Source organism: Flexithrix dorotheae DSM 6795, assembly GCF_000379765.1.
GTDB lineage: Bacteria > Bacteroidota > Bacteroidia > Cytophagales > Flammeovirgaceae > Flexithrix > Flexithrix dorotheae.
Map to the genome: position 1 here is coordinate 57,672 of NZ_KB903445.1, position 57,671 is coordinate 115,342.

The window sequence follows — 57,671 nt, forward strand, 5'->3', positions numbered from 1 at the left end:
AGGAGTTTATTACCTGAATAAGAAATCGAAGATGATATTGAAATTGGCTGCGAGCCTGCTTCTTCTCATTTGTGTAACTTATTTTATCAACAAAAATAATGCTGACGAAGGTAAACTCGAAGTCTATAAAGGTGGGGAATACATAGAAAGAACTACTCAAAGAGGTGAGAAACTTACGATTCGACTCATGGATGGTTCCTCTGTAAAATTAAATGTGGAAAGTAAAATTATTTTTCCAAAGCATTTCTCAGATAGCAGTAGAGAAATTTTTCTGGAAGGGGAAGCTTTTTTTGAGGTAGTAAAAGATAGGAATAGACCCTTTATAGTTTCTACTCCATATCTTAATACAAGAGTTTTGGGGACGTCATTTAATGTAAATACAAAACAAGGAAATAACAATGTACAGGTGGCATTGGTTAGCGGTAAGGTAGAGGTTACACCAAAGCATCCAAATAAAGGAAATAAGCCGATAGTTTTAAAGCCAGATGAAATGGTAGAATTCAACAAAGAACAGGAGCAGTTTTTAAAATCTAAATTTGATTATACGGCTATTATTGGGTGGAAAGATGATATCTTAACCTTTAATAATGCAGACTTTGAGACTATCAAAACCAAGATTGAGAAGTGGTATGGGGTGACGATTATTATGAAATATAATGGGAAAATGGAAAAAGGTTTTACAGCATCATATAAAAACAAATCCCTGGAAACAGTTCTACAAGGGGTCTGTTTTTCATTTGGATTTCAATATGAGTACAAGGAAAATATTGTAATTATTTATTAATCATAATCATAGCCTATGAGAATAGTATAAACGGAAAACGGTCCTTTAATTAAGGAAAAAAGCCAGAAGGATAAAACCTCTGGCCTTCAAATTACTTCTCTATTTAAGATTGCAAAGAGGTCATTGCGGGACGTCCTTTGCAAAAAAATATAGCAGAAGAATAATAGCATTTTGATAAAAAATTTACCAAAACATATTAAAGATATGAAATTGAAAATACTAAGACAAATTTTAATGATGTCAAAATATACATTATTTGGTTTTTTTGTCCACTGTTTCTTATGTGGGATGCTTGTGGCAAATGATGCAAATTCACAAAAAAATAGTGTGGAAGAAATCTTTCTCACTTTAAATTTAGAAGCACAACCTTTAGAACTTGCCTTCAAAGAAATTCAATCTAAAACAAGCTTTGATTTTGCTTATAACAAAAGTGTAATTGATAAAAAACAATTAGTAACTATAAAAGCTCAGAATGAGTCACTAGGTAATATATTACGCTACTTATCTAAAAATACCGGGTTACGATTCAAACGAGTAGATGAATCTATTCATGTAGGCAAAAAAGAAATATTTGCCCCATCTCTAGAAGAGGTAATCAGTAATACCTTTCAGGTAAAAATCACTGGTTTAGTTACTGCTGAAGATGGAGAAGCTTTACCTGGTGTGAGTATTCTGATAAAAGGTACCACAAATGGCACTACAACTGGTTTAGATGGGACATATTCATTGAATGTTCCTGAAAATTCTATTATACAGTATAGTTATATAGGATATCAAACTAAAGAAATTGAGGTAGTTAATCAGTCCGTAATTAACGTTGCCCTTGCTCCAGACCTGGAACAACTGGAAGAAGTAGTGGTGATTGGGTATGGTACGCAGAAAAAAACCACTGTTACAGGTGCGGTAAGCTCAATTAGTGGCGATGAAATCTCGGAAATACCCGTACCTAATATTACACACTCAATGGCAGGGCGAATGCCTGGTGTAATTATGAGACCAACTGGAGGACAGCCGGGATTTGATGATCCATCAATTAGCATTAGGGGAGTTGTGACTACCGGTAATAGTGCTCCACTGGTTGTTGTAGATGGGATTATTAGGGATAATATAAGACAAATTGATCCATCAACAATTGAAAATGTCACGGTTCTTAAAGATGCGGCTGCAGTTGCTCCGTACGGAATGGGAGGAGCAAATGGTGTAATACTTATTACAACAAAAAAGGGCAAAAGCGGAAAGCCGGTAGTTAGGTTCAATACCTCATTAGGCTTCCAAAATCCAACTTATGTTCCTGATATGTTAAGTGCACGGGATTATATGATTCTTCAAAACGAAGGCTACTACAATCAAACTCCCGATGGAACAACACCACCTAATGATCCTCAATTGATTGCTGATTATAATCGCCTACATCAGGAAGATCCATGGAGATATCCGGATTCTGAATTTATTGATGTTTGGAATAAAAATGCATTGATCCAAAATCATAATGTTGAACTTAGCGGTGGTACAGATAATGTAAATTATCATGCTGGAGTTGGATTTTATGATCAACAGGGGTTGTTTGATCCGGTTAATTATAAAAGGTATAATTTTAATCTTAGCCTGGAAATGAAGGCGACTAAAACCACTAAGGTGGGGATATCACTTTATGGAACCGTTGAAAAAACGAACAGCTTGGATCCTGATGAGCAAATAGCAGAACCGAATAACAATGGAGAAATTAGTGGACATTTATTTAGAAGTTTTTACAAATTTATTCCTACCCAAAGTTTAATTTATCCGGGAGGAGAACAATGGGGAGAGTCTTCTGCAAGTACACCGGTTGGGGCATTAAAGTCTCCAGGTTACAAGAAAACTGACAGGAACACATTATTGTCCTCTGTTTATATTGAGCAACAACTATCTTTTATAGAAGGATTAAGTATAAAAGGGGTATTTGGCTATGATCCAACAACCCAAAACAGGAAATCATGGCATGTTCCATTCATTTATCATGTGATTGATCTCGATGCGGATCCTTATACCTTCCAGGAAGCTGTATCCCTACAAGAAGGTAATGGTAAGCCTTATAAATGGCTATCTCTTGATAATTGGAGATCGAATAAGTATACCCTCCAGGGATTTATTAACTATAATCGTACATTTGGAGATCACAGCATTACTGCCTTGGCTGTTGCAGAATCACAACAAACACAAAGTGATAATTTCTGGGCAAGACGGAACAATTTTGCCGTGGACCTAGATGAATTAAGTATGGGTAGTTCCAATAAGCTGGATTATGATAATGGAGGTGGATCAAGTACAGGAAGTCAATTAGGCTATGTTTACCGTGTTGCATATTCCTATAAAGATAAATATATGCTTGAATCCTCTGGTAGATACGATGGTCACTACTATTTTGCACCGGGTAATAGGTGGGCATTCTTCCCATCCTTCTCTGCTGCATGGAGAATATCTGAAGAGGGTTTCATGTCTAAGCTTTCCGCGATTGAAAATTTAAAAATTCGAGGATCTTGGGGACAATCGGGTAATTTGGCCGGTGGTCCTTTCCAATATCTTGAAGGGTACCAACTTAGAGGCAATGCATATGCTTTTGGGCCAGGAAACCTGGTTCAGGCATCAAAGGTTCCGAGAGAGGCAAATCCTGAAATCACATGGGAAATATCCACTAAGTATAATTTTGGTTTTGACCTGTATATGTGGAACGGTCTTCTTAGAATGGAATTCGATTACTTCCATGAACTAAGAGACAATATGCTCCTTCAGCCACAAGTAACCTTACCTGTAGAGTATGGACTTCCGCTCTCAGAAGAAAATAAAGGTGAAATGAAGAATAATGGTATAGAGTTATCCATTGGTACAAATAAAGAATTTGGAAATGGTTTGAATGTAGGACTAATGGGAAATTTCACGTATGCTAAAAACCAGATGATTGAAGTTTTTCAATCACAGGCTGAAGCTGCTAATCCAAACCGGACAAGGGTTGGTCAACCATTTGGTACACCATTTGGATTTAAGTCATTGGGAATGTTTACAACAAGTGATGATATAAACGGTGATGGAGTCATCGATGGGGATGATGGATACAATGTCACACAATTTGGAGTTTTGCATCCTGGTGATGTAAAGTACGCTGACCTTAGTGGGCCAGAAGGCGTTCCCGATGGTTTAATAGATGCTAATGATGAAACTAGTATTGGCTACCCAACTTATCCCTTAATGACATGGGGATTAACAGCACTAGCAAGCTGGAAAGGTTTTGATTTCAACATGTTCTTCCAGGGATCTGGTAAATCATCAATAAATGTTCGACAATTTATGACTGTGCCTTTTGAAAACAATGGTAGTAACACTTCATACGAATACTTTAATAATCGTTGGACACCTGATAGCCAGGATGCTAAATACCCAAGATCAACACCTTCACCATATGCAAATAATACAAAGAATTCGGATTTCTGGATGGTCAATACCAGCTTCTTTAGGCTTAAGAATCTAACTCTTGGATATACTTTGCCAAAGACAATTCTTGGAAATAGTGGTATTGGACCGGTAAGAATTTATTATATAGGTCAAAACCTGTTTACTGTAAGTAACCTTAAACATATTGATCCTGAATTAGGGCCAGGAATTAGAGAAAATTCCTACCCAATTATGCAGACTCATATGTTTGGATTAAATGTCTCTTTTTAAGGTTTAAAGCTAGAAATCATGAAAAAAATAATTATGTCTATAAAACAATTGGTATTATCAGCACTCCTAGTATTGACGGCTATTTCTTGCGATCAGGAAGAATTTTTAGAAAATGTCAACAAGACCAATCTAACCGATGCTACCCAATGGCAAACTGAATCGAATGCGGATATATTTTTAAATGATGTTTACAGTGAGGTACCCAGAAGAAGTAATTTTGCTGAGCAATTAGATTATTATACTGATGACTATAATATAAGTCATTACTATACCGCTTCAAACTGGAGGCAGGGTGTCTGTCAGGCACCGGCAAATAGTACTGGTAGTAATTGGGGGGGGACACACGGTCCTACCGATGGATTTGACTGGAGTACATTTTATACAAAGGTTAGAAAAGTAAATACCTATATTCAGAAGATAGACGAAAATAAAGAGAATTTTTCGGTGGAATATTACAACAAGCGTATGGATGAAGCAAGGTTCTTGAGAGCTTACTTCTATAGTGAGTATTTCATGCATGTAGGAGGTATTCCGATCTTAACAGAGCCTTTGGATCGAAATACTATGACTGATGAAGAAATGAGAAAGCCAAGAGCTACTTTTGAAGAAACCTTTAATTTCATAACTGGTGAACTTGGGGAAATAGTAAATAATGAATATCTCGACATTAAATATGATGCTGGAAACTTAGATGCAGGTCGTGCAACTTTAGGTGCAGCACTTGCGCTGAAAGGTTGGATAGAATTATTCGCAGCCAGTCCATTATTTAATAGTGGAAGTGCTTATTTATCAGATCCAGGCAATTATGTTTCTTTTGGCAACGCTGACCCTACCAGATGGGCAACAGCAGCAGCAACTAATAAGAAGTTTATTGATGAGTATGGAAATGGCGGACCTTATGGATTATTTCCAGATATGAAAAACCTTTTTAGAGCTTCAAACGAATACAACGAGGAGATAATATGGGATAGGCAAATCTTAGCGGATGTTGGTGGAATGGGCAGCAACTACGAACGTAGAGGAGGAGTCACCTACGTTTTAGGTCAATATATGACCTGGGGGAATTATAATCCAACCCAGGAAGTAGTCGATGCATTTTTAATGGCTAATGGCTTGCGGATAAATGATCCAGGGTCAGGATACGACCCTCAGAATCCATATGTTAATAGAGAGCAAAGGTTTTACGAGGCCATTGTATATGATGGAGCGCCCTATAAAATGGATTGGATGCCAACTACTGATACCATTTATACAAGAATCAACAAGACATATGCAAACCCTGATAAAACTAATCAAATTGACCTAGCAGGTAAGACCGATGTTGGAGATTCGGGGTATTATCAGAAAAAGAGGTTGAACCCTGACGCAAAACCAGCAAATGATGCTAGTGGACAAAATTATATCTTTTATCGATATGCTGAAGTTTTACTAAATTTTGCAGAAGCACAAAATGAAGCGTATGGACCAGATGCTTCGGTTTACGATGCCATTGATCAATTGCGTGAAAGAAGTAATCTTCCAAAACTTAGTATTATAAAGCCTGGATTATCGAAGGATGAAATGCGTGAAGAAATCCTCCGGGAAAGACGTGTTGAGCTTTGCTTTGAGAACAAGAGATATTGGGATAACAAGAGGCTAAAGCAGGCCGAAGTAGTGATGAATCAAGCTCGTCACAATATGGTTATTCGATATACCAATGAAGATGATGCAACAGGACCACTGATCTATAGTGTGGAGCCAGAAGAGAAGTACGAAGTGGCATTTCATCCCAGAATGTACATGAGTCCTATTCCTCAAGCAGTAATAGGTCAAAATCCTAACGTGGAGCAAAACCCTGGATATTAACTAAGTTTCAATTTGGGATTAAGACAAATAATCTCATGGTTAATTAAGGCAAACATGGGATAAGAATATTGTATTCTGGTTGAATTGTAAAAAAGACTGCTTTTGAATTTTTAAGTATTGTTACTCAATATTAAATCTTTTAAAGCGGTCTTTTCAATATATCCATGGTTCAAGGATGAATTTATCTCCATTCGTTGGGAGAAATATTTTGTTGAAATATTCATTAATTTTCTCGAGAGTGTAAACTGACTTCTGTCTAAGGATTGCTTTGTAAAATACTTTAAGCCAGCTAAAATTTGAATTTATCAGTAAAAAAATCTTCTGTCTTTTTATTATTCAATACCCAAACTGAATCCCACGGGTAATAGGCTTTATAGCCAGTTGCAATGCTTTCTTAATCAGCTGCACTGGCAATCCTGCCGGAGATATGGCCATAGATTTCGCCACTTCATCTATTACTTTGTTCATCACTTTTTGCCTTACCCCTCCAACAGTGGTCGGTATATGCATCAAACTCCTGACTTCCCTGTTCTGCCTCATTGCCTTCTCCAACATGTAACGAGCCAGCCCTTCTGGTGATTTAGGAGTATTGATCACCATATCCAAATACTTCACTGCATCGTGCTTTCTGGCATGTCGGTAGGCATAGTTGTTTTCATACCCTCTTACATACCCAAATTGTTTATCAAATATTTCCTCTGTCCTTCCTACAAACTGATGGCGATCAAAACCTATTTTATGCTCCTTTCCATTCAGTTTTACCTTCCCATTCCGGGGTTTGGAAAATGGTGATAACCGCACTTCTTTCTTCCTGTCCATTCTCGATACAATCACATGTACATGCATCTGAGAACCACCTTTATTCCTTCCGGGTAAAATTACCTCTCCATAATTATCCTTGATATAACTCTGGTTTTGATTAAGAATCTGCTGAGACAATGCATTGATCTTTTGCTGATTTCCACCATTATCTTTCAATGTTTCCACTTCCCTTTTCAAGGCATTAATTTCTACACTCACCTGATAGTTATGTTTAAATACTTCCCGGTATTTAGCTTCCTCTTTTTTATAGCTCCGTTCATGTTCTACCTTGGCAAAATACACCAAATCTTTACCCTGTATTTTTGTACCGTCTTTATAGGTCTGGGCAAAACTATTGGCATATTCTTCCATCACCGCTCTGGTGTAGGCTTTTAACTTTTCCTTATCATGGCCAATATGTGCCAATTCATCTGCACTGGGGTTAATGGTCAGCATAAAAAACTTGCTCTCCTTGCTTTTCAGCTTCGCCCCTACTCCATTGCTGTCAATGGCATGCCTGACCTGGAATGAACGATAATCCTGCCCATCGTGGGAAAAGAAATGTTCCTCTTCCCACAGGTCCTTACCCTCATTTTCCTTCTCCAGGTATTCCACCAATGCACCACAACTCCCACTATTGTTATCGTAGTGGGAATCGTATTTGCCCGTTTGATGGATTTTAACATACATATCTGATCAAATCTTGTATAAATGTGGTTGGGTTGAATAAGATCAAGAAAACCACTTCTCAATCTTTTTCTGCTGTTTTTTTTAAAGTAATTACTTACCTGTTTGGGTTATCCGAAATTATAATCTTTTCCACTATGCAGCAGCTATTTTGGCTTAATATGCTGTATAAAAATAGCTTTTATGACCACTCAAGTCAACTATTTTTGGAAAATGCTGCAAATAATAATTTATATGCTGCATAATATGCCGCATGTTATTTTTACAAGTTACTGAATTACAATATTTTATACGTCACTCAAAAGCACACTATCATGCGCTGCGTGATACCATCTTGCTTACAATTTCCCCTCCCCTACTTCCACTTCCTAATTGTAACCAACTTGGAGATACAAATTTAGTTGATGATCCCATGGGGACAGTTGGAATTTCTCCCTCCTTTGGGCTCGGTTCTACAGGAAAAGCCATTCTTTTCACCTTAAATACTTCCTGATCGATCAAACCTGATATTTTGCACCTTTTCCATGATATGCTTATTATTGATGCAGAGATTTTAAGAAAAACTTGAAATGAAAAATACTGAGTGCAACGGGCTCATTTTAAGCCAAATGATCAATTCCTTTAAAAGTATAAAAAATTATGAAATCAATTTTGAGGAGTCAATAACCACTAAGCAAAGATGATTACAAACTTCATTTCACCGAATTTTGTCACCTCCTCTTTTACCTCTGATACTAAACCCAGTTTTTTTGCCATATCCATTCCTTTTTCAATGGTTGGCTTTATTCGCTTGTAATTATTGGAACGCTTGTATTTGTCAAGTCTCATGATTTCCACTAAGCGGTTGTAACTATATTCTACCTTATTCTCTGAAGTACAGTGCTTGGCCTGATACAAACACTTTATGAAAAGTTCTACCCCAACATTAGGGCGACCAGTGGAAATTGCCCTTAATTTTTTATTTATATCAATTGGAAGAGCAAAATAAGTGGATGATTGTTGCTTGTTAGAGGGAATATTTAAAAAGGAAGAATCCACACTCACTTTAATAGTTTTACTGCCATTTTCAAACGAAAGGAAGGAGTGAATTTCTAAAAGTCTTCTTATTTCAAATCCATGTCCCATACCCTTTGACGGATTATACTTGGTAATGGGAATTAAAAATTCTCTATGATGAAGTTTTTGAAAAGAGGTTTTCACCTGATTACGTTGGGCCTGACCGGAAGAACGTATTCCCATAAACTTATACAACATACTCAGCTCGATTGTAAAAGATGCCCTGTTAATATTCTCCATATAAGTCAGTTCATTTCTCGACTGGGCAAGCTGTGCCAATATCAGCACAGAAGTCAATAACCTTACTTCGTTACCTGTAAGTTGCTTTGCAATTTTATCTCTAATGGTAATATCAAGCCTATCCTCTATCTCCTGTGGAAATTCAATTGAATACTCGTCTTTTCCATTCTCATTAAGTTTTAAAATCCTATGAATGGAATTATTTACCTCATTTGCAATATCCGGTTTAAGTTGATTTTTATTATCAAAAATTGATAACTGCCTGATTTGTTGCCTGGTCTCAATCTTCAACAATCGGCTCGGGTAATTAACGGTATTTGAATCTTGTTCTTCCATGACTCAATAATATTCAAACCAACATTCCTGTACAAGTAAAATTTTCTCTTTTTTACTTGCTTTGGGGATATTATGACTTATCGGATGTACATTATGACTTGCTTGATGTTTATTCTGACTTACATTTTGTACATTATGACTTATATGGAGTATATAATGACCAGAATTAGGGATATTTTGACTTATTTACTGTCCATTATGACTTAACTGATGTACATTATGACTTATATCGGGATAAAATGACTCAATTATTGGATATTATGACTTATTCCTAATTGATGTACATTCTGACTTAATCTTTATCACATATGACTTGCAGATTGTACATTAAGACTTATCAATTGGCTATTACGACTCAAAAATTGTACATTATGCGGGAAAAAAGAGTATAACCTATTGGTTTTCAATATATTGAAAACCATTTTTTCTCTATATAATTAATAAAAGAAATAAATCTTTTATTAGAAAATTTTATTTAGAAAAAATTTTTCTACTCTTCAATATTTTTATTATTGACAGGTTTTTCAGGATTCATATTTTCCGGTAACATATTCGTATTTTGCTTTATCATCACCCGTACTTCTTTATGGTTCTTTTTGTTTAGGTTTTCCACTTCCTCCAAATCGGCAATTCCGGCCTTAAAACCCTCATTAGTTAACTCTGTTGCAAAATCTCGACCTTTCAGTAAAATAAGTGGAAGTTCTACATCCTCCATTGGCTTCCCATTAAAAAGTACCATTTTACCTTCAAAATCAATTTGAATATAATCATTTTCGGTCCCTCCAATATTTTTTATATTAGATAATAACCTTTCTTTGGAAGCCTCCAATTTAGAAAAGGCTTCCATTCTTTTATTGTTTTTTATGACCTGGAGCGTTTGTTCCGCTTTAATGAAATATCTCCTGGCCTCCTTCCCTAATTCATTATTTTCTACCATACAAAGCTCCTTTGCCATGGTGATAGACAAAAGAAAATCGTATTGCTCCTGCCCTCTTACTAACTGTACTAAAATTTTAGTATAGTCGCTCTTTTCCTGAAATTCATATTTCTTAATTCTATTATTAATCCAGTCATTAAACCTAGATTTTACTTTTAGAAAAGTATGTAATTCTCGGGCGGAGATGATATTTCCCTGATAAATTTTTATGAGCTCCATTTTACTTTTTTCTGGTTCTTCGCTTGGCATTTCTCATTTTTTCCCTTTCCTTTTCTTCTTCAGGCCTTTCGGGAACCTCCCCTATTTGCTCCAGCAAAGCATCAATAGCTTCCTCAATTACTTCCTGTTGGGTATAATAAATATTGCCTTGAATTTTTTGGAAGTAAACGATATCTTTTATGCGTTCTAATGTCGCCCTGTTTAGTAAAAAGGTTTGCCTCACATTCTCAGGTGGTTCTTCCTCATAAACTTTTTCCTGTTCTTTTGCTTTATTTACCGCAATGGCATCTAATGGATGCTTTGCTGTTTTTCGTGTGGTACCTCTAAAGAGATCACTAGTTTTGGCTTTTGATCTTTCCATAGTTTTTATTTAGCAACCATTTCTGATTGATGTAGATTAATTGATTTTCCAATTTCCTGGGATAACTTGAGATAATCCTTTGCACCATTAGAGTCCGGGGCATATTCAAAAACCGTTTTACCCAATGCATAGGCTTCTTGCAAAGCCACATTAATCCGAATCCTATTCTTATATAGCAGGTTTTCTCCTATTAATTCAATAACTTCTGTTTCCATGGCCCTTGTCAATAATTTCTGCTTATTGAATTGAGTGAAAAATGCGCCAGAAAAAGTAATTCCAGGATTAATATCTTCTTTAATTTTTGAAATGGTAATGAGTACTTCATTAAGACCATCAATACTAAATTTCTCGGCATGAATCGGAACGATGACATGATCGGAAAATGCCAGGGCATTAACCGTAAGTAACCCAAGAGATGGGGCAGTATCCAAAATAATAATGTCAGCCACTTCCTTAAGAGATTTAGTTTGTTTTTTGAGGAGATTTTCTCTGCCAATCTCATTCAACATTTCAATCTCGAAACTACCTAAAGATTTAGTACAGGGAATCAGGTATAAATTATCACCTATTTCATATACAGCTTCCTCAACTGAGCATTCCCCAAAAAGTACCTTATCTATGGAGGTATCAGGTTCGCTAATCCCTAATCCCGTTGAAAGATTGGCTTGTGGATCCAGGTCAATCATAATTACTCGTTTTCCCATTTTTGCAAATGCTGCACCTATTGCCCCAACACTGGTAGTCTTACCTACTCCCCCTTTTTGGTTTGAAATTGCTAATACCATTGTTATAATATGAATAATGTTTATAGTATGATTTATATTAAAATATTAACACAATAATAATGAGTTAATTTAATATTTAAAATATTTTCAATATTAAAATTATAATATAATACTAATTATATTTAATATTTAATACAGTATTAATAGTATTAAACATATTAATAATTTCAAGGTAATGGATTTTCATGATTTTTTACTTTGATGAAAGTAACAATGATTTTCAATTTCAAATTTTTTGTGAAAAAAATGCGATTTAAGAAGCTTTCTCTTTCAAAATAAGGAAAACTATTATTCAATGGTTTTTTTCGCTTAAATCGTAAAAAATCAAAAACCAGGAATATCATAACAAATATATTCATCTTTATTATTCTAAAGATGATATTATTAATATTAATAAAAAAATATGATCGATATAGTATTGTTGTTACAATACAGTATTAATAATGTTAATAATATTTATTTAATAATATAATGTTATAAGTATTAAATATTTTTAGTTTAATACAAATGAAAATTGAGTAGAAGGAAAACTTTGAAGTTTAAGGGAATCAAGAAGTAGAGATATTTATAAATTTAAAAAAACGCATAGGTAAAAATTAACCTTCTCAGAATAAGGATTAGAGGAATCAAGAGCTAATGTTTAAAATGAAAAAAAGGTAGAAATAATGATAGAATGGAATATTGAGAAAAACGATTCGACTTAGAGCAACTGCAGGAATAAAACTTGTAATTAACTGCTCTAGCAATTGGTATGGGAATTATTTTTTTACTTTATCAAAAATGTAATACTTCCACAGGATAACAAATTTTCCAAAATAATTTAATATTAAGATGATAGTAATCAATATAAAAAGGTGATAAAATTCATAAAAATAGTATAATATCAAGATTTAGACTTGTTAAGTCAAATATTTTTTTTGAAAAAAGTTTAGAGTTTATGATATTTGAATTCTAAGCAGAGATTCTTCCTGAAAAAACTAATTAAGGTTGAGTTAACTTCACTTTTACAAATCGATTTTTGCAATTCATAAAGTGATTTTTTTAAACTGTTCAAATAATAATATTACCGTGGGTAACTGGGAAGGTTATTTCCTAGTGCTAATGGAAAAATTTTAAAATTGGCAAAATATTAAGAATAGAAAATAGCAAGAAATAACACAAGCCAAAATGAATAAAAGAGTATTATATGCTACAATTACAATAAATTAAATAGTGATCAAACAGTTCATTTTATAGAAGAAAATAATGTCAAGTGATTGTCTAAATAACAGATAATTTTAACTTCAAATAAAATTGCAAGGATAAATTGTACAATAGGGGATTTATATTATTCAAAAAAAAAACTTTTCAACAATTGAAAACCACAAAACAAATAAGAGCTGTCCTTTTATAAAAAAATAAAAAATTATGAGCAAATCAATTTTGGTATTTTGTATTCTATTATTTGGTTGTGTTACAACGAATATAACATCAAATAAATCGCCAGGTTTTAATGAAAAAATTAGAAGGCTATATGTTATGGAAAGGGGTTCGGAAAGTGCCAAATTATTCTTTAGTTCATTTAATAATTATTTAGGCCAATCTTTAAAGAATAGAGGGGTTAAGACTAAATTCCATCATTTTGAGCCACTCTCATTAGAAAGTGAGGATGATATTTTGCAAAAAGTAAATGAATTTGGTCCCAACCTATTAATGGTTATTCAACAAACTGAAGGAAGAGCTACTGTTAATCAATATGGTTGGGGAACAACAAATACCGGAGCAACCTTTGATATAAAGTTATTTAAACCTGACTCAAAAACTCCTGTTTGGAGGGCTAACTTGAAAGTAGATGCTTCATTTGGACTGTCAGAATCAGCAAAAGGTTCATCTGACAAACTTATTGAAAAGCTTGTATTTGATAAATTATTATAGACAAATAATAGATGAAATATATCTATGATTAAGTTAGGCAACAGTAAGACTAGGAATAATTCATAGAAAATTAAACATTCAAACAAACAGTGTGGTCAACCAGTCACCTCAATATTTTATCAATACTCTTTATTTTGATTGTTCAAAATATTTATGGACAAAACAGGATAACAAACCCTTCTTTTGAAGGCACTGATATTGGAAAAGCAGCACCTTTTTGGGAGAATTGTGAAATTTCTGAAACCACAAGTAATTTGCAACCTGGACATCAAAATGTGAGGCTCTATCCTTCAAATGGTAGAACATATTTAGCCATGGTAACCAGAGGATATATAGGCAGAGATGGTAATGAGTATGTTTCTCAAAAATTAAACTTAATTTTCTCCACAGATTCCTGTTATCAGTATTCTATAAAGCTAAGCCATTCGGCAAGAAATAATAGTTATAGCAGAAATGATGAAAAGGTTATTCTAAGAATCTGGCTGGGTAACGATGTTTGTTCAAAGGAAGAATTAATATGGGCCTCTCCAACTCCCGAAAGTAATGCCTGGACAAAATTTGATTTTAGTTTCACTCCAACAAAAGCCTACCACTATATTATTTTAGAAGCCTATTATGAGGATGAAGAGGATACCAGAGAAGGACATATTTTAATTGATGATTTAAGAGAAGAGGCAGTTTTACCACCAACATTCAATTTTGAATTGGGGATGGATACTACTATTTGCAGAGATGAAAATTTGATACTTACCGCCTATTACCCTCCCCACTTACCTACCCCAAAATATTTGTGGAATACCAGGTCTACAGAACCAACCATTGAAGTTACCGAAGAGGGGCTGTATTGGGCTGAGATCAATAATGGCTGTGGTGTATTCAGAGATTCCATTTATATCACTCACGATAAGTGCATTTTTATACCTAATGTAATTACCCCGAATGGTGATGGGTATAATGAAAGTTTTGTTGTAAAAGGTTTTGAAAAAGGTCACTGGCATTTAAGAGTATTTAACCGATGGGGAGAAACTGTTTATTCTAAAAAGTATTATAAAAGTGGGGGCTGGAAAGGAGGGGGAATAGAGTCAGGGACTTATTATTATGATATTAGAAATATGAAGAACGGTGAAGCTTATAATGGTAGCATAAACATAATAAAAGAGTAAACATATAGGCGATAAGAGAAGCGTGCCAGTGGAAGTTGGGGATTATATTTTTTTGTCAAAAGTTTTCGGAATTAAACGATACTAAATAGTAAGTCTTAGTAAAAAAAATAGTTGAAATTTATAATACCTGTCAATAAAAATCTTACCAAATGATTTTTTTATTTACTGGTTCATTCATATCGACCCTGCTTTCAAGCTCTGTTGTAACTAAAATAGAATATCATCCCGAGGGAGGGGATTTAACAAAATATTACATTATTACCAGAATGCTTATTTGTTCAAAAATATGTAAATCAATACATTTACACTTATACGTTATATGAAATATCTATTGTATCAGTCAGTTTCATAACAATAAGCAGATTATTAAATACCTTTCATTCAACTAGTGAAAAAAATATATTTAAAATTACTGTTCCTTCATATTTTATTTTTAATTCAACTCTATGGGATTGCCCAGGATATTTATATTCATACCAGAAATGAGTATATTCAAATAGAAAACGACACCTCATTTACCACTCAAGTAAGTGTTTTATTGAAAAAGAGTGATCATGCCCTAATGTTTCCTATTTATTATGATAGTGAATTGGAAGAGGTAACCGATATCAAATTGTTTATTAAAAAAGGGAAAAGGTTTAAACCAGAAAAAAATCCGTATATCAAGGAAGATGATGTGGAATTTGAATTTATAACCAGTAGAAAAGTTAAAGCCATAATCATTCCACCCGATATAGAAGCCAAAGTTGAATATAGGATAAAATGCAAGGAACTGATGTATTTTACCGGCCTACCTTTATTTAGCTATTATGATGTAGATACTTTGAAATATCAGGTATCTATTCCTGATCATTTCTGGTTTGCACATAACATTATTCATAAAGATTCACTAGAGTTCCTTTCAATAAATTCCAGCAAGTTAGTTGGTTCTACAAATTGGACGCTTGAAGTTGTTCCTTCAAAAATAGCATCTAATCCATTGAGGTATTATGGTATTTATAGAAACCTCAAAGTACCTATGATGCGAACAGTTGTTGTTCCGAAGGCTTTTCAAGGGAAAGAGAAGGAGTATATGAATGATTGGTATCTAAAGAAGGTAAAGGATAGGAGAGGACTCGACCCCAAAACTATTAGTAAAATTAATGAAATTACAGCGGGAGTTTCAGATCAAAAAGAAATAATGAATATTCTTTATGATTATGTAAGGACCAATTTTAAGTATGTGGCCATTGAAATAGGAATGGGTGCTTTTATCCCCTCTCAGGCTAATGAAGTATTTAACAGTAAGCAGGGAGATTGCAAAGATTTATCAAATTTTCTTTCAGAGGCTTTAAACTATAAAGGAATACAAAGTGAGGTTGCTTTAGCAGCTACTTACAATCATATAAGCGATTGTAATTTTCCATCATTGGGATCTGCGAACCACGTGATTTGTGTGGCGTATATTGATGAAAAACCAATATTTTTAGACCCTACCGATCCAATACATCTACCTGAAACCCCTATTCAAAGCTTACAGGAGCGTACCATTTTAATTATTACCCAGGATGGTGGTGAATTCTACAAAATGAGCTGTTTTACACCACTTGAAAATGAAATTATCTATGAAATAACCTTACGAGTTAATTCAGAAAAAATGCAGATGGATGGGGCATTTAAGGCAAAATATAATGGTATTTCAGGGAACAATTTAAGGTATAAATTCATGGATTTTAGTGAAGAGGAAATGAAAAATATTGGAGAAAAATATTATGAATCAGTATTTGGAAATCAGTCAATTACTGATTTTGAAATTAACAACCATGAATATGTGGTTGATGTAGAAGGTAAGTTAGCAATTTCTGGGAAGTTATTTAGCGATGAAAATAATCACTTTTTGTTCATTGATTTTTTGCCTCGAATTTTAGAAAATGAGGACCGGGAATCATTACTAGAAGGAACTTATCTTGGGTGTACGGTGGGAAAGAAAGTTAAATTAAGGATCCAAATGGATGAATCTTTTCAGAATTTTAATCCGATTGAACACTCATTCTCCAATGAGGGTTTATCTCTGAACTTAAAGATTTCAAATCCTTCAGATCTTATTATTGAGTTCATTTATGAATTTTCATTTGACAATTTATTTATCGAAAAAGAGAACCTCAATAATATTAATGATATTTTAAAATCATTCAAAAAGATAATCAATGAACCAATTATTCTTAAAAAGAAGAATTAAATATTACTGTATCCTTTGGATATTTTTATTTTTCTGCAATAGTATTTTTGCTAATGACACTATTCCTGATCAGTCTTTTACAGAGCATTGTAAAAATGCAGATGCTTTTCTTTTGCATTCGTATACGGATGTGGTAGTTTCAAAATTTTTGTTAGGCTATAAAAGAAAAACTACAATCCAAAATAAATTGGTGATTAACAATAGACCAGGAGTTGAAGAATATGCTTTCCTTAATCTAAAGAGTCAGGTTGCCGACCGACTACTAAGTCTAAAAGTTAAGACCTTAAAAGCAGATGGCACAATGGTGGAATTAGATTCAAATCTGGTTTTTGAACAACTATCACAAAGACAAGATCATGTTGAAATAATTAACTATCCCATCCCAGGTGTAGAACCAGGCGATACTATTGAGACCATATATTCCTATTCGGAAGGTTTAGACTACGATGAACTTCAGGATTTTGTGAATTTATATAGTGACATTCCAAGTGTGAATACAGAATTTACGATTAGAACTCCTCCGAATTTAATGGTAAGATATAAATCCTATAATGGATTTCCAGAACCTCAAGTCCTTTCCAATGATACTTTGGTTTATTGTTTATTCAAAATGGAACAGGTAGATGGAGTTTCAGAAAACGAATACACCTGCTTACCCTGTGAATTACCCTATATTTATTATTCAGTAGAAAACAGAGGGAGTGAGTTAAGAACATGGAAAGATGTTTACAATCAGGAATTTAACGTATTTACACAGCCATTTCGAATTGACTATGAAAATTCCTCTTACTACAAAAAGTGGAAACGAAGAGTAATTGGAGAAGCAAAGGACAGCAGTAAATACTACCAGCTAAGTCTATTACTTGCCGATATTTATAAAAACATTGAGATAGAGCAACCTTATAGTGAGGAAATGTTCAAAACTACAGGTTATTTTTTGAAAGAAATGCGTTTTGATCCGATTAGTATCAAAAGGCTTTACAGACAATTATTAGAAGATCTGGAAATTGATTTTTGGGCAGTTTTTGCAAGGAGCAAGAGGTTGGGAAGGATTGATCCTTTTTACATTAGAAAAGGGGAATATGATCATATCTTTTTTGCTTTCGAATCTGAGAACGGTTCTTTACAGTTGCTTTATCCACACAAAATTGCGTTTAAATATCAGGTAAATGAAATTCCAACTTCATTATATAATGTAGAGGCGGTAATTGCTAAACCCTTTTTAACTGAAAAAATAAAAAATAAAGATAAGTTTATTAATATGGATTTGGAAATGGCCGAAGTCGATTCAGTGATTACCAGAGTTATTAAATTACATGGGATGCACCCAAAATTTAATTATTTAAAACAGGCTTTTTATTGTGATGTGGATATAGATCAACAAGAAACTTCTTTTAAATCTAATTTTTCAGTAGCAGGGGGATTGTCAACAGATATAAGAAGCTTTAATGGTTTATTAGACAAGGATAAGGAATTGCATGATTTTTATGAAACTATAGCTGAATTTGAAGGGGATGAATCCTCCCTGAGTATAGATTCTATTACCAGTATAGAATTAAAAAATTACAGACCTTTTGTTTATAGTATGAATGGACAAGGATCAATTTCTAATAGTATCTCCTTTATTAATGATAGTATTGTAAGTGTAACTTTTGATGATTTAATTCAGCATAGCCAGATTGCCAGTGAAAAAGATTCTACCAATCTTAATTTTTATCTGGATTATACCTACACCGATTTTTGCATTTTTATTTTGAAATTTCCATGTGATATTGAAATAATAAATAATGAAAGAAATAAATGGGAAATCAAGAATAAGTTAGGACAATATATTTTTAATCTTCAACATGTCAGTGATAACCAAATGATTATTCAATCCAACTATAAAATTATTAAAGATATAGTTGCTAAAACCGAATATAAACAGTTAAAGGAATTAAATGATTTTGTTGATGAAGTACGGAATATGCGTTTTCTTATAAAATTAAAAAAGGCTTAATGAGAATAAAGGAAAAGAATAATTGATGCAAAAAGGTAAAATGAAATAAAAAGTAAAGTAGGGTAGAGGAGGCCGTCTGTTTTCTGTTTAAAAAACTACATATCCTCAAAAAAATAAGCCCACCAGAAGTTAAAATAGCAAAAAGAATTATGTCAGATAGAATATTTAGGATAAAGAATATTAGAAAATTATATTTCGGGATCTTCTTTGTTTTAGTTTTTAGCACTTCTTTATTGCCCGAAGTATTAGCCCAGTTCGAGCGTGATGTATCTCTTTACTATATATCCGAGGAGGATGATAAAAGCTGGGATAAGGTTCATAAAAACTATTTACAAATTAATAAGGCAATTTATACAGACTCTACAATATGTTATATTATCAACAAATCCATAGAGAAGGCAACTTTTACTAAATACTATCACGGAGGCATTCTACATATAAAAGGAGAAGACTTAGAAATTGATAAAAATGGTATTGTTTTAGGAAGATCCGGTCTGTGGAAATTTTATACTAAAGAGGGTAGGTTAAAAAAGGAGATATACTATGGAGATGCAGGTGGTATTCAATACTGGAAAAAGTATGATGAACATGGTAATATTATCAAGAATTATGATGATTTAAGGTATTCTTATGGGTTTGTAGTTGGAACAGGAGCGTATAGGGTATCAATGACAGAAAAACCAGAAGGATTCGACCTTGAACCACATTCAGGTACGATTGATCTAGGTTTTTATTTTGGATACAAGCTGACAAAAAAAATTATTTTTAGTGTTATGCCTACCATAATAATGAGTATTGATTCATATAGGTCAAAATTTGAATTAAACGAGGAAATTAAGGAAGAAAATTTTTTCCGTTCAGTAATTAAATTGCCTGTGGCTATCCGATATTATCTCACGAGGAATGTTATCTTAACCAGTGGGATTTATGCAGGTTTTGATATTTCTGCTGGTGATGAAGAAAAACTTGATATCATAAACAGTTTGTCAGGGATAAATTATGGGTTGGATATGGGTATTGGTTATGAAATAAAGATAGGAAATATTTTCAAACTGATACCAGAAATAACCTATTCTCACCAATTGAACAATTGGATAAAGGATGGTCAGGACCTACACCTTCCATTTTCAATTAGGGAAAATTGTTTACAATTTAAACTGATCATCAAGGACCTTAAATAACATTGTAAGGTTGGAAATAAAAATTATTGGAAAGGATATGTTTTCGGAGGTGTGGCTTTCCCTATTTTAGGACATAACTCCAGGCTTAGGTGCAGCATCTTTATTTTTTAAGTATGGTTAGTCGACCTGTAAAATTCTCACTCCGTAAATCCCTTACGTTGAGTGCCATTACCATTGCTGACATACAATTAAGAAACTCATCAGCAAATAAAGACGGAATTATCCTTTAAAATAAAATCATAAAGGGAAAATTCTGAATAAGCAGATAGCACACATTTTTGTAGTGCATCTGGAGAAATGGATTGAAAGGGTTTGAAAATATTGGTTCATTTCTTTTATACTAAGAAAAGCTTAGTGAAATTTTGAATACTTATATAAAAAAGACTTTATAACAAAGTACTTCATGTGTTAGTTGCAGAATAATTTTTAAAATTTTAAAAAAAATGAAATTTATTTGATGTCATTTTGTGTAAATAGTCATCTTTTCAGTAAAACATGTTTTTTACCTTATATCTATTTTTAAAAATGATTATTTACAATACAAAACATCAGGAAGATGAAAAATTATCTTATCCTTTCAATTTTTACCTTTTGCATCCTTTTCCCAGAATTTATTTTTTCGCAGATGCGAGGAAGGGTCCAAATTATAAACAATGTAGTAGTTGCTGACAATGGAGAAAACTTAAGAGGGGGACCAATGCCATTAAGTAAAGGTCATTTAAATGATGAAGTATTATGGATTTCGAATGAAAATAATTGGATCAGAGCAAAATATGACGGGCATTTAAATGCTATGAGAATCGTCTGTTTTGATGCCTGGGCCAGACATAGGGGTTGTGATTATTTAACTGTAGATGAGCAATTACCATATATTGATTCCTTAGTTCAATATGCAGAAAATAATGGAATGTATGCGATTATTAACTTTCATGATGTAGGGAATAAAAATAATAGTATAGATCCAGTAAATTGTTGGTTAACTGAATTTCAGGTGGGATATGAAATGGATTTTGCTACCGAATTTTGGAATAAAGTAGCTGATAGATATAAAAATAAAACGCATGTGGTATTTGAGTTATTAAATGAACCAATTTACAACTCAAATACAAATGTAAATTATTACCGAAACAATGGTCATTATGCTAACTTTAAACAATTATATGACATTGTCAGAGGAAAAGCACCTAATTCTCATATCATTTTATTTTCTTTCCAAAACCTGGTTTACAATATCGAAGCTGTAGTGGCAGGATTTTCAAGTGATTATCCTTCTATTGATTGGACAAATGAATCTGTAGGCTTTCATTTTTATGGTATAAGTCCCAATATAGAAAGCAACTTAATAGCATTAAAAAATAATTATCCAGTAATTTGTACAGAGTGGGATTATCCTGGTACTTATAGTTATGTTCCCCAGTTATCGAATGAATTATACAATGGAGAATCATTGGAAAGATTAGGCATATCTTGGCTAGATTGGAGAGCGGGCAGAAGGGAAGTTGATTTTCAAGGAAAATTCTTAGACCAATTTAAAGTTAACGCAATTAATGAAGGATATTTTTGGCCCTTAGATACTGGAAATACAATTTTAAATCTTCTACCTCCATCGAATATAAATGCCATTTCTACTTCCTCTTCAGAAATCCAGTTATCCTGGACTGATGCTCCTTCAGGAGATAATTATACTATTTTCTATGGAACTAATCCAAACAATTTAAATGACTCCACTACAGTATTATTTAACCAAGAATCTAAGTTATTTAGTGGTTTACAAGGAAGCACAGTTTATTATTTTAAAATGAAAACAAACCAGGCAGGTGAAAGTTCGTCTTACAGCTCTTTAATCGATGCCCAAACAGGTGGAAGTACCACTAATGATACTACGAGATATGAATTAGAGGATTATTTTGAAGTGGTAAATGATGTGGGTTCAAAGGGTGTCATTCAGGCAAGTATTGGTGGCTTTTCCATGCTTAGCGGAACAAAAGGTGTTCAGTTTTATGATTCTGGAGATAAGTTTAAGATATCTTTTAATATTTCTTCGGCTGGTGAGTATTTAATAAAGGTAAGGTTAAGATCTGGAAATTCGGCAAGCTCAACGGCTTATTGGCCAGGAGGATATCAATTTAAAATAGACAATAACCTCACCTCTTTTAATGGAGATAATTCCACTATTTCTTCTCAGGATAACAGCTTTGGGATATCATATTGGGGAACAATGGAAGCAAATAACATCAATTTAACAATTGGAAATCATGAATTAGAAATTGGAGCTATTGAAAACTGGTGTGTGGCAGATTATGTAGAAATTATTAAAACGGATAACTCATCGCCTCCTAATTCAGTAATTTCAATTTTAGCTGCAGGTAAACATGGTAGTGAAAATTTAGCTTTAATTATTAATGGCAATACTGTTGCTTCATATAATAATATTGGAGGAAATTATTCCAATGGTACTTTTCAGAATATTACTTTCAATCATACCTCTAAAATCTTATCGGGAGATGAAATAAGAATTCAATACCTAAATGATAACGGTACCCAAAGGGATTTGCGGGTCGATAAAATTGTGGTTGATGGAATAGATTATCAATCGGAAAATGCCTATTCCACTGGTTCCTGGACGGGTTCTACTTGCGGAAACATGAATACAGAATATTTACATTGCGGTGGTTATTTTGAATATATTGTAAATTCTCCAGGTAGTAGAATTAGTAGTAAATTGCAAGCAAATAATATACAGTTCCAGGAAAATTCAACTATTAAAGTATATCCTAACCCTTCCAAGGATATTATAAATATTTCGTTTAATTCAAAAATCGATATTGAAAGATTTTATATTAGAAGTGTGGATGGGAGATTTATTCACGAAGAGCCTGTTTCTTCCAACCAAAGGGACTTTAAATTAGATTTAAATAGCCAAAGTGCAGGCTTATACCTTGGTGTTTTTTATCTTTCAAATGGGACCGTAGAATACAAAAAGTTTATCCTGAAAAAGTAAAAAAATAACTTCATTGATTTTTTTGCTTCCTAAAGTAAAACCATGGGCTTTTCGGGTTTAAATGCCGAAAAGCCCATATCCACAGGTTAATTTTTTATCTCTAGTAAGTAACCCCATTTTGTCTTAAGGCAATCACTTACATACCCAAATTACAACTCAAATGGGAAAAAATGGAAACCTGAACCAATATGTTAGGGCTAGAAATTGAGAAGTGGTTTTACAGTTCAGGGAAGCGAAATCAAGAATTAGCCAAAGGGAAAATAGCGAGTAAACAAACCAAAATTTCTTCCATTTTAAAAGCTAGACTTGAATAGCAATAGAAAAATTGTCTTCCAATCAGATGGATTTCACGTGTCAGTTTTTCTCTGAATGGTTCTGGTGATCCATTCCAAATACTGAATTGTTGCTTTTTATCATTTGCATCATCTCAAACCCCATGGTAATTGACAGAACGCCCACAGAAATGAGGTGACTTGAAATTGTTCATTATTTTTTTATTTCAACGATAATCATTTCCCCTTTTTTGCAACCGAACCTTTCCATGCAAATTCTCCTTTTTCTACACTCCAGTCATTACCGAAAAAACCGGTACATTCTACAGCATCATATTCCTTTTCAAAAATATTTTTTCTAAAAACCGTAAGATCGGGAAAGGCGGAACCTGCAACAAAATATTGGTTGGCATGAGCCCCCTTCATTCCTTCAATTCCTGATCCTGCCACTACTCCTACAGATGCAATATCGCTATCTGGCCGTGGTTGGATGAAATAACAGCCCAGATCATCTCCATATATCGATTTATCTCCAATTTTCACTTCTCCATTTTTTACCTGTACAGGGCTACTATTCAGTAGAAAATTCCATGCTTTATTGTTATCCGCATTTCCATAAATGATTATACCTCTGTCTTTATATTCATCAGGATGGAATTGTTTGTCTGGAATAATTTCTATAGAACCATTTCCTCTATAGCTAAAAGATTCCGCATCAAATCTGGCTTTATAATAATTCCATTGGTTCTCTTCTTTGCTTCCACTGGTTCCATAAACAAAAACCATATTGTGACGAAAAGCATCCTTAAAGTTTCCACTTCTGTGGGGACTTTTTTCATTCTTTCCAGCGGGTTCACTTACGATCCATTTTCCACTTTCCGCTAATTTCAGATAAATTTCTGTTTTTGAATTATTGATCATAAATTCCTGATCGTCAATTTTAAGTTTACCTGGAAATTTTAAGGCTGCCTTAGCCAAATCAAATTTTATCAACTTTACATTTTGTGTGGTTCCACTGAGGATTAATGAATCTTCACTGATTTTAAAATTTCCATTGCTGACTTGGAATGGATGAATTTGTTGGTAAATACTCAGCCAGTTTGAGGTCGCAGAGACTCCCGGGTTGGCTGTAGAAAATTTTAACGTTCTGACTTCAGCAGTTTCAGGAAGCTTATGGCTTTTCAAAAACTCAAATAAAGGAGGCCAATCCACAGATTCAGCACCATACCAATGACTTCCTCCTGGATATTCGTAATAAGCAAAATCTGGATGGAAATTGCCTAAAATGTTCCGCATTTCCCTGGCATGCTCCACAGAAACGACCGGATCTGCATCTCCATGATTCACATATACCCCATAATGTAAATAATTACTCGCAAGTAATTTGGTACTTTGAGGATTATTGGCTCTAATAAACATGCGTTGTATTTCAGTATTATGCTTTGGTTGGTATTTAATCCATTCATGTAATTCAGCATAGCCAGCACAAGGGGCTATGGCAGACCAGTAATCTGGATAAGTAGCACCAAGATACCAGGAGGCATGACCACCCATGGAATGGCCGGTAAGGTATATTTTTTTAGGATTGGGTTTAAAAAGACTTTTTCCTAATTCAAGAACTTCCAGGGCATCAAGTCTGCCCCAATCTTCCCAGGCAAAACCAAAAGGACCACGATTGGTAGGAGAAACTATATGTCCCCAGTTTTTTGGTTGATAGGCAGCCGCCTGATTCCTTGCTTCTACTCCAGCACCATGCACTGAAAAAAACAAGGCTGGAGTAATCTTATCATTTATATTGCCAGGCGTCACACTAAAATATTGTACACTGCCATCAATTTTACTGATAAAAGTCCTGTCATGCGATTCTATAAAATGCTTGTTTTTAATTTTAAAATGAATAGAATTAAGTTTTTCCCCTTTATTAGTTAAAAGATTAAGTTGCACATCAATCTCTTTGTCAGTTACTCCGGTTAATTCACTGATGCCAAAAGGCACCTTTCGAAAAGTAAGTCTTTCGATGGTGGGAATTTCTGTTATCCGTTTTTGGTCTCCAATGATGCATTCCAAAACATATTTCCTTACGGGTTTATTGGTTGCATTTATTACCATTACAGCGCCTAATTTTTCGCCATTTTCTTCAATAATCAGGTCAGGTAAAGTCATTTGATCAGTTGATAGTATTACAGGAGAGGAAGGTTTGTACAATTTAGCTTTGATGCGTGGGTTTCTTCCTCCTGTCAGGTAAATAGAATTGGTCCCTTTTTCAATTTGTACTGGAAGCTTGGTGACATTATAATCAAAGTGATCTCCTTCTCTGGGAATTCCATTGAAATATACCTTGGCATTACCAGAGCAATCCAAAATCATGATTTCCTTTTTGTTACTTTCATACTCCAGATACAAACCTCCATAATTGAACTTCTCACTATTAAAATAGCTTTTTTCATCCGGACTAATTTCTTCCCAGTTTAAAGAGGTTTGCTTAGATGATTGTTGATAAGGAGAAACAATTGTACCATTTAATAACCCTGCAATTACCTTATCCTGAGGAAATTCAGTCCGGGCATATCTTGGATATTTTACAGTCGAAGAAAGTTGTACTGCATAACCCTTATCGAATGTTTGTTGCGCATATAATGCCGAGTATTGTAAGAAGATTAAGAAAAAGAAAATAGAAGTTAGCCGGGTTGAAATCATTTGTCTGTAATAAATTTGATAGATCAGTTTCTGCGAATGTATAATGTAGAGGTTAAACATTTACTGTCTTGAGGGAAAAATAGCCGGATTTATCATTTAGAATTTTACAATTTTATAAAATTCCAATACTTTGATGCAAAAGGACCTTTATTTTTAGAGTCCTGAAATAAATATTTACTTTTTGCAGTAATGTCTGGATAACACGGATCAAACAGTGCCAGTGAAAACGGACTGAGCTGGTTTTTCGTTATTTTTGGTGAAGGAGGAAAAAAGTTTTGGTTTAACATGGTGATCTACAGTAATACCACTGAACCTATATTTGTTAAAGAGATCCAGCTTCTTAAGCATACTATAGTAGAATTAAAATAAGTTTTGGAAGCTTTCTTCCAGACAGATGGTCCTTGGAAACGGGGATACTTGAAATCGTTTAGCTTAATTTTTTACCTCAAAGAAAATTAGTGTTTGATTTGGCGCAACCGACCCGGATTTGGGTTAATCTTGTAGGGTTTTTAAAAATGTAACTAGTGAGAAAATACAATTTCCTTCCCCTAACCCCCTCACCGAGGGGGAAAGTCAATTTGAGTCTGTTTTTTACCTTGAAAAATGAGCTGAGTTTTAAAATTAAACATATTAAAATTTTAAGATGTAAATCAATTTCCCCTTCTGGAAATGGTTCGGTACTCCGCGGATAGGGGAAGATTTTTTTTAATTTTCCATCCCAAAACTATTTGTTCTGGAACCCCTACAAAATAAGAGATTTGGGGGGGCAGGTTGCTCTGGTATGTCCAACTTGGAACCAACAATGTCCATTATTCATTTCTTAAACGATTTATAGGATTCAATAAAGCCGCTTTAATTGTTTGATAACCAATGGTTAAATAAGCAATTAAAAAGACAATGCAACCTGATAGAATAAAAATCCACCATTCCATTTCAATCCTAAAGGCAAAATCCTGAAGCCATTTATCCATTAGATACCAAGCTAAAGGAATAGCCAAAATGAAAGCCACTGCTACCATCCTGATAAAGTTTTTAGCTATTAAAGAAACAATACTTATTGCTGAGGCTCCCAAAACTTTACGGATTCCAATTTCCTTTCCTCGATGCTCAACTGAAATAGCAGCCAATCCAAACAAACCCATTGAGGCAATAACTATGGCAAGAATTGTAAAAAATCCAAAAGTTTCTCCTAAAACTTCTTCTGCTTTATACAGTTGGTTAAATTTTTCATCCAAAAAACTATACTCAAATGGATATTTTGTGTATTCATTCACATTTCTTTCCATGTAAGAGATGGTTTCAGGTAAATTTTCTGGATGTACTTTGACTGCAATATTTCCTACCCAACCCTTAGTGAGATGAATCATTAAAGGTTCAATTGAAAGATGCATAGAATGCATATGGAAATCTTTGACTACTCCTAAAACCGTTTCTACACCATTATGAGTAAATTGTTTTCCAATGGCCTGTTCAGGAGTCCAGCCAAGGGCAAGAGCTGCTGTCTCATTTATCAGATAGCCTTCTTCTATATCACTTTTATGCTCTCTGCTAAAATTTCGTCCGGCAATTAATTCTATACCGTAAACATCTAAATAATCATAATCAACTCTTGTCTCATAGATAGACAAATCATTTTCAGGAATATCATCGTCATCATTGATAATTGTGCTGGATGAAATATTTGTAGGAAGATTGTTTGAATAGGTTACAGATTTAATATTAGGATAACTTAACCATTTATTTTTCAGAGTTTGAATGTTATTCACCACTCCCATATCCCTTACAGTAATGGTGATTATGTGTTCTTTGTTATAACCCAATTCTTTTTTTTGAATGAATTGAAGTTGCTTATATATCACTATACAAGCAATTATTAGAATAATAGAAACTGCATATTGCCCAATTACAAGGCTTTGTTGTAAATTCGAATTTCTGGATTTATTATCAATTTTTCCCTTCAATACCTTAATCGGATGTAGTCCCGATAAATAAAAGGCTGGATAACTTCCTGAAAATGTTCCTACAAAAAATAATAAGAATAGAATTCCTGGCAACATTAAATTATTACTGAATAAATCCAGTTTAAGTGGTCTTTCAATTAAATAGCCAAAGTAAGGAATAACCAGTTGCACCATACCCAGGGCTATTACAAAGGCGATTAGGGTAATCAGGATCGATTCCCCAAGAAATTGGACAATAAGTTGTTGGCGAAAAGCTCCAATCGCTTTTCTCAAACCAACTTCCCGAGCACGATTAATGGAACGAGCCACTGCCAAATTCATATAATTGATGCAAGCCAGAACCAGGATTAAAATGGCTATTACCGAGAAAAAATAAACATATTTCTTATTACCTTTCAAACCAATATCAAATAGGGGACTCATATTCAAATGCAAATCAGCTAAGGAATTCACATAATATTCATCTTTAAATGGATATGTTTTATCTGTTTGATATTTTTGGGGAATACCAGCTTGTTTTATTTTTTGCTCAAGTTGTGCTGGATTGGCACCTTCCTTCAAGAGAAAAAAAGTGAAATACGAATTATTATTCCAACTATTTTCTTTCAATGCTTCTGAATAGTGATTGTTAGATTCAAAACTGACAATGTAGTTAAATTTAATTGATGAATTTTCTGGTAAATCAGGAATCAACCCTGTTATTTTATATTGATTTTCATCCTGGTGAAACTTTAATTTTAACTCTTTTCCTAAAGGATTTAAATTACCGAATATCTTTTTGGCAAAGGATGCTGTAAGAACAATGCTATATGGTTTTTCCAATACTTTTTGAGGATCACCTGATAAAAGTGGATAATTAAAAACTTCAAAATAATTCTGATCAGCCCAAAGCCCTTCCTCCCAATAATTATCATCTTCATTGCTGATAAGAGCTGTTAAATAGTTGATTGTAGTTCCCTTGATGACTTCAGGGAACTCTCGTTCTAATGTTGAGGCTAAAGGAGTTGGCGTAACAGCAAAATAATCTGATCCTTTATATACATTGCCTGGTTGCCTTTGTGTGATACGATAAATTTGCTGCTCATTCGGATAAAAATTATCATAAGAAAGCTCATGTTCTACATAAAAGAAAATCATTATAAAACTTGCCAGCCCAATAGCAAGGCCTCCTATATTAATACTTGAATAGAGTTTTTGCTTTATTAAATTTCTCCAACTTAATTTCAAATAGCTTTTAAACATGCCATTAGAAATTTTTGAGACAGGGACTATATTTTTTATGGCAAAAGGTCGGAGATAATTCAGTACTTGATACCAATAAAGCCAATTGGCTTTTCGATTTGTATATTTTTCTAAATTCTCAAAATATTGTTCCTCCAAATCACCAAGAACTTCCTCCACCAAATCAGATTTTAGGAACCAAAGCAGTAATTTATTGGCGATTCTTGGAGGATGGGAATTTTTCATAAAAAGAATTCATTAGGTAAATTGTAATCCAAAATCAGTTCCGAAATGGGGAAACTGTTTCCATAAAGAAATTTTAAAATCTCTGGAAATTTCCAATGTCTTTCTACCATAAGCTGTGATAGCATAAATACGCTTTCTTCTGCTTCCTCTTTCAGCTGTGGCTTTACCCATCTCAGAAGTTAAAAAACCTTTATCTTCTAGTCTTGAAAGCGTAGAATGGACAGCCCCAATTGAAACGGACCTTCTTGTTTGGTCTTTAAATTCCTGGGTAATTTTAAAAGAGTAAGCATCTTCTTCTCCCAGAATACCTACAAGCAGTAAGATTACTTCTTCAAATTCTCCTAATTTTGTTTCTTTCATGTTAGTTTCTTAATTGTAGAACAAATGTAACTATTAAAATCTATTTGTTCTACAATTAAGCAAGAAATTACGTGAATGGTCATTAAAATGATTTGGTTTTTCCATAAACAATTTATTTCCTATAAATATTTATTGTCACAGAAGTGACGGTTTTGCGCTTAATTTTTAAGGGAAGGAATTACCAAAGTTTCGTCCAATTTTGGGGGAAAACCGCTGCAAGTTAGATGAGAAGTATTTTTCAATACTGATTAAGAAAGCCAGCTTCATTGCTCCACAACCAAATATTTTGGAATATTGAGCCAGGAAAAAAGAAAGCAGAGTGAATTGATGGAGTTTTTCTCAAAGGTTATTAGCTTTATCCAATGAATTCAGGAGCCCAAAGACTTAGAAGCCATATTGAAGAAATTGTTTCCCTTTCCGATGAGGAATTTGAGCAAATTTTCAGTTATTTCAAACCTGTAAAAAAGCGAAAATATCAGTTCATTGTGGAAGAAGGAGAGCTGGTAAATAAGGAATTCTGGGTGGTAAAGGGTTGCCTGAAGTCCTATTTTTATGATGATCAGGGCAAAGAGCACATTTTGCAGTTTCCCATGGAAAACTGGTGGACAACCGATTATGATGCTTTTATCAATCGATCTTTGGCTAAAACTTCGGTTGATTGTATAGAAGATTGTGAGTTGTTGTATATCACTTACGAAGACAAGGAAAAACTCACTTCGGAAAGTCACAAGATGGAAAGGTTTTGGGGTAAAAAGACCAAGGCCGGCTATGTGGCGCTTCAAAACAGGATTTTATCTCTCCTGAGGAATACTGCTCAGGAACGGTATAATTTATTATTGGCCCAATATCCGCAATTATTTCAGCGGGTGCCTAAAAAGTTTATAGCGGCTTATCTGGGTGTAACCCGTGAAACCCTCAGTAGATTTCAGAATTAAATTCCCCGCCAAATTTACCCGTTTTGTTTTTTGAAAGTGTGATCTACCTCACTTCATATTGGTGATATACCCCCTATCAGCGCTTTATGTACGGGCTTAGCTTTGTAAGCAAATCAAATACAAAAAGTTATGCCTTATATCAACATTAAGGTTACAGATGAAAATGTAACCAGAGATCAAAAGAAGAAATTGATCGAAGGAGTGACCGACCTAATGGTGGAAGTACTCCAAAAAAACCCTGCTACCACTCATGTTGTCATAGACGAAGTACCGGTTGACAACTGGGGAGTAAATTCAAAAATGTATTCAGAAAAATTTAAAAAAAGCTAACCATGAAAAAAGAGACAGCTATAATCACCGGAGCATCTACGGGAATAGGGAAGGCTATTACCCAATACTTCCTGGATAAGGGCCTAAATGTAATTATGAATTCCTCCAATGAATCCAGATTGTTGGAAGCCTTCAATGAATTGGGAGCACCTTATCATGCACACTTGGTAGTAGGTGATATTACCAAAAAGGAGACAGGGGAAAAATTGGTGGAGACGGCCATTGAAAAATATGGCAGTGTGGAAGTCTTAGTGAATAATGCGGGAATATTCCAGCCAAAGCCTTTTTTAGAGGTAGGCGAAAATGATCTTGACCAGTTTTTAGCGGTAAACCTGAAAGGAACTTTTTACACCACACAAGCTGCGATCAGGCAGATGGTAAAACAGCCAGAAGGCGGTTCAATAATTAATATCGGGACTGTATTGGTGGAACATGCTATTGCCGGTTTTCCATCCACTGCTCCTCTCACCAGCAAAGGCGCAATTCATGCACTTACCAGACAACTGGCTGCTGAGTTTGGTAAAAATAATATTCGTGTAAATACCATTGCTCCGGGAATTATCAGAAGTCCGCTTCAGGGAAAAATTGGAGTGGAAGATGCAGATAGCCTGGCTGGTCTTCACTTATTGGAAAGAATTGGGGAACCGGAAGAAGTGGCTGAGGCAGCTTATTATCTGGCCACTTCAAAATTTGTAACAGGTGAAACTTTAAATATAGCCGGAGGGCATTCGGTTGGTCATGCCATTTAAAATTAGAAAAATGTATCAGGAAAAATCAGAACAAATATCGGAAGTAATTTCAACTTACTTTGAAGGATTATTCACAGGAAATGTTGAAAAATTACGGGAAAGTTTTCATCCCGACACCATTTTATATGGAGACATCAATGGAAATGAATATCAAAAACCATTGGAGGAATATCTCCAAGGGGTACAAAACAGGAAGAGCCCGGCTGAATTGGGAGAAGCAAACCGCATGGAAACTGTGTCATTGGAAATTTTGGGAAACACTGCCATGGCAAAGTTGCATGTGCCCATGTTGGGTTTCAATTATTATGATTTTTTGTCCCTGGCCATAGTGGAAGGGAAATGGAAAATAGTAAATAAAGTTTTCACACATGTGGAGTAGGAGAGGAGGTATGACTACATCAATCAGGGTAAATTTGGCGGAGGGTATTCTTCCGTCAAATTGCTTTTTTTTGTTTTTAAAAGGAAAAGGTATTCTTTAAACAGAGTCCAATTTTTGTTTTAGTTTTTTTAGATTTACATGGCACTTTGAAATGCAAATATTTCAATAGTAACCATGTAGTATGAATTCTAAAAGTATATTTTTTATCATTAGTTTCTGTTTTATTTTCTTCTCGGGTTTTTGCCAATACTATGGAGATGAAAAAATATCATCCGAAAATTTGAAACAATGGGTAGTAGGTTCTACACTTGAATATTCAAAAACTTATCATTTCGGGTTCTCTGAAGGGGAGTGTGATGTAAGGGTCATAATTGATAAGGATTTAGTAGTAGTTCAGATAATGGAATCAAGTTTTTCTTCAGATGGGGCTCAATTAATTAACCATTACAGGACTTTAACCGACACTCGAATCGAAGGGACAAAGTTTTTTTCCAAGGAAACTGATGGAGAATTCATGAAATATAGTAATGGGGATTCCTTCCATGCTGGGCTTTTACTATACAAACCTTGGACAGAGGAATTTGCTGAAGGAGGTGAGTTTGGCTCAGTATACCCAGATGATGAAGTTTATTTAAACGGGAAATACCCAGAAGCATCACTTAGATTATTACAAGATGAAGATTTTAAAAACCTAACCAAGCAACAACTGAAAATAATGCGAAATGAAATATTTGCCCGTTACGGATATATTTTCAGAAGTGGTGGTAGTATGGAAAAGTATTTCAATCAACAAAATTGGTATAAACCTCAACATGCAGATGTTAATGGATTTCTGACCATAATTGAAAAAAAAAATATTCAACTTATTCGCAAAAAGGAAAAAGGTAGCGAATAATAAAGAGTTAAAATCCGATAAGATTGGGCTATGGAAGTATAATATCATTAATAACTTTCTACGATTTAGTCACAGCTATTCCTTAGATTTATGGGGAAGGTTTTTAGCTAGCATTATATATATATATATATGTTGTGTATAATTAAAAAGGTAAATGGGTACTTTAAGTAGAATATTGATTCAAGGAGTGGAGAGTGCAACCGTGGTTGAACTATTAAAAAACCATTATAAAACAGGAAGAACACAAAATTTTGATTATGAATTTAAAGAAGTATTTCTGGACCAGATGAATTATTCTTTTATCGTATTTGATGCATTTCTTAAAAACTGGACGGAGCTTATTGTTGATTTTTATAGTGATGTTAGAGAACATGATGAGTTTCTCATAAAGATATCTCTGGATTTTCAGACTAAAGTAATTTTTGGATACGAACAAACAACTTTAGGCGATGCTAAACTAGCGGTCTGGAAAAATGGAAATGTTGTGAGGTCGATATATCAAAAGTTAAACTTGGAAAAAGATTTAATAGAAATGAAGGAGAATTTTGGGCATCGATTTTTAAATGAAGCTGGCTTTAAATATCCTGTTATTGGAGGAGATTGTTCAGGATTTAAAGTTCTTGATTTTGATGATATACAGACCCTTTTCCAAGATGCAGGGTTTACTGGAGAAAAAAGATCTAATAAAGTTAAAGAGTATATTCATTTGGAATATCATAAAAATAAACACACTAAAAATTAAGCAATTTAAATCCCCATAGTCCCACCGATTTTTTTATCATTTTGAACCTGCTCTAAAAAAAAATTTCAATAAAAAATTCACTACGCAAAAAAACTGCGTACTTCTCCATCACTTTTGAATCATCGATAGATAAAAACGTTCTTTTTGAATAAAAATAACAGGTCAAGCATTAGTTACTTCAATTTAACTACCATTCTAAATACTAATGCAATTACCTGTTTATTTGAGGCAGTAGCTCAGCTGGTTGAGCAGGTTAGCTTTTAATTTCAGTAGGTCAATAAAAGTTTACTTCAGCGCTTCTAACGCCCGGGTCGTGGGTTCGAATCCCACCTGCCTCACAAAAAAGGTCAAAATCAACTTACTACAAATTGGTTATTGCGGTTCGAATCCGCCTTTGAAAGTTGGTTAATTACACTTTAAAATTTAGGTCAATTGCTTCTTACTTCCGGGGAAATCCCCACCATTTTAAGGTAATGACCAGAAGCAAAATTACCTGATTATTGATTTAAAAATGAAAGAAAAATGAAAAGGGATTTGTTACGTGTTTCCATTCGACAAAAAGCAGTGTTCATCTCCAAAAATATGGAGGTAAACGGTGGAGTGGCTGAATTAAATGAAACAACCGGTGTTTTACTGGCCAATTGTTCAAAGTTGGGGTTTACCTTTTCCGAAGAATTACTCCACAAGATCAATGGGATTTCGCCAAAAGCGAAACTTGGATTATTGGACTTGCTTAAGGAAATCACCGGAGTGAATAAAAACTGGACTCCGCTGGTGAAGCAGTGGGATATTCCAACAGGAGAAACTTTGGTAGACCATATCGTGACCTGGTTTGCCAATGTTTTTCAATCAAAAAATGGAACAATACTACCTTGCGGGCATTTAATTCCAAAGCACACTTTTCCGCTGGAAAGGTATAATGGATGTCCTTTTTGTGGGACTCCTTTTGAGTTTGAAAAACTGGTATATAAAGGTGGGCAAAACAAATTGAAAACACTGGAATTATGGACCGAAGATGATGTAATTCATCACCTAAAAAGTTTGTTGGAGTCTTCTGTAGCCCTGGATGCCACACAGGCGGATAATCTTAAAATATTGTTAGGGCACTATGCCTTACCAGTTGGTGTGGAAATTAAAATGAAAGAGACTTTAATGCTTGCCATTGATGCCCTGGTGGAACACGATAAGGGCTCAGCAGCAGGCCAGCTCTTCCATACTCCCAATGATATTCTGAGGTACCTATGGTATAAACATACCGGCTTCCTGCAGATTATTGAGCCTAAAACGATTAAAGCAAGAATGGCCAAAAACGCCCAAAACTTCCATCCTCAATTGGATAAAAGTAGTGAGGTGAAAGTTCAGGCCGCTCAGGAGCTGAAATTAAAGTTTGGGAGAACTGCGAGTAGGCGATATGCCACCTGGCTTAATGACTTGAAAATGGATATTAAAGCTCAGTGTGAAAATATGCATCCTAAGCGGGGAATATGGGTAAGGGTCATCAGGGCATTACGTTTGGCTGAATATAGCAAAAGGAAAGGCTTTGAACAACTAGCGAGGTTGTTGGATGATTTTTACAATGAAAATTATGAGGTTTGGCAGGGTAAAGTAAATGAGTCCAGGCTAAAAATGGATGCGGATACCACCTTCAGGTTGTTAAAGCAACGACCAGGATTATTTGCAAGGTCGTTGTTTTCCACCATGCTTTGGTTTGGCCCTGAGGCTGCAATTAAGGAATTCAGAACAGTGATGGATAAAATTCCAGCTCGTTTAATTTTTACCTTAAACATGTATGCAGAGGTTTATTTTGATAAAAATCAAAAAAGAACAGCTAAACCTCTTGGGGGGATTAACAAGAGAATTCCGGTTAATCCATTATTGCAATTGTATGAGGAAAAAGACTTGAGACGTATGCAAAAGTTAGTGCAGGGATTGAGTCTTGAGGTGATTAAAGGGAACTTTGCCAAGGCTGAAAACCCTAACAGGACGATCTTTATAGCGGAAGGATTGGATAAAATTCCAATTGCCATAGGGGATAGGAGTGAACAACTGCAGGACTTACCAGAAGTTCCTGTGGGCACAAGGTTCAAAGTGGAAGGTGAAACTGTAAGATTATTCCTACAATGGGGAGAAGGTTTGCCCGCTCAACACCTGGATATGGATTTAAGCTGTTGGGTTATTTATGAAAATAAAAATTATCCTATGTTTTGTTCGTATGCGCAACTGGATGTTCCGGGGTGCAGCCATAGTGGAGATATCCAATCGATTCCGGATCAGGTAGGAACAGCGGAATATATTGAAATAGACTTTCCTGATTTAACAATAGCAGCCGCCAGATATGTGATTTTCACCTGCAATTCGTACACTATTGGGAGTCTTTCTCCAAACCTGGTTGTAGGCTGGATGAATAGTAAGGATAAGATGGATATATCTCACAAAGGAGTGGCTTATGATCCTACTGCAGTTCAGCATCAGGTGCGGATTAAGCAGTCTTTAACCAAAGGAATGGTGTTTGGGGTTTTAGATGTTGAAAAAAAGGAGATTATCTGGATGGAAATGAATTTTGGAGGGCAGGTAGTTCAAAACATGAATCAGGAAACTTTGGAAGGTTTGTTGCAGAAACTGGATGCAAAGTTGAAAGTTGGCGATCTTTTAAAATTGAAAGCCGAAGTTCAGCAGCTGGAGGTGGTAACCGAACCAGAACAAGCCGATGAAGTCTATGATTTAAATTGGGCTTTAAATACTGCAGAAGTGAGTAAGTTGTTTATGGGTAGTTAATGACAAGTATTTTTAAATGGTAAAGCCCTGCATGGTTAGGGCTTTTAGGTCAAGTTTTCCTGTGGAAAATTTTATTGCCATTTCCCACAAAGTAGCTATGCTTACGAAACAATGATTTTCAGTATTTTCTATATGTAATGTAGCCGAAGGAGGTTATTGCTTTAAACCAAATTACAGCATGGGTATAAAGGAGTAAATTCATTATTTAATGTTTACGTGTAATATCACATTAATTAGGTATTGAGAAACTTATATGCATAGATTGGTGCAAAGTATTATTTTAATTAAATAATATCGTATTGTTAAATAGAGTAGAATTTATTTGGTGAACTAAATATTGTACAGATAATAATAATCAAAAGTGTCACATTTTAAATTATTGCTTGTCTATAAAGTAAAGTAATCATTTAGTATGTTGATATATTCATTTCATGGTCTTCTGATCTTATTAATAGGTTTGGTTGGAGGCTTTTTTCAAAGCAAGGCAATTAAATCTAACAATGGCAGAGAGGTTGCCTGGAGAGTTGTTCATTCTGGAGGAAGTATGGCTGGTGTAATGCTGATTGCACTTAGCTTAATTGTAGAACGACTTAACTGGGAAGAGTCCGAAAGAATCCTTTATTTATTTTGTCTGTTGGCTGGAACATACGCCTTAGTAGTGGGTATGGTGGTTGCGGCCATAACTGGTGCACGGGGAATTGACAAAGAGAGCCGTATAGATTTGAATGGAAAGTTGGTCAGTATGCTTTACAAACTGGGGGCAATCCTTACTTTTCTAACCATTACTTATCTTCTATTTAAAGTTTCAATGCGCATTTTTTAACATAAAAATCTGCATATCAAAATACTAATAACCGATGCTAAGCCCAATCGGCTTTTAGTTAAAAAATTAAAAATATATTAGATTAGCCAGTATAATTATAATGTGAATATCAACTGCATTAAGTGGTGGTTGTTAGGGAAACGCTATACCATTTGAAAAGAAATAATGACAGATAAAAGAAACATAATTGAAAAGTTCTTGACTTGGTACAAGAAATTCCAAGTGAGCAAATCCCCTCAGATGAATTTAGTATGGGGATTTTTTCTTTATACACTAGTTGGTTTTGGGCTTTTGTGTATTCCACTCTTCCACAAAACCAGCGTTGGGTTTCTTGATAACCTGTTCATATCGACCTCTGCTATTTCTACGACAGGTCTTGTAACAGTTAGTATTTATGACGCATATAATTTCTTTGGTCAGTTTATTGTAATGGGATTATTTCAAATTGGTGGAATTGGTTATATGACTTTGACTACCTACTATCTGTTACTTACGACCAAAAACATCACGCATTGGCACAATAAAATAATCGGAGCAGAATTTACCCTTCCCAAAACCATCAAAATTAATGACTTTATAAAAAGTGTAGTTGTTTTCACTGTGGTAATGGAAATATTAGGTGCAATCTGTTTTTTCATCGCCTTTAGACAAACAGGAATGGAACCATTAAAAGCATTATGGTTTGCGATATTCCATAGTGTCTCAGCCTTTTGTACTGCAGGTTTTGGCTTGTTTAATGATAGTTTTGAAAGCTATAGCAACCACAGTTTCATCAATACCATCATTTCTGTTCTTGCCATTGCAGGCTCGTTAGGTTTCATTGTGATTACTGATTTATGGTATAGATTAAGACGGAAATCAAAAAGTATTTCATTCACTACCAAAATAGTGACCTATGGTTTTGTATTACTCCTATTCATAGGTACTACACTTGTCTATTTTATGGAACCGACCGTCCAAAATTCAAATGCTAAATTTTCAGAATCGTTTTTTCAGACAATGACAGCAATGACTACTGTTGGGTTCAATACCATACCAACAGGAGGTTTAAGCATTCCCATTCTACTTTTCGTAACATTTTTGATGTATATCGGTGCTTCACCTTCGGGTACAGCGGGTGGAATGAAAATAACGACTCTTACTGCAATGATTTCGGTACTTAAAAGTAGGTTGTTTGGACAAAAACGGATTTCGTTTTTGGGACGTGTCATTCCATTCGAGCGACTTTATGTTGCAACATCAACATTCATACTCTATACGAGCATAATTTTCCTGTTCACTTTCCTCCTGACGTTTACCGAGAAGTTTGAATTTCAAAGAATACTATTTGAAGTTGCTTCTGCACTTGGGACAGTTGGACTTAGTACGGGGATTACAGGCGATTTAACAGCCATTGGTAAAGTTTTGGTTATTATCTTAATGTTCCTTGGACGCGTTGGGGTTTTAACATTTGGATTTGCCCTGTTAGAGAGAAAGTCAAAGGAAAATGATGAAGCAAAGGATGATGATTTAGCTGTATAAAAAAGTTGTTGGAGGTCCGGATTGGAAACAGCCTGGCGGAAACTTAAGCTTTATATTTTTGCAGTACCAGATCTAATCCCCACTCAACATATCTGTAAGTTACCTTCAACCTAAAATACCCTGAATAGATTAAAGTTTTGTACCGAAAACATTTTATTGTTTCTTTGTGAAAAATACTAAACAGTATCTTATTATGAAAAAAGCAGAGACAACACGACTTACAATTCTGCAAAAAGCATTTGAACTAATTTACGTTAATGGTTACCAGACAACAAGTATTGATGAAATTATAGCGACCACACAGGTAACTAAAGGTGCATTTTATTACCATTTCAAGACAAAAGACGAAATGGGACTTGCAATCATTAATGAAATCCTAAAACCAACACTCACAAAAAGTTTTATTGAACCACTACAAAAAGAACAAAATCCGTTAGTGGCAATTTACAACTTAATGGATAATCTTTTAATGAAAAATGAATTTTTGAAAGTTGAGTATGGTTGCCCAGCTTCGAACTTTACACAAGAAATGACACCCTGGAATGTGGATTTTGGAAAAGCATTAAACGAAATAACCAAAGAATGGACAGAAGTAATGACCTCTACAATAGAGAAAGGAAAAGAAAATGGATTTATTCGCAAAGAAGTGAATGCAGAACAAGTAACAATATTTGTACTATCGGGCTACTGGGGCATTCGAAATTTTGGAAAATTAGAGAACAATAAAAAAACGTATCTCCCTTATTTAAAACAACTCAAAATTTATTTAAAAAGCCTAGAATAATTTTTTTGCCCAAAAACATACTACTTAGTATGTTTTTGTTTTATTTTTGCCCAAAATAAAAAACATGAAACATAATGTATTCAACCTTATTAGTCTTACACTCTTTAACTCGCTGGTTTGTATTAGCTTTTTTACTCTACTCCATTTATCGAGCATTCATTGGTTTTACACAAAACAAAACATTTTCAAAAACAGATAATGCATTTCGACATTGGACAGCAACCGTTGCTCATATCCAATTAATGATTGGAATAATCCTTTACACTCGAAGTCCTATTGTAATGCACTTTTGGTCAAATTCGAAAACCGCTTTACAAAATTTAGACTTAACATTTTACGGATTGCTACATATTGTCTTCATGCTCACAGCTATTGTAGTATTAACAATAGGCTCTGCTTTAGCAAAAAGAAAGCTAACTGATAAGGAGAAATATAAAACAATGCTTGTTTGGTTTTCCATTGCCCTAATCATCATATTTATCGTAATTCCCTGGCCATTTTCCCCATTGTCTAGCAGACCAAATTTCAGAACATTTTAATTATGAAAGAGTATTTTACAACAACAATCGGGCGTTTACGCCTTTTCGCTTTTTTAGAAGGTATTTCTTTAATTGCTTTGATTTTCATAGCGGTTCCATTAAAATATTATTATGACAGTCCTTCGCTCACAAAAAATCTTGGACCAATTCATGGTGCATTATTTCTATTGTTTGTTTTTAATGCTTTACGTGTTGGTGTAGAGCAACAATGGAAATTCAAAGAAACAACTTTGAAAATCCTCATTGCCTGCCTCATCCCTTTTGGCACTTTCTACATTGACTATAAAATCCTTCGTAAAATAAAAACTGATGAAAAATAAGGGCAATGATTTATGTATTCAAAACATCAATAAACTCTAAAAAATCAATCAAAAAACTTACGCCACACTTAAACAAATTATTGGCAGTTGCTAATTGGAACTTTGACCTTGAAGATTGTGACAAAATTTTGCGGATTGACAGCCAAAAGAATATTGTAAAGAAGACTATTAAAATTTTAAACGACTATGGTTTCGAATGTGAAGAACTACCCGACTAAAAAAGGCCGCAGGTAATAATAAGGGATCAAATTCCGGTGGGGCCTGGGGATCTCACTGAATTTTTCCTTATGTTATATAATGTTGTTGAGGGCTAAGGCTAAGCTTGGAGTTATGAAATTTCAAGGTGAAAAGGTTGATTGAAAAAGTTTTTAAAATGAAAAACCAATTGCCTCAATAAGTTTTTTGAAAATAATTTTTATATTTGAACCATTGACCATGGTCTATAGTTTTATTATGAAAATCAAGGAGCTTTCAGAAACATTAAAAATATCTAAAGATGCTATCAGATTATATGAAAGGATGGGATTGCTTATAGATATTACACAACCGCACAAGGAAAATTCTTATAAGGAATATGGTGTCTCAAACATTGAGCGAATTAATGTAATTAAATATTCTCAGTCTTTGGGTTTTTCATTAAAAGAGTGCAAACATATTATAGATTCTTTAATGGACGGAACCTTGAATCAAGCAGAAAAACAAGAGCTGATAGAATTAAAAATGAAGGAAATCGATCAGAAAATCCTATCTCTCAAAAAAACACGTACCCTACTTGAAGAGGCCCTTAAAAAAACGTGCGAACAATAAAGTTAAGGATGAAGAACAAGAAGCATAGTTTAACTATTGTGATTAGTTGTATTTTCTTAGGATTAACCGGATGTGCCTCTGAAATGAACAAAGAAAGCAATATTTCAGCGAATAAGAACGAGTCATATACTTGGAATGAAGTTTTCTCAATACCCATAAAAATTAAAGTTCAACAGATGATTACAGGAATGGCAATTGGTGATAAGTACTCCGTTCTGAATCCATCGGACACGAATTTACACAAAGTTGAACATCGTTATGGTCCAACACCAATTCTAGCTTATTGGATAAATCATCCAAAAGAAGGAAATTTTTTAATAGATGCGGGTTTATCTAAGGCATTCAAAAAAGAGGGCAACTATAATAAGTTTATGCGCTCAATTCTTTCTTCTATGAATGTAAAAACATCACAATCTGGATATAAAAGTGCCTTTGAATTCATATTAGAAAAAAATATAACTCTCAATGGAATCTTTTTCACTCACCTTCATGCAGATCATACATCAGGAGCAAGAGACTTTTCAAATAAAGTAACCTTAATTTTTGCTACAAATGAGCTTGACTCAATGGCAATTAAGACCACAGGAAATCATTTGGAGGGGAAAAAAAGTAAAAAATTAAATATGACAGAAGGAATAAAAATACCTCCCTTCGATTACGCTTTGGATATATTTGGAGATCAGTCTTTATGGGCAGTATCGACACCTGGTCATTCACCTGACCATTTATCATATGTAATAAATGCTGAAGAAGGGCCTGTTTTAATCACCGGAGACGCCATAGCTTACGAAGCTCAATTAAAATATAAAATAAACCCAACACCATTTATCCATAATTACGAAAAGGCCGTAGAAAGTATTAATAAACTTGAATCTTTTTCAAAAGCCTTTCCCTCATTAAAAATATTTTACGGTCATGATATTAAATATTCAGAAGCGACTTTCAAATGAGAAAATCTCATTTCAGCATCTTCAATAAAAACAACTTCTACACCCGTGAGTATGTGGTACCATTTATTAGATCTGAGTTGGCTAAATAGTTTTTTTGTAACAGAAATCAAAAGGGATTGGAGGAGAGTTCCTCCATTCTTAAATACAACGAATCATTAGAATGAATTTTAAGAAGAGACACTTTTAAAAATTAACAGACTAGTTGAAAAATAAACACATGTGGGAACTATTGCCTGCTAACCAAATTAAAAAAGAAAACATGAGGAAACTAAATAGAATAATGACAAATATCTGTTCGAGAAATTTAGCAGAAAGTCGGGATTTTTATACCAAACTATTCGACTTCAATGTAGATTATGAAAGTGAATGGTTTGTACATCTTATATCAGAAGATAAAAAATTAGAATTAGGAATTATTGATCAAACAAATGAATTAGTGCCAAAAGATTATCAATCCAATCCAAATGGATTTTACATCACATTTGTAGTGTCTGATGCAGACGAAATATTCAAAATTGCCTTATCAGAGCATTTTGAAATTGTGAGTGAACCGAGTAATACTTTTTATGGACAAAGAAGATTTTTATTAAAGGACCCTAATGGAACTTTAATTGATATTTCTTCACCTATTCCGGATTTTAAGTTTTAAGGAGAAATCGCCATCAATCTATTTATTGCAAATAATATGAGTAAAGCACTAATTTCGAAATCTACTATAAACATTAATGCTGCTTCAATGGGTATATGGGATGCCCTGATTAAACCTGAAATAGCTAAAGAGTATTTTTTTGGAGCAGAAATAGAAACGGATTGGAAAATAGGAAGCCCAATCACCTTCAAAGGAGAATACAATGGAAATCAATACGAGGAAAAAGGAGTTATTCTGAACATTGAAACAAATACCCAGCTTCAATATTCCCATTGGAGTCATTTTGACGGACTACCTGACGAACCAGCAAATTATCGCACATGGACTTTTGATATATCAGAAGAGAAGGGTAACACCCTTTTAACCATTAGTGAGGATAACATACCAACGGAAAAGCAAAAAATTCGCTCGGATGAATTTTGGAGGGAAGTGCTCTTGAAGATTAAATCTTTAGCTGAAAAATAAAAATTGCAAAAAGGAATCAGACCCTAGGAAATTGATAGGAATCATACCTTATATCGATAAAAAAGCGCAAAAAAAAGAGGTCAAACCGTAAGAGATTTACGGTTTGAAATAAATCAAAAATTTGCAAAAAAACATTTTTGATTCAGAATTTTATTCTGTAACTATCCCATCGAAATTTCATAACTATGGGATAATTGGAGTGAAATTTCAAAAATTATATTGGATGGTTACCAAAAGAATATTCAAAACGAATGCGAAAAATATCACTCTTCATTGCAACGAGTTTAGACGGCTACATTGCAAAACCTAATGATGACCTTAGTTTCTTAACCCTTGTAGAAAAAGAAGGAGAAGACTATGGTTATGCGGAATTTACAGATTCCATTGACACTTTGATTATTGGTAGGAAGACTTATGATTATGTAGTAAGGGAGATAGGTTCATCTCATTACGATAATGGTAATAGAGATGTTTATGTTATAACCAGAACTGAGAGACCAAAAGTAGGCAGGACTATCTTTTACACAGGAAGCCTGATTGATTTAGTTACACAACTTAAATCTGAAAACGGAAAGAATATTTATTGTGATGGGGGCGCAGAAGTAATCAACGAACTTCTAAAAAATGATTTGGTTGATGAGTTTATTATTTCTGTAGTTCCGATATTGTTAGGGAACGGCACAAGATTATTTAAAGATGGTCGTCCTGAACAACTTCTTGAGTTTGTGACTGCAAAAACATTTGAAACCGGATTAACTCAATTACATTACAAACGAAAAAAATAAGATAATATGGCTATCAATTTTGAAGCAGGAATCAACATTGCTATAAAAATCCCCAAGAACAAATATGAAAAAACAGTTGCTTTTTACAGAGATATCTTGAAGTTTAAAGTAGAAGAAAAGCCAATTGATAACCCAACAGTTTCCAGAACACACGAAGTGAAATTCGGGAATAATGTGATATGGTTAGACTGCGTGGACAATTATACGCATTCAGAAACCTGGCTACAACTAACGGTTCCTAATGTAGAAAATGCGACAAACTATTTGCAATCAAACGGAGTAGAAACTTGTGATGAAATTGAAGAACTTCCTGAAAATATGCATTGGATACAGGACCCGGCAGGAACGGTTTTTAACCTGCAACAGAGAGAAACAAAATAAAAAAGGAGCTTACCCAAAAATAAGAAATTAAATTCAGTGGGGTCCGGGAAACCTCACTGAATTTTTTGTTTTTGAGTGAAAAAAGTTATTGTGGTTTAATACTGCAAAAAGCATAGTATTCCCGCCAGTTTGCTACGAAGGTTTCCCTTTTTCACAAAATTTTCATCTTTTTGGTGTGATTCTATCAGGTATGGGAAAGACTTCAGGGGAGCAAAATCTCTCAAAATTGACTAGGCCAATTTTATTACTTTGTAGAAAAAAAGTAATAAAGGATTATATATAAAATAGGGGAGGCAGGATTCCTCAAAATTGCAAACAAATTCTAACATATACCCAAATATAAAACTATATGGAGGTTCCTTATCGTAAGGAAATGCTAAATAGACCGTATTTTTTAGTATTTATTAAAAACTGCTTACTGTCTTACCAAATTCTTATTTGTAAGTAGATCAAAATCAATTTTTTAAACTTAACAAAAATAACTATGCCAACAATGACCGGGTCAATTTGGGCCCAAAACATCGGATTTAGAATTGTAAGCGGTGAAAAAATCGATACTGTAACACTTAATTTTAATAACCGGGATATAACCGCAGAAGCCGCACTTACACTTTTGAGTCATGGGAAAAAATCTATTTGGGTGGAATGTGGTTTTTCTAGCGTAACCAGTAATGGCCAGACTGAAGAATTTGATCCTCCGCTTCCAAGATTATTGAGAACTGGTGTAACCAGTATTACTTTCAGAACAGCCACTTACAATTGCCAGGTACGCTCTCGATGGGCAATTAATGTTTGGGAATAATTTGAAAACCATAAAACAAAAAATCCATGCCAATTACAAAAAAACGAAGTCTTGAATTAAATACGATCAATTATTTTATTGCTTTCGATGCCAAAAGCGGAGAAATTCTTCACATACATGAAACAATGGAAGAACAGGGAAATTATCAAAATGATAAAAATGTTTTAATGAATGAAGAAAAGCTGAAAACACTAACTTCTCATGATTTTGAAAAACGCAGCGTTGCTGTAATTAAATTACCCCCCAATTTTCAATTAAAACCTGAAAAAAAATATTGGGTTGATCCGATTTCATGTGAGTTAAATGAATTATCTACTCCAACAGAGTTAAAATTTAGGGATGTGCTTAGACTAAAAGGTGAATTTTGAATTAGATATCCCAGGATAATGTTATAGTTACCTCATCAAATTTTGTTTTTTTTGAATGAAGTTGTTGGGGAACAGATTTTGGATAGGAAAGCATTGAAATGGAAAAATTACTGGAAGAATTAAAACAGATTGAATTCACCACAGGACCTAACTTCTGCTATGACCTTGATAGGGAGTTTGTGCTACTTTCTTCTTATCTTGAAATTGTTGAACAAGAAAATTTAAAGGCTGATTTTAACCGGTTTTTTGAAAAAGGAAGGTTTCTCCTGCTTAATACTTTTGGTGGAGGAATATTATTTCTAAAAGTACCTGAATGGATAGAGAAAATTAAAATTGATTTCAGAACCGTCTCCAATGACTTTGAGGCCTCAGTGGTATTTGAATCAGAGACCAGAAGATCCGAGAATATAAAATCCAAACCAGGGGCTGGAAAAATTGAATCTATTCGATGGAGTGCTGAATTGATGTTCCCAAATATTCACCAGTATCCAAAACTAATTCAAAAAGCATTGCTCATTATTATTGGGAAAATTGTGAAAAGGATTTGTGAATATGGTCGGACTAATTTTGCATATATGAAAATCGAAAATGAGTTCGTAATCGAATTACTGATTAATGGCCATATAGAATCAGAACTTGGGGTAGAATAATTCTATTATTCCTATCAGGAGAGAAAAATATACCAATAAATGGTGATTACATTATTGAGCGTCTTTCCTAACTTTAATAGCAAAGTATAAGTGCATGTTTAAATTTTAAACACGCTCTAAAACGGGCATTTTATCCAAATCATTCTACTAATTATCTGGCATCTTTTCTTTTATAAAAGAAAATTTTATTCATCCTATTAAACTATCCAAATGATAAAAATTAAAAAGGATAAGCTTTGGAAAAATACCATAAAAATTGCCAAGCGGAAAATTCCATTTTATATTATCCCTCAATCTATTGATGACATTGTTACAGTCATAAAAAAGGCAGAGTCTGAAAACAAGAGAATAAAAGCTGTAGGATCAGGCCATTCTTTCTCTGATGTAGCACTTCCGAAAGAGTACCTCGTCAATCTGAAAAAGATAAATAAGGCTTTGAAGTTACCCTCCTTTCTTAGGGATACCAATCAATTATTGGTTCATGTAGAAGCCGGTATGACCATCCAGAAGTTTAACAAAATAATGGATAAAAAGGAGGGACTTTGCATTACTAACATGGGAGGTATAGATGAACAAACCCTAGCTGGAGCTATATCAACAGGAACTCATGGTACCGGAATGGACCTTCCTTCTCTTCCAGGGCTGGTTCGCTCTATTTTGTTGGTGACTATAGGTGGTAAAAAGTTAAGGATCGAACCCGAAAACGGCATTTCCGATCCTAATAAACACGATGAAAAGGATGTGGAGTTAAAGCAGAATGATCAGTTATTTTATAGTGCTTTAGTTAATTTAGGTTGTTTCGGAATTGTGTATTCCTACATTCTGGGGATGGAGAGAATGTACTATTTAAAGGAGAGTAAGGAGTGTTTTAAATGGAAAGATATAAAACCCAAATTAGAAGATAGAAGTTTATTTTATGAAGCCGATGGTAAAACTCCAATAAGGGGAGTAATGGTTCAGGTAAATCCTTATAAAAATGAAGAAAAAGGAGACAATACAGTTATTGTGGTAAAACACAGGATTTTAAAGGGAAAACCAAAAAGAAACCTGAATGATCGCAAAAGAAACTGGCTGAGTACCATTTTTGGTAACCCGCCACTGGCGCCACTTTCAATAAGATTTATTCGAAAAAAACTGTTAAATAAACCAGAAAAACTTCCACGTCTATTAGATCAATCACTAAGATCTTTAAAAGACTCAAGTTATGAAAATAAAGGGTATAAAGTGCTTTATCAAGGGATTGAATATGTAAAAGTTAGGGCATATGATAGCGAATTTGCATTTGATATTTCCGGGGATAAAAATAATTATATAGTGGCCATAGAGAAGATGTTTCAAAGAGCAGAAGAAAATAAACAAAAAGGAATATATCAAAGCTCTCCGATGGGAATAAGATTTGTGGATAAATCTCCAGCCTATCTTTCACCTGAATTTGGAAAGAAGGTAGCTTATATTGATGTTCCTTTTGTGTTAGGAACCCCAAAGTCCGATGATTTTTTAATGGAATATCAGGAAATTATGACAAAAGAAGGAGGTATTCCGCACTGGGGGAAAATCAATACCATCTTGAATGGAAAGCCCGAGTTAATCCGAAAGTATTACCCAGAACTTGCCAAATGGGAAGAAGTTTTCCGGGATTTAAATAGAAATCAAACTTTTAGCAATGACTTTTCAGACAGACTTAATTTAGGTTTTATTTCAATTGATCAGAAAGAGCCGTTGATAATATAGAGAAGCAATAACATCCCATAACTTTAAAAAAGTTATGGGTACTTTTTTCTGTTATTAAATGGAAGGTCCAGTTAATTAAAATAGCAAAGCTTTCACTTTCTGAATGGTTGCAGGGGAAACATCGCATCATTTCGCAGTTCATCGGATAGATTCACCTTTATTCAATGCTGTAATGATATTGTAATGCTTAGCAAGAAATTGTTCCTTTGTTTTGTAGGATAGCTTTTTTGGTGGGGTGATATTATTGGGAGTGGCCTTTTGCAGTTTTCAACCAATTTTTCTACCTTTAGTTTGGTTTAACAAGTGGTAAAAACCCATAGACTTATGAGCTAGCAGATAATTATACTTGAATCAGATACTTTTAATCAAATAAATAAGCGATCTGTCTATGGAATTTAGCTAGTTGTTGTAGATAACTAACAGATAATTGGAACGTATCAGCAAATACATAGAATACATTTGGATAGGTGAAAACCTACCTATCCAGAAGCCTCATTCTTCAAATCTAACATCATACCCAGGTATTACCCCAGAACTGTTGGTCCCATTAGACGGGAATATTGAATACCAGTATAAAAATGAAATAATAAGAAGTTCAAAGAGTGTGCTTTTCTCTTTTTTGCATGATAAAATTCATAATGACTTTTCCTTGCTCCCAAGATTTGCTATCATTTCTTTTAAAAGCAATGCTATCGCAGGATTACTTCCCTTCCTCTCTGTGAAGCCTGCAGACTTGATTAAAAATCCGATCATTGAGGCCGATTTGATTTTCGGAGATGAGATAAACAGGCTACAAAAGTTTTTGTCTATTCTTCCTAGTGATGAAATACCAGATGAAATACTCGGTTTTCTGAATCAAAGTTTTTCTCCTGATTATGGCTTTATAGCTGAACAGATGGATGAATGGGGAGATGATTTTTCTTTGGGGAATATCCGAAAGCACACCAAATATTCATACAGTACTATTGAAAGGAGATTTAAAGCAGAAACCGGGATTAACCCCAAACAGTATTTTATTCTTAGAAGGTTTAAAAATGCTGTGGCCAGCTTGGTTGCCTCAAATAACACAAACTGGATGGACTATGTGGTGAAATATGGATATTTTGACCAAAGTCACTTCATAAAAGAAGTCAAAAGATATTCAGGATTGACACCCTCTCAAGTTTTAGTGGAAAAAAATTTACTCACCTATAGGCCTGACACTAATTTTATGACGAGATTTTACAATGAAATCTGATTAGCAAATCTTAAATTTCGAAAAAAACTCAAACCCTATATGAGAATCTGGCATTATGTTTTTATGGCGATAATATGCTTAGGACTGACGAACTGTAAAGAGGATAGCAGATCTATTGATCAACAGCTACAAAAAGAATTGGATTATATTGTTTCATCTAAGTTTGATTGGGTCCCCGGAGTAAGTCTTACAGTTTATGCCCCTGGGGATTCCATTTTTTGGACAGGTGTTGCAGGAGTAAGCGATGTGGAAACTTTTTCCAATTTTTCCATTGACCAACCTTTTAGGATTGCCAGCGTCACCAAAACATTTACGGCTACAGCTATTTTGCGACTTTACGAAGACCAAAAGTTAAGCCTTGATGACCCTATCGATAAATACCTCTCCCAACCACACCTCCATCTTTTGATTCAAGGGGGTTACCAACCTTCCAAAATAACTATTCGCCATTGTCTGAACCATACTTCAGGATTATACAATTACATTTTTGGAACAGAAGACCATCCTTCCCCTTTTCTTTCAATGATTAAAGCTCAACCGCAAAAAGTGTGGACCAGAACTGATATGATTGAGGGTGCTGTAGCTTGGGGAAAGCCTCTTTGGGAACCTGGAAAAGGGTATAATTATGGAGATACAGGTTACATCATACTAGGAGAAATAATTGAATCCGTCACCGGAAAAAATCTTGGTAATGCATTGGAAGAAATAATCGGTTACGAAGCATTGGGGATGAACTCCACCTGGCTTGAATCTGTCCAACCCCAAAAAAGCCAAAAACCTCTGGTATCTTGTTACTACAAAAGAGAAAATTTCACACACTTTGACCCTTCTTTTGACCTGTTTGGGGGAGGAGGATTGGTATCAACAACTGCTGACCTAAGTAAATTTTATTTTCATTTATTCAACGAAAAAGTATTTAGCAAGCCGGAAACCTTGTCTCAAATGTTGTCTCCCAACCTCCAAACAGATGAACTACAAGGCTATAGGTTAGGCATCAACATCTACCGGATTTATGACTATATTATTTATGGACATGCAGGATTATGGGACACATTTGTCTACTATTCCCCACAACATGAAGCAGCTATTTCAATGCGCTTTACAGATGGGGCTAACTACTATCTGCTGAAAAGAGTGCTTACCCTTCTAACTTTATATCAAAAACAACTGAATTAACAAATAAGCAATGGTTGAAATCAGGAACTTAAATTTTTCTTACAAACGAAAGCAACATACACTACGAGACCTGAGTTTGAGTATTCCTGCAGGGTCTATCTTTGCTTTTGTAGGGGAGAATGGTGCAGGTAAATCTACTACGCTCAAGCACATTGTGGGACTCATTCCCGAACTAAACCACAAGATTGAGGTCTTCGGGAAATCGCTTCGAACCCACCGAAAAGAAATCGTGCAAAAGGTTGGGGTAATGATAGAGTCTCCTTCCTTCTATCCTTTTCTCTCAGGATATGATAACCTGAAAATCCATTGCCTGTACCGCAAGTTACCCCTCGAAAGAATAGAGAAAGTTACCAGAAAGGTGGGGCTCTCCGAACATTTGCGAAAAAAATACAAAGCTTATTCCATGGGAATGAAGCAACAATTGGGACTTGCACTTACACTTTTGGCGGACCCAGACCTCTACGTGCTCGATGAACCAATGAACGGTCTTGATCCAACCAGAAGGATTGCATTCAGGAACCTCTTGCTTGACTTACATAAAAAAGGCAAAACTATTTTGTTGTCAAGCCATCATCTGCCGGAAGTCGAGTTAATTGCCACAGATATTGGGATTATAAAAAACGGCTCTATTCTTTTTCAAGGTAGTATGGAAAGTTTGCGAAGCTTGAAGCAAAAAAATCAATCCTTACACATGGAAGTATCGGATGTTGGACAAACCACCAGCCTATTGGAAAAAGAATTCGAAATATTATTGGCGAATACTAAATCAGGGAAGTTGGAAATAGGCATTAAAGACCGTGAAAATATTCCTTTAATCGTTCAGAGACTGACTGCAAATGGAATAGCGATCTATAAACTCAATGGCAATGAAAAGAGCCTTGAGGAACTATTCATGGATTCAATATCAACAAATTAATATATGTGGAATACGATTGCTGCTGAGTGGGTAAAGTTAAATAATTCATCTGTTTGGATTTGGGTAATTCTAGGTGGGCTTGGAGTAAGTCTTACGAGGTTGGTTTTGTATGCCATTGGGCCGGAAGCTTATACTTTGTTGGCCCAGAACCCATGGGAAAGCTACCTTAATATGAACCTAACCTATTTTTCATTGCTGATTTTTCCGTTGGTAATCTTGGCAGTGATAAGCATCGTCAACAATCAGGAACACCGCATAGACAGCTGGAAGGTAATATTGACCCTTCCTAATCCCAGATGGGAATTATTGGGCAGTAAACTTTTAACTATTCTAATCCTACTGGCCACTATCTTTCTATTATTTGTGATTTCTACGATTCTTTTCGCCTATCCAATTTACTGGATTCATCCTGAAACTGAATTCGCGTATTTTCAACCGTTATTTTTTGAGTTTGCTTCAGATTGTGTGAAAGTCTTTGGCTATTCTCTTGGCATTGTTGGTCTTCAGTTCTTTTTTTCAATTGCATTCAAAAATTCTACCTTCCCTATTATATTAGGAATTGCTTTTTACTTGGTCGGGTTTTTACTTTTTATGGCACTCCCAAATGTTGCTGTTAACTTTCCCTATTCACTTCCCTTTCTTTACAAGGACATAGGGATTTCACAATCTATTGATGTCAATAATTTTTCAGGGATGGGTATCAGGAGTTGCCTGGTATTTGCCTGTTCGGTTCCAATTAGTTATATGATTTTTATAACGAGGAGATAACTATCTATAATCATAAGGGACCAAATTCAGGTGTGTCCGGGGGGAGGGCAATGAAATTTTACTTATGGAGAAGGAACCTAATGGGGTTTAGGTCTGGAATAACCCTTGTGTAATTTCATTTTTTTTCTTGTTCGTGTAGCCTTCAAATATACGTCCATAAAAATTTTTGCAAAAGCGCAATAAAGCACTTCATTAGTAAGCGGAATACCGCCCAGCCGTATAAAGGAAAACTTCATTTACAGTCTGATAAGGGCACCATGGAAAGGGGTACTGATAGTCTGAAAAGTTTCATTATATTCGTGATTAAACTTGAGAGCTATCAGGCTTTATTTTACGCTGTAATGGAAAACGACATTTTTGAAACAAAGAAAATGACTCAATCTGAACTCATAATTTTAAATTTTACAGAAATAAGGAGAAGAAGCATAGAACTTTGGAATGCGCTTCCTGAGTGCTATTATAATTGGAAACCTGACGAAAAAGCAATGACTGCTATAGAAATGGTTCGCCATGTTTTAGAGGCTGATTATGGATGGAATATTATTATCAATAATGAGAGTATGGCGAATTATAAAACGCCTTGGAAAAATCGACCGTTCATTAGCATTACTGATGAACTTGAATTTGCCGAACCCCATAGAAATACATTTTTAGAAAGTGTGCGAAGGTTTTCAGATACAGAATTAAACGAAAAAGAAATCGTTCACCCCGGAAATGGAGAAAAGAAAAACCTTGGAAAATATTTATTACGGATTGGATATCATGAATCTGTTCACGCAGGACAATTTCTTTCGTATTTAAGAGCAATGAAAATTAATCGCCCAATAATCTGGGACTAAAAAATAAAAAACACAACAGCCAATAATAAGGGCCCAAAATCAGGTGGGGCCTGGGGATTTCACTGAATTTTTTCTTGTGTTGGACAATATAGTTCCCTTCATCTATAATATTTTAATTCTCTTTGCAGGAGAATACTATGACAAATAAAAAAACCACATGAATAAACTTTAAGGTTTTCATAAAAATTAATGGATTAAAAATTTTTGAAAATTATAGGAATTGAATCCGGTAGTTGTTATTCAATTGGGTAATTAAAATTATGGTTTTCTAATTGGGTATTTCGATGAGATTGTTTGGAATAACCCATTAATTATTAAGTGAGAAAATAAGGAATAATCACTTTATTGCTGGTCATGCTGCATTTTGGTTGACTGTTCCTAAAAATAAAAAACCTCACTCTCTTGTCCTTAAATCCTGCTAAACAAAAAGGCAATAGGCATTTTCAACTTAAATTGGGCTATGTCATCTTTTACTTATATTCTTAACCACACTGATGTATCTCCGAATCCAAAACCTCCCCAAAAAGCCAATGGAACAGAAAAAATATTTACTATTAAAACAACTTATTTAATTCTCCAAATGCCCAATTATTTCCACTTTTTCAATATCTGCTTTTGGATAGAGTAGTTTTCTCGAAGATTGGGATAAATAACCATTTCCATATGGAAATTCCATTTTTAACTGATTCCCATTTTTAAAATAGATTTTGGCATCATTCCCGGTTTTTGGAATAGGGAAGAGGTGTAAACTTGGGTTTTCAGTGTGCTTAAATATCTTTAGCTTTCCATTATTTTGAGCTGATAGAATAATTTCCTCCTGATTGCCTAAAGTCAGTCTTACAAGACTTTTAGCATCGCCATTTACATAAAACCCACTGTCTTCTGGTTTTAAAGGCTGGAAATTTCCAGTTCCATTTCCTATTAATACCATTCCTGAAAAAGCATCATATCTTCCAGTGAAAACATCCGGAGAATAAGAATTCCCAGTGGTTACTAAATCCAAAAATCCATCGTAATTCACATCTATAGGCATCATCCCGAAAAGTGGAGCAACCTGCATTTCAACGGGCAATGGTTTCCAGGAAAATTTCCCACCTCCCAGGTTTTCAATATAAATACTTTGGAAAAAATTCGCTTCTGAAATTTTTAAATCAGGACTTTTCAGGTCAATTACATCTTCTAACCGGGCATTTGCATAATCTTCATATCGCAAAAATTTCTTTTTAAAAGCGCTAACCTGGCTAATCAGATCATCTTTGGAATGAACAGGATAATTAATCCCATTTATATGCCGGGAAATGATCCCCTCAATATCTCCATTGTTATCAAAATCGGCAGTATGCAACATTACAGGTTCATTTTCTGAAGCCGTATATCTTGAATTTAAACCTAAGTTCCCAGCTATGTAATCTATATCTCCATCATTGTCAAAATCTCCACTGGATATACTATTCCACCAGCCTTTTAAATTTTCAAGACCGGTAGTACTGGTTACTTCTTCAAAAGTATTTCCTTTATTTTTAAAGAATCTGATTGGTATCCATTCCCCTACAAGGATTAGATCTATTTTCAAATCATTATCAAAATCTGTCCAGATTGAAGATGTAATTATTCCTGTATTCTCAATTTCAGGGCTAACTTCAAAAGTTACATCCTTAAACTTTCCTCCATCATTTCGGAGCACCTGATTTTTTTGTGAAAGTGGGTAATTCGCTGGAATGACACCACCTCCCACAAATAAGTCCAGATCTCCATCCTGATCATAATCTGCACCTACTACACAAGTGCTGGAGATCAAATTATCCGGAAGTGCATCTGGTTGCAATGTAAAATTTCCTGATCCGTCATTGTAAAATAACTTATCCTGATAATGGGTCGATTTTTTCTCAAATTCATTTCCTCCATTAGATATGTATAAATCCAGGTCTCCATCTGAATCGGCATCAAACAAAAGAGTCCCCTGCTCTTCAGGCGTAGGATCGGTGGCGGTAAAAGGTTGTTTTTTAAATTGTCCGGAAGGAGTTTGTATAAAAAAATTTCCATTAAATGAATAGGCTCCAGTAATGTAAAAGTCTTCAAGACCATCATTATTGATATCGCCCACTGCCAGGCCCGGACCATTTTGGGAAAACTGATGTGGTAAAAGAGATTGTACTTTAAAATCAGGATAAAGTTTATCCTGGTGTTGATAATCAATACCTAATTCTGAAGCTACTTCCTTATATAAAGAAGCCTTCCTAACCGGATACCGGCTGACCTCCAATTTTTCTTCTACATTTTCATAGTTCACAAATAAGTTTTGTTCATCCTTAATATTTCTCAAATGCTGGATAATTCCATCAGGCCAGATAATACGGATGGAGTCCACCAGCTGATTTTTACCTAAACCAAAATGGATTTTTGAATCTACAGTGGACTGAAATCCCCGGTAGGGAGAATGGTAATATTCCTGAATCTTATCACCTGAGTATACTGTTATTTCCGAGCCGATTGCATTTATATTGCCCTGTGGGCCTTGAAGCACAATTTCCAAAAAATTGTTTTCTCCGAAATTTTCCGAATGATTTTGAATAAGAAAAGCTTTTTCATCAATATTATTGATGACTAAATCCAGATCCCCATCATTATCGAAATCGGCATAAGCTGCTCCTGAGGAATATGAGGGTTTTTCCGGTATCCATTTTCCTCCTTCGTCATTAAAGTGGATTCCATCTTTATTGCTGAAAATATAATTTGACAGATAAGCTCCTTCAATTTGATTTATTTCCTTAATTAACTGAAGTTTGATATCCCGATTAAACCCTTTTGAAAAAATTTCCTGAGCCTTAAAAGATGCAAAATCCCGATTGGTAATATCTCTGGGATAGCCGTTTGTAACATATAAATCCCGAAGACCATCATTGTCGAAATCTGCTAGTAACGGGGCCCAGGACCAGTCCGTGGCTGAAATTCCACTTAATTGCCCAATTTCACTGAAAAATATCTCTCCGTCTGGGTTTTTGCCTTGATGCAATTGGAATGTATTCCGCATATACTGCGGTTCATAACCTCTTCGTAATTCCAAATGGAATCTATCAAAATTGGTTGATCCAAACATCAATTTTTTCCGCTTGTTGTCTGGAGGTAACATGTCCAGGGTAATTATATCAGGCAAGCCGTCATTGTTTACATCTGCTACATCATTGCCCATAGCGGAATAACTGGTATGTCGAAAATATTCACCTGCTTTATTTGTAAAAGTCCCATTCTGGTTGTTGATGTAAAGCAAATCATTGGAAAGGTAATCATTGGAAACATAAATATCAGGCCATCCATCCAGGTTGATATCAGTTATTGAAACCCCCAAACCATAACCTTCTATAGTCATCCCAGCCTGTTCTGAAACATCTTCATACTGAAAAATGCCATTGACATTTTTCCCATTGTTTCTATATAACCTGTCAGTATTCAGCATTTCCCCTTTCACCCTCTTGGGCCGGATAATATTTGGACCGGTTTCATCTGTCATATTAGACAACATATACATATCCAAATCTCCATCTTTATCATAATCGAAAAATGTTGCCTGAATGGAATATCCAGAATCTGCCAACCCATACTCATCCGCCATTTCCTCAAATGTTCCATCCTGATTATTGATGTACAATTCGTTTATCCTTTTCAATGAATCCTGATAAGGACCTGAAAAAGAAACGTATATATCCAACCACCCATCCTGATTAATATCTACCAGGGAAACCCCGGTAGCCCATTTTCCATTGGTAGATATTCCTGCCTTTTCGGTAGCATCCTCAAATTTAAAATTACCTTTATTTAGGTAAAGTCTACAATTAGTCATATTCCCAGCGAAAAAAATATCGCATAGGCCATCATTATTCAGATCTCCGGTTCCCACACCTGCCCCATTATAGAAATATTCAAAAGTGATGATATTCAGATTTTCATCCTCAAAAAGGGTATTAGAAAAATCAATACCGGAGTATTCGGCAGGTATATAACTAAAGCGTTTATCTTCCGGGTTTTCCATCTGCAGACAGCTAAAAATAGTAAGTGCTATTAGGCCTGAAATCAGATAATTCAAAATGGTTTTTGAGGTAATCAAAATTAATGATTGATTATGGTTAAAAAGATTTCCGATTATTGAGAAAAATTATCGAATGAAATATATTCTTTTTCTAATGAGGGACCTTCCCAACTTATTTTTAGTGTTTGGCCTAAAAAATCTTCAAAGTAACTGAGTTTGAGTGGATGCTTTCCTTTAGCCAGTGCAATCTGACCGGATTTTGGTTTTGCACTATGGGAGCCATCATTATCTACAACCAAATCATTCCCTATTGAAAGTTTGCTTCCATCATCCGAATATAGGTAAAAAGTA

General features: G+C 34.5%; 47 protein-coding genes and 1 tRNA gene (2 of these 48 cut by a window edge). 38 read left to right on the forward strand and 10 right to left on the reverse strand.

Going from position 1 to position 57,671, the window contains the following annotated elements; all coding sequences use genetic code 11:
- From A3EM_RS42910 to A3EM_RS0118780, 3 genes are all read left to right on the forward strand, one after another.
- A protein-coding gene (locus A3EM_RS42910) for a FecR family protein (protein WP_020529785.1) crosses the window boundary here: on the forward strand, window positions 1-784 show its 3' portion. It extends 284 nt beyond the left edge of the window; the window shows 784 of its 1,068 coding nt (coding positions 285-1,068); its start codon lies off the left edge, out of view; the stop codon is at window positions 782-784.
- A gap of 204 nt (window positions 785-988) precedes the next feature.
- Window positions 989-4,480 carry a TonB-dependent receptor gene (locus A3EM_RS0118775; RefSeq protein ID WP_026210393.1) on the forward strand — a complete coding sequence of 1,164 codons (3,492 nt, stop codon included), beginning with the start codon at window positions 989-991 and terminating at the stop codon, window positions 4,478-4,480.
- A 33-nt stretch (window positions 4,481-4,513) separates the two neighbouring features.
- Entirely contained in the window at window positions 4,514-6,325 is a 1,812-nt protein-coding gene (locus A3EM_RS0118780) for a RagB/SusD family nutrient uptake outer membrane protein (protein WP_245576522.1), read from the forward strand.
- Window positions 6,326-6,661: 336 nt separating this feature from the next.
- On the opposite strand, the gene mobB is transcribed toward A3EM_RS0118780, so the two are convergent.
- Window positions 6,662-7,816 (reverse strand): MobB family relaxase, encoded by a 1,155-nt coding sequence (gene mobB, locus A3EM_RS42915; RefSeq protein ID WP_020529788.1) that lies wholly within the window; start codon window positions 7,814-7,816, stop codon window positions 6,662-6,664.
- A gap of 250 nt (window positions 7,817-8,066) precedes the next feature.
- On the opposite strand from mobB, the gene A3EM_RS0118795 reads away from it, so the two are divergent.
- Window positions 8,067-8,306, forward strand: coding sequence for a hypothetical protein (locus A3EM_RS0118795; protein WP_020529790.1), 240 nt, complete (start codon window positions 8,067-8,069; stop codon window positions 8,304-8,306).
- Window positions 8,307-8,482: 176 nt separating this feature from the next.
- Here A3EM_RS0118795 and A3EM_RS0118800 read toward each other — a convergent pair whose 3' ends face one another.
- The 4 genes from A3EM_RS0118800 to A3EM_RS0118815 all read right to left on the reverse strand — a co-directional run bounded on the left by A3EM_RS0118800 (window position 8,483) and on the right by A3EM_RS0118815 (window position 11,747).
- Window positions 8,483-9,445: a hypothetical protein gene (locus tag A3EM_RS0118800; protein WP_020529791.1), complete on the reverse strand. Its 963-nt coding sequence runs from the start codon at window positions 9,443-9,445 to the stop codon at window positions 8,483-8,485.
- Window positions 9,446-9,935: 490 nt separating this feature from the next.
- A complete protein-coding gene (locus A3EM_RS45995) occupies window positions 9,936-10,601 on the reverse strand; it encodes an antA/AntB antirepressor family protein (protein WP_157637966.1) in 666 nt (221 codons plus the stop codon).
- A gap of 1 nt (window position 10,602) precedes the next feature.
- Window positions 10,603-10,962, reverse strand: coding sequence for a hypothetical protein (locus tag A3EM_RS0118810; protein WP_020529793.1), 360 nt, complete (start codon window positions 10,960-10,962; stop codon window positions 10,603-10,605).
- A 5-nt stretch (window positions 10,963-10,967) separates the two neighbouring features.
- A complete protein-coding gene (locus A3EM_RS0118815) occupies window positions 10,968-11,747 on the reverse strand; it encodes a ParA family protein (RefSeq protein ID WP_020529794.1) in 780 nt (259 codons plus the stop codon).
- A 1,407-nt stretch (window positions 11,748-13,154) separates the two neighbouring features.
- Here A3EM_RS0118815 and A3EM_RS0118825 point away from each other — a divergent pair.
- The 6 genes from A3EM_RS0118825 (at window position 13,155) to A3EM_RS0118850 (ending at window position 23,223) form a co-directional block, all read left to right on the forward strand.
- A complete protein-coding gene (locus A3EM_RS0118825) occupies window positions 13,155-13,661 on the forward strand; it encodes a hypothetical protein (protein WP_157637967.1) in 507 nt (168 codons plus the stop codon).
- 134 nt (window positions 13,662-13,795) lie between these two features.
- Window positions 13,796-14,824, forward strand: a complete 1,029-nt coding sequence (locus A3EM_RS0118830) for a T9SS type B sorting domain-containing protein (RefSeq protein WP_020529797.1) — start codon at window positions 13,796-13,798, stop codon at window positions 14,822-14,824.
- 388 nt (window positions 14,825-15,212) lie between these two features.
- A complete protein-coding gene (locus A3EM_RS0118835; protein ID WP_020529798.1) occupies window positions 15,213-17,042 on the forward strand; it encodes a transglutaminase-like domain-containing protein in 1,830 nt (609 codons plus the stop codon).
- Window positions 17,011-19,041: a DUF3857 domain-containing protein gene (locus tag A3EM_RS0118840; RefSeq protein ID WP_020529799.1), complete on the forward strand. Its 2,031-nt coding sequence runs from the start codon at window positions 17,011-17,013 to the stop codon at window positions 19,039-19,041. The genes A3EM_RS0118835 and A3EM_RS0118840 overlap by 32 nt, the downstream gene beginning before the upstream one ends.
- 149 nt (window positions 19,042-19,190) lie before the next feature.
- Entirely contained in the window at window positions 19,191-20,222 is a 1,032-nt protein-coding gene (locus tag A3EM_RS0118845; RefSeq protein ID WP_083925263.1) for an outer membrane beta-barrel protein, read from the forward strand.
- A 625-nt stretch (window positions 20,223-20,847) separates the two neighbouring features.
- Window positions 20,848-23,223 carry a cellulase family glycosylhydrolase gene (locus A3EM_RS0118850; protein WP_169513384.1) on the forward strand — a complete coding sequence of 792 codons (2,376 nt, stop codon included), beginning with the start codon at window positions 20,848-20,850 and terminating at the stop codon, window positions 23,221-23,223.
- 509 nt (window positions 23,224-23,732) lie between these two features.
- On the opposite strand, the gene A3EM_RS0118860 is transcribed toward A3EM_RS0118850, so the two are convergent.
- The 3 genes from A3EM_RS0118860 to A3EM_RS0118880 all read right to left on the reverse strand — a co-directional run bounded on the left by A3EM_RS0118860 (window position 23,733) and on the right by A3EM_RS0118880 (window position 29,980).
- Complete coding sequence (locus A3EM_RS0118860) at window positions 23,733-26,192, reverse strand: carboxylesterase family protein (RefSeq protein ID WP_020529803.1); 2,460 nt, start codon at window positions 26,190-26,192, stop codon at window positions 23,733-23,735.
- 809 nt (window positions 26,193-27,001) lie between these two features.
- Complete coding sequence (locus tag A3EM_RS0118875) at window positions 27,002-29,620, reverse strand: ABC transporter permease (protein WP_020529806.1); 2,619 nt, start codon at window positions 29,618-29,620, stop codon at window positions 27,002-27,004.
- Between the two features lie 12 nt (window positions 29,621-29,632).
- Entirely contained in the window at window positions 29,633-29,980 is a 348-nt protein-coding gene (locus A3EM_RS0118880) for a PadR family transcriptional regulator (protein ID WP_020529807.1), read from the reverse strand.
- Between the two features lie 362 nt (window positions 29,981-30,342).
- Between A3EM_RS0118880 and A3EM_RS0118885 the strand changes: the two genes are divergently transcribed.
- From A3EM_RS0118885 to A3EM_RS0119025, 28 genes are all read left to right on the forward strand, one after another.
- Entirely contained in the window at window positions 30,343-30,915 is a 573-nt protein-coding gene (locus A3EM_RS0118885) for a Crp/Fnr family transcriptional regulator (protein WP_020529808.1), read from the forward strand.
- A gap of 129 nt (window positions 30,916-31,044) precedes the next feature.
- Window positions 31,045-31,245, forward strand: a complete 201-nt coding sequence (locus A3EM_RS0118890; RefSeq protein WP_020529809.1) for a tautomerase family protein — start codon at window positions 31,045-31,047, stop codon at window positions 31,243-31,245.
- A gap of 2 nt (window positions 31,246-31,247) precedes the next feature.
- Window positions 31,248-31,994, forward strand: a complete 747-nt coding sequence (locus tag A3EM_RS0118895; RefSeq protein ID WP_020529810.1) for an SDR family NAD(P)-dependent oxidoreductase — start codon at window positions 31,248-31,250, stop codon at window positions 31,992-31,994.
- A 10-nt stretch (window positions 31,995-32,004) separates the two neighbouring features.
- Window positions 32,005-32,373 carry a nuclear transport factor 2 family protein gene (locus A3EM_RS0118900; RefSeq protein WP_026210396.1) on the forward strand — a complete coding sequence of 123 codons (369 nt, stop codon included), beginning with the start codon at window positions 32,005-32,007 and terminating at the stop codon, window positions 32,371-32,373.
- A 181-nt stretch (window positions 32,374-32,554) separates the two neighbouring features.
- Entirely contained in the window at window positions 32,555-33,268 is a 714-nt protein-coding gene (locus tag A3EM_RS0118905) for a YARHG domain-containing protein (RefSeq protein WP_020529812.1), read from the forward strand.
- Window positions 33,269-33,422: 154 nt separating this feature from the next.
- A complete protein-coding gene (locus tag A3EM_RS0118910; RefSeq protein ID WP_020529813.1) occupies window positions 33,423-34,010 on the forward strand; it encodes a hypothetical protein in 588 nt (195 codons plus the stop codon).
- Window positions 34,011-34,235: 225 nt separating this feature from the next.
- A tRNA-OTHER gene (locus tag A3EM_RS47645) sits at window positions 34,236-34,348 on the forward strand.
- A 184-nt stretch (window positions 34,349-34,532) separates the two neighbouring features.
- Window positions 34,533-36,785, forward strand: a complete 2,253-nt coding sequence (locus A3EM_RS0118915; RefSeq protein WP_020529814.1) for a hypothetical protein — start codon at window positions 34,533-34,535, stop codon at window positions 36,783-36,785.
- 412 nt (window positions 36,786-37,197) lie between these two features.
- On the forward strand, window positions 37,198-37,608 hold the full coding sequence (locus A3EM_RS0118925; protein WP_020529815.1) for a styrene oxide isomerase: 411 nt from the start codon (window positions 37,198-37,200) through the stop codon (window positions 37,606-37,608).
- A gap of 165 nt (window positions 37,609-37,773) precedes the next feature.
- Window positions 37,774-39,129: a TrkH family potassium uptake protein gene (locus A3EM_RS0118930; protein WP_020529816.1), complete on the forward strand. Its 1,356-nt coding sequence runs from the start codon at window positions 37,774-37,776 to the stop codon at window positions 39,127-39,129.
- A 193-nt stretch (window positions 39,130-39,322) separates the two neighbouring features.
- Window positions 39,323-39,913, forward strand: coding sequence for a TetR/AcrR family transcriptional regulator (locus tag A3EM_RS0118935; RefSeq protein WP_026210398.1), 591 nt, complete (start codon window positions 39,323-39,325; stop codon window positions 39,911-39,913).
- A gap of 281 nt (window positions 39,914-40,194) precedes the next feature.
- Complete coding sequence (locus A3EM_RS48190; protein ID WP_245576523.1) at window positions 40,195-40,452, forward strand: hypothetical protein; 258 nt, start codon at window positions 40,195-40,197, stop codon at window positions 40,450-40,452.
- A 2-nt stretch (window positions 40,453-40,454) separates the two neighbouring features.
- Window positions 40,455-40,772, forward strand: a complete 318-nt coding sequence (locus A3EM_RS0118945; protein WP_020529819.1) for a DUF3817 domain-containing protein — start codon at window positions 40,455-40,457, stop codon at window positions 40,770-40,772.
- A gap of 453 nt (window positions 40,773-41,225) precedes the next feature.
- Complete coding sequence (locus A3EM_RS42930) at window positions 41,226-41,579, forward strand: MerR family transcriptional regulator (RefSeq protein WP_044239033.1); 354 nt, start codon at window positions 41,226-41,228, stop codon at window positions 41,577-41,579.
- An 83-nt stretch (window positions 41,580-41,662) separates the two neighbouring features.
- Window positions 41,663-42,529, forward strand: coding sequence for an MBL fold metallo-hydrolase (locus tag A3EM_RS0118960; RefSeq protein ID WP_020529821.1), 867 nt, complete (start codon window positions 41,663-41,665; stop codon window positions 42,527-42,529).
- 259 nt (window positions 42,530-42,788) lie between these two features.
- Window positions 42,789-43,178 carry a VOC family protein gene (locus tag A3EM_RS0118965; protein ID WP_044239036.1) on the forward strand — a complete coding sequence of 130 codons (390 nt, stop codon included), beginning with the start codon at window positions 42,789-42,791 and terminating at the stop codon, window positions 43,176-43,178.
- A gap of 36 nt (window positions 43,179-43,214) precedes the next feature.
- The gene (locus A3EM_RS0118970; RefSeq protein WP_020529823.1) at window positions 43,215-43,643 is read left to right on the forward strand and encodes an SRPBCC domain-containing protein; all 429 of its coding nucleotides are present in this window, start codon (window positions 43,215-43,217) and stop codon (window positions 43,641-43,643) included.
- A gap of 251 nt (window positions 43,644-43,894) precedes the next feature.
- The gene (locus tag A3EM_RS0118975) at window positions 43,895-44,428 is read left to right on the forward strand and encodes a dihydrofolate reductase family protein (protein WP_020529824.1); all 534 of its coding nucleotides are present in this window, start codon (window positions 43,895-43,897) and stop codon (window positions 44,426-44,428) included.
- A 6-nt stretch (window positions 44,429-44,434) separates the two neighbouring features.
- On the forward strand, window positions 44,435-44,809 hold the full coding sequence (locus tag A3EM_RS0118980) for a VOC family protein (protein WP_020529825.1): 375 nt from the start codon (window positions 44,435-44,437) through the stop codon (window positions 44,807-44,809).
- A gap of 484 nt (window positions 44,810-45,293) precedes the next feature.
- Window positions 45,294-45,611 carry a hypothetical protein gene (locus A3EM_RS0118985; RefSeq protein ID WP_157637969.1) on the forward strand — a complete coding sequence of 106 codons (318 nt, stop codon included), beginning with the start codon at window positions 45,294-45,296 and terminating at the stop codon, window positions 45,609-45,611.
- Between the two features lie 26 nt (window positions 45,612-45,637).
- Window positions 45,638-45,979, forward strand: coding sequence for a hypothetical protein (locus A3EM_RS0118990; protein ID WP_020529827.1), 342 nt, complete (start codon window positions 45,638-45,640; stop codon window positions 45,977-45,979).
- A gap of 98 nt (window positions 45,980-46,077) precedes the next feature.
- On the forward strand, window positions 46,078-46,629 hold the full coding sequence (locus tag A3EM_RS0118995) for a hypothetical protein (RefSeq protein ID WP_020529828.1): 552 nt from the start codon (window positions 46,078-46,080) through the stop codon (window positions 46,627-46,629).
- 210 nt (window positions 46,630-46,839) lie between these two features.
- Window positions 46,840-48,360 (forward strand): FAD-binding protein, encoded by a 1,521-nt coding sequence (locus A3EM_RS0119000; protein WP_020529829.1) that lies wholly within the window; start codon window positions 46,840-46,842, stop codon window positions 48,358-48,360.
- 427 nt (window positions 48,361-48,787) lie between these two features.
- Window positions 48,788-49,597, forward strand: coding sequence for a helix-turn-helix transcriptional regulator (locus A3EM_RS0119005; protein ID WP_020529830.1), 810 nt, complete (start codon window positions 48,788-48,790; stop codon window positions 49,595-49,597).
- A 39-nt stretch (window positions 49,598-49,636) separates the two neighbouring features.
- Window positions 49,637-50,773, forward strand: coding sequence for a serine hydrolase domain-containing protein (locus A3EM_RS0119010; protein WP_020529831.1), 1,137 nt, complete (start codon window positions 49,637-49,639; stop codon window positions 50,771-50,773).
- A gap of 10 nt (window positions 50,774-50,783) precedes the next feature.
- Window positions 50,784-51,689, forward strand: a complete 906-nt coding sequence (locus A3EM_RS0119015; RefSeq protein ID WP_020529832.1) for an ABC transporter ATP-binding protein — start codon at window positions 50,784-50,786, stop codon at window positions 51,687-51,689.
- Between the two features lie 3 nt (window positions 51,690-51,692).
- Window positions 51,693-52,457, forward strand: coding sequence for an ABC transporter permease (locus A3EM_RS0119020; protein ID WP_020529833.1), 765 nt, complete (start codon window positions 51,693-51,695; stop codon window positions 52,455-52,457).
- A 257-nt stretch (window positions 52,458-52,714) separates the two neighbouring features.
- Window positions 52,715-53,296, forward strand: coding sequence for a DinB family protein (locus tag A3EM_RS0119025; protein WP_020529834.1), 582 nt, complete (start codon window positions 52,715-52,717; stop codon window positions 53,294-53,296).
- A gap of 568 nt (window positions 53,297-53,864) precedes the next feature.
- Here A3EM_RS0119025 and A3EM_RS0119030 read toward each other — a convergent pair.
- Entirely contained in the window at window positions 53,865-57,323 is a 3,459-nt protein-coding gene (locus tag A3EM_RS0119030) for a VCBS repeat-containing protein (protein ID WP_169513386.1), read from the reverse strand.
- A 110-nt stretch (window positions 57,324-57,433) separates the two neighbouring features.
- On the reverse strand, window positions 57,434-57,671 hold the end of the coding sequence (locus A3EM_RS46000; protein WP_020529836.1) for a PA14 domain-containing protein. 1,709 nt of this gene lie beyond the right edge of the window; the window shows 238 of its 1,947 coding nt (coding positions 1,710-1,947); the start codon falls outside the window, past its right edge; it ends in the stop codon at window positions 57,434-57,436.

Coding starts and splice junctions, on each gene's coding strand:
- A3EM_RS0118775 (WP_026210393.1), top strand. CDS start 989: ATGAAATTGAAAATACTAAGACAAATTTTAATGATGTCAAAATATACA.
- A3EM_RS0118780 (WP_245576522.1), top strand. CDS start 4,514: ATGTCTATAAAACAATTGGTATTATCAGCACTCCTAGTATTGACGGCT.
- mobB (WP_020529788.1), bottom strand. CDS start 7,816: ATGTATGTTAAAATCCATCAAACGGGCAAATACGATTCCCACTACGAT.
- A3EM_RS0118795 (WP_020529790.1), top strand. CDS start 8,067: ATGTTATTTTTACAAGTTACTGAATTACAATATTTTATACGTCACTCA.
- A3EM_RS0118800 (WP_020529791.1), bottom strand. CDS start 9,445: ATGGAAGAACAAGATTCAAATACCGTTAATTACCCGAGCCGATTGTTG.
- A3EM_RS45995 (WP_157637966.1), bottom strand. CDS start 10,601: ATGGAGCTCATAAAAATTTATCAGGGAAATATCATCTCCGCCCGAGAA.
- A3EM_RS0118810 (WP_020529793.1), bottom strand. CDS start 10,962: ATGGAAAGATCAAAAGCCAAAACTAGTGATCTCTTTAGAGGTACCACA.
- A3EM_RS0118815 (WP_020529794.1), bottom strand. CDS start 11,747: ATGGTATTAGCAATTTCAAACCAAAAAGGGGGAGTAGGTAAGACTACC.
- A3EM_RS0118825 (WP_157637967.1), top strand. CDS start 13,155: ATGAGCAAATCAATTTTGGTATTTTGTATTCTATTATTTGGTTGTGTT.
- A3EM_RS0118840 (WP_020529799.1), top strand. CDS start 17,011: ATGAACCAATTATTCTTAAAAAGAAGAATTAAATATTACTGTATCCTT.
- A3EM_RS0118845 (WP_083925263.1), top strand. CDS start 19,191: ATGTCAGATAGAATATTTAGGATAAAGAATATTAGAAAATTATATTTC.
- A3EM_RS0118850 (WP_169513384.1), top strand. CDS start 20,848: ATGCGAGGAAGGGTCCAAATTATAAACAATGTAGTAGTTGCTGACAAT.
- A3EM_RS0118860 (WP_020529803.1), bottom strand. CDS start 26,192: ATGATTTCAACCCGGCTAACTTCTATTTTCTTTTTCTTAATCTTCTTA.
- A3EM_RS0118875 (WP_020529806.1), bottom strand. CDS start 29,620: ATGAAAAATTCCCATCCTCCAAGAATCGCCAATAAATTACTGCTTTGG.
- A3EM_RS0118880 (WP_020529807.1), bottom strand. CDS start 29,980: ATGAAAGAAACAAAATTAGGAGAATTTGAAGAAGTAATCTTACTGCTT.
- A3EM_RS0118885 (WP_020529808.1), top strand. CDS start 30,343: ATGAATTCAGGAGCCCAAAGACTTAGAAGCCATATTGAAGAAATTGTT.
- A3EM_RS0118890 (WP_020529809.1), top strand. CDS start 31,045: ATGCCTTATATCAACATTAAGGTTACAGATGAAAATGTAACCAGAGAT.
- A3EM_RS0118895 (WP_020529810.1), top strand. CDS start 31,248: ATGAAAAAAGAGACAGCTATAATCACCGGAGCATCTACGGGAATAGGG.
- A3EM_RS0118900 (WP_026210396.1), top strand. CDS start 32,005: ATGTATCAGGAAAAATCAGAACAAATATCGGAAGTAATTTCAACTTAC.
- A3EM_RS0118905 (WP_020529812.1), top strand. CDS start 32,555: ATGAATTCTAAAAGTATATTTTTTATCATTAGTTTCTGTTTTATTTTC.
- A3EM_RS0118910 (WP_020529813.1), top strand. CDS start 33,423: ATGGGTACTTTAAGTAGAATATTGATTCAAGGAGTGGAGAGTGCAACC.
- A3EM_RS0118915 (WP_020529814.1), top strand. CDS start 34,533: ATGAAAAGGGATTTGTTACGTGTTTCCATTCGACAAAAAGCAGTGTTC.
- A3EM_RS0118925 (WP_020529815.1), top strand. CDS start 37,198: ATGTTGATATATTCATTTCATGGTCTTCTGATCTTATTAATAGGTTTG.
- A3EM_RS0118930 (WP_020529816.1), top strand. CDS start 37,774: ATGACAGATAAAAGAAACATAATTGAAAAGTTCTTGACTTGGTACAAG.
- A3EM_RS0118935 (WP_026210398.1), top strand. CDS start 39,323: ATGAAAAAAGCAGAGACAACACGACTTACAATTCTGCAAAAAGCATTT.
- A3EM_RS48190 (WP_245576523.1), top strand. CDS start 40,195: ATGCACTTTTGGTCAAATTCGAAAACCGCTTTACAAAATTTAGACTTA.
- A3EM_RS0118945 (WP_020529819.1), top strand. CDS start 40,455: ATGAAAGAGTATTTTACAACAACAATCGGGCGTTTACGCCTTTTCGCT.
- A3EM_RS42930 (WP_044239033.1), top strand. CDS start 41,226: ATGAAAATCAAGGAGCTTTCAGAAACATTAAAAATATCTAAAGATGCT.
- A3EM_RS0118960 (WP_020529821.1), top strand. CDS start 41,663: ATGAACAAAGAAAGCAATATTTCAGCGAATAAGAACGAGTCATATACT.
- A3EM_RS0118965 (WP_044239036.1), top strand. CDS start 42,789: ATGAGGAAACTAAATAGAATAATGACAAATATCTGTTCGAGAAATTTA.
- A3EM_RS0118970 (WP_020529823.1), top strand. CDS start 43,215: ATGAGTAAAGCACTAATTTCGAAATCTACTATAAACATTAATGCTGCT.
- A3EM_RS0118975 (WP_020529824.1), top strand. CDS start 43,895: ATGCGAAAAATATCACTCTTCATTGCAACGAGTTTAGACGGCTACATT.
- A3EM_RS0118980 (WP_020529825.1), top strand. CDS start 44,435: ATGGCTATCAATTTTGAAGCAGGAATCAACATTGCTATAAAAATCCCC.
- A3EM_RS0118985 (WP_157637969.1), top strand. CDS start 45,294: ATGCCAACAATGACCGGGTCAATTTGGGCCCAAAACATCGGATTTAGA.
- A3EM_RS0118990 (WP_020529827.1), top strand. CDS start 45,638: ATGCCAATTACAAAAAAACGAAGTCTTGAATTAAATACGATCAATTAT.
- A3EM_RS0118995 (WP_020529828.1), top strand. CDS start 46,078: ATGGAAAAATTACTGGAAGAATTAAAACAGATTGAATTCACCACAGGA.
- A3EM_RS0119000 (WP_020529829.1), top strand. CDS start 46,840: ATGATAAAAATTAAAAAGGATAAGCTTTGGAAAAATACCATAAAAATT.
- A3EM_RS0119010 (WP_020529831.1), top strand. CDS start 49,637: ATGAGAATCTGGCATTATGTTTTTATGGCGATAATATGCTTAGGACTG.
- A3EM_RS0119015 (WP_020529832.1), top strand. CDS start 50,784: ATGGTTGAAATCAGGAACTTAAATTTTTCTTACAAACGAAAGCAACAT.
- A3EM_RS0119020 (WP_020529833.1), top strand. CDS start 51,693: ATGTGGAATACGATTGCTGCTGAGTGGGTAAAGTTAAATAATTCATCT.
- A3EM_RS0119025 (WP_020529834.1), top strand. CDS start 52,715: ATGGAAAGGGGTACTGATAGTCTGAAAAGTTTCATTATATTCGTGATT.
- A3EM_RS0119030 (WP_169513386.1), bottom strand. CDS start 57,323: ATGGAAAACCCGGAAGATAAACGCTTTAGTTATATACCTGCCGAATAC.